General features: G+C 74.2%; 55 protein-coding genes and 1 pseudogene (1 of these 56 only partly in view). 30 read left to right on the forward strand and 26 right to left on the reverse strand.

Annotated features, from left to right (window positions below):
* On the reverse strand, nucleotides 1-563 hold a 563-nt coding region (locus ACFVTF_RS08235), incomplete at its 3' end, for an acyl-CoA dehydrogenase family protein (RefSeq protein ID WP_387810794.1).
* A gap of 162 nt (nucleotides 564-725) precedes the next feature.
* Between ACFVTF_RS08235 and ACFVTF_RS08240 the strand changes: the two genes are divergently transcribed.
* Complete coding sequence (locus tag ACFVTF_RS08240; protein ID WP_387810797.1) at nucleotides 726-1157, forward strand: hypothetical protein; 432 nt, start codon at nucleotides 726-728, stop codon at nucleotides 1155-1157.
* A gap of 74 nt (nucleotides 1158-1231) precedes the next feature.
* Here ACFVTF_RS08240 and ACFVTF_RS08245 read toward each other — a convergent pair whose 3' ends face one another.
* The 6 genes from ACFVTF_RS08245 to ACFVTF_RS08270 form a co-directional block, all read right to left on the reverse strand.
* Nucleotides 1232-2194: an electron transfer flavoprotein subunit alpha/FixB family protein gene (locus ACFVTF_RS08245; RefSeq protein WP_387810799.1), complete on the reverse strand. Its 963-nt coding sequence runs from the start codon at nucleotides 2192-2194 to the stop codon at nucleotides 1232-1234.
* A gap of 57 nt (nucleotides 2195-2251) precedes the next feature.
* Entirely contained in the window at nucleotides 2252-3037 is a 786-nt protein-coding gene (locus ACFVTF_RS08250; RefSeq protein ID WP_387810802.1) for an electron transfer flavoprotein subunit beta/FixA family protein, read from the reverse strand.
* Between the two features lie 235 nt (nucleotides 3038-3272).
* Nucleotides 3273-4070: a family 1 encapsulin nanocompartment shell protein gene (locus tag ACFVTF_RS08255; protein ID WP_387810804.1), complete on the reverse strand. Its 798-nt coding sequence runs from the start codon at nucleotides 4068-4070 to the stop codon at nucleotides 3273-3275.
* A gap of 28 nt (nucleotides 4071-4098) precedes the next feature.
* Nucleotides 4099-5142 carry a Dyp-type peroxidase gene (locus ACFVTF_RS08260; RefSeq protein ID WP_387810807.1) on the reverse strand — a complete coding sequence of 348 codons (1044 nt, stop codon included), beginning with the start codon at nucleotides 5140-5142 and terminating at the stop codon, nucleotides 4099-4101.
* Nucleotides 5143-5463: 321 nt separating this feature from the next.
* Nucleotides 5464-6087: an FMN reductase gene (locus ACFVTF_RS08265; protein ID WP_387810810.1), complete on the reverse strand. Its 624-nt coding sequence runs from the start codon at nucleotides 6085-6087 to the stop codon at nucleotides 5464-5466.
* A complete protein-coding gene (locus ACFVTF_RS08270; protein ID WP_387810813.1) occupies nucleotides 6084-7211 on the reverse strand; it encodes an LLM class flavin-dependent oxidoreductase in 1128 nt (375 codons plus the stop codon). The genes ACFVTF_RS08265 and ACFVTF_RS08270 overlap by 4 nt, the downstream gene beginning before the upstream one ends.
* A 157-nt stretch (nucleotides 7212-7368) precedes the next feature.
* Here ACFVTF_RS08270 and ACFVTF_RS08275 point away from each other — a divergent pair, with 157 nt between their 5' ends.
* A complete protein-coding gene (locus ACFVTF_RS08275) occupies nucleotides 7369-8130 on the forward strand; it encodes a PP2C family protein-serine/threonine phosphatase (RefSeq protein WP_387810815.1) in 762 nt (253 codons plus the stop codon).
* A 109-nt stretch (nucleotides 8131-8239) separates the two neighbouring features.
* Here ACFVTF_RS08275 and ACFVTF_RS08280 read toward each other — a convergent pair whose 3' ends face one another.
* Complete coding sequence (locus ACFVTF_RS08280) at nucleotides 8240-10468, reverse strand: M9 family metallopeptidase (RefSeq protein ID WP_387810818.1); 2229 nt, start codon at nucleotides 10466-10468, stop codon at nucleotides 8240-8242.
* A gap of 315 nt (nucleotides 10469-10783) precedes the next feature.
* Nucleotides 10784-11353, reverse strand: coding sequence for a DoxX family protein (locus ACFVTF_RS08285; RefSeq protein ID WP_063346958.1), 570 nt, complete (start codon nucleotides 11351-11353; stop codon nucleotides 10784-10786).
* Nucleotides 11354-11536: 183 nt separating this feature from the next.
* Here ACFVTF_RS08285 and ACFVTF_RS08290 point away from each other — a divergent pair, with 183 nt between their 5' ends.
* Together ACFVTF_RS08290 and ACFVTF_RS08295 are read left to right on the forward strand one after the other, a co-directional pair.
* Complete coding sequence (locus ACFVTF_RS08290; protein ID WP_387810820.1) at nucleotides 11537-12133, forward strand: TIGR03086 family metal-binding protein; 597 nt, start codon at nucleotides 11537-11539, stop codon at nucleotides 12131-12133.
* A gap of 81 nt (nucleotides 12134-12214) precedes the next feature.
* On the forward strand, nucleotides 12215-12721 hold the full coding sequence (locus ACFVTF_RS08295) for a hemerythrin domain-containing protein (protein ID WP_387810823.1): 507 nt from the start codon (nucleotides 12215-12217) through the stop codon (nucleotides 12719-12721).
* Nucleotides 12722-12724: 3 nt separating this feature from the next.
* Here the strand turns inward: ACFVTF_RS08295 and ACFVTF_RS08300 are convergent, their stop codons facing one another.
* Together ACFVTF_RS08300 and ACFVTF_RS08305 are read right to left on the reverse strand one after the other, a co-directional pair.
* The gene (locus tag ACFVTF_RS08300) at nucleotides 12725-13513 is read right to left on the reverse strand and encodes a VOC family protein (RefSeq protein ID WP_387810826.1); all 789 of its coding nucleotides are present in this window, start codon (nucleotides 13511-13513) and stop codon (nucleotides 12725-12727) included.
* Nucleotides 13514-13633: 120 nt separating this feature from the next.
* Nucleotides 13634-14215, reverse strand: coding sequence for a Uma2 family endonuclease (locus tag ACFVTF_RS08305; RefSeq protein ID WP_387810829.1), 582 nt, complete (start codon nucleotides 14213-14215; stop codon nucleotides 13634-13636).
* Between the two features lie 236 nt (nucleotides 14216-14451).
* On the opposite strand from ACFVTF_RS08305, the gene ACFVTF_RS08310 reads away from it, so the two are divergent.
* From ACFVTF_RS08310 to ACFVTF_RS08325, 4 genes are all read left to right on the forward strand, one after another.
* The gene (locus ACFVTF_RS08310; protein WP_387810832.1) at nucleotides 14452-15129 is read left to right on the forward strand and encodes a TetR/AcrR family transcriptional regulator; all 678 of its coding nucleotides are present in this window, start codon (nucleotides 14452-14454) and stop codon (nucleotides 15127-15129) included.
* A 186-nt stretch (nucleotides 15130-15315) separates the two neighbouring features.
* A complete protein-coding gene (locus ACFVTF_RS08315; protein ID WP_371516354.1) occupies nucleotides 15316-16839 on the forward strand; it encodes an MFS transporter in 1524 nt (507 codons plus the stop codon).
* 254 nt (nucleotides 16840-17093) lie between these two features.
* Nucleotides 17094-18704: a cytochrome bc complex cytochrome b subunit gene (locus tag ACFVTF_RS08320; RefSeq protein ID WP_387810835.1), complete on the forward strand. Its 1611-nt coding sequence runs from the start codon at nucleotides 17094-17096 to the stop codon at nucleotides 18702-18704.
* A gap of 50 nt (nucleotides 18705-18754) precedes the next feature.
* On the forward strand, nucleotides 18755-19195 hold the full coding sequence (locus ACFVTF_RS08325) for a PPOX class F420-dependent oxidoreductase (RefSeq protein ID WP_371516356.1): 441 nt from the start codon (nucleotides 18755-18757) through the stop codon (nucleotides 19193-19195).
* 102 nt (nucleotides 19196-19297) lie between these two features.
* Here the strand turns inward: ACFVTF_RS08325 and ACFVTF_RS08330 are convergent, their stop codons facing one another.
* Both ACFVTF_RS08330 and ACFVTF_RS08335 read right to left on the reverse strand, forming a co-directional pair.
* A complete protein-coding gene (locus tag ACFVTF_RS08330; protein WP_371516357.1) occupies nucleotides 19298-19501 on the reverse strand; it encodes a hypothetical protein in 204 nt (67 codons plus the stop codon).
* A complete protein-coding gene (locus ACFVTF_RS08335) occupies nucleotides 19498-19767 on the reverse strand; it encodes a DUF1876 domain-containing protein (RefSeq protein WP_063346968.1) in 270 nt (89 codons plus the stop codon). The genes ACFVTF_RS08330 and ACFVTF_RS08335 overlap by 4 nt, the downstream gene beginning before the upstream one ends.
* A 155-nt stretch (nucleotides 19768-19922) precedes the next feature.
* On the opposite strand from ACFVTF_RS08335, the gene ACFVTF_RS08340 reads away from it, so the two are divergent.
* From ACFVTF_RS08340 to ACFVTF_RS08380, 9 genes and pseudogenes are all read left to right on the forward strand, one after another.
* Nucleotides 19923-20765, forward strand: coding sequence for a YndJ family protein (locus ACFVTF_RS08340; protein ID WP_387810838.1), 843 nt, complete (start codon nucleotides 19923-19925; stop codon nucleotides 20763-20765).
* The gene (locus tag ACFVTF_RS08345; RefSeq protein WP_387810841.1) at nucleotides 20762-21274 is read left to right on the forward strand and encodes a DUF1990 family protein; all 513 of its coding nucleotides are present in this window, start codon (nucleotides 20762-20764) and stop codon (nucleotides 21272-21274) included. The genes ACFVTF_RS08340 and ACFVTF_RS08345 overlap by 4 nt, the downstream gene beginning before the upstream one ends.
* 85 nt (nucleotides 21275-21359) lie before the next feature.
* Nucleotides 21360-22061, forward strand: a complete 702-nt coding sequence (locus ACFVTF_RS08350; protein WP_387810844.1) for a hypothetical protein — start codon at nucleotides 21360-21362, stop codon at nucleotides 22059-22061.
* Nucleotides 22062-22205: 144 nt separating this feature from the next.
* A pseudogene (locus tag ACFVTF_RS08355) lies at nucleotides 22206-22607 on the forward strand (thioredoxin family protein); the annotation flags it as partial.
* A 154-nt stretch (nucleotides 22608-22761) separates the two neighbouring features.
* Nucleotides 22762-23496, forward strand: a complete 735-nt coding sequence (locus ACFVTF_RS08360) for an alpha/beta fold hydrolase (RefSeq protein WP_387810847.1) — start codon at nucleotides 22762-22764, stop codon at nucleotides 23494-23496.
* 140 nt (nucleotides 23497-23636) lie between these two features.
* Entirely contained in the window at nucleotides 23637-23855 is a 219-nt protein-coding gene (locus ACFVTF_RS08365) for a hypothetical protein (RefSeq protein WP_387810850.1), read from the forward strand.
* A complete protein-coding gene (locus ACFVTF_RS08370; protein ID WP_387810853.1) occupies nucleotides 23852-25294 on the forward strand; it encodes a dihydrolipoyl dehydrogenase family protein in 1443 nt (480 codons plus the stop codon). The genes ACFVTF_RS08365 and ACFVTF_RS08370 overlap by 4 nt, the downstream gene beginning before the upstream one ends.
* A gap of 182 nt (nucleotides 25295-25476) precedes the next feature.
* The gene (locus ACFVTF_RS08375) at nucleotides 25477-26571 is read left to right on the forward strand and encodes a WD40/YVTN/BNR-like repeat-containing protein (protein WP_387810856.1); all 1095 of its coding nucleotides are present in this window, start codon (nucleotides 25477-25479) and stop codon (nucleotides 26569-26571) included.
* A 73-nt stretch (nucleotides 26572-26644) separates the two neighbouring features.
* A complete protein-coding gene (locus ACFVTF_RS08380) occupies nucleotides 26645-27406 on the forward strand; it encodes a GNAT family N-acetyltransferase (RefSeq protein ID WP_371516366.1) in 762 nt (253 codons plus the stop codon).
* 82 nt (nucleotides 27407-27488) lie between these two features.
* Here the strand turns inward: ACFVTF_RS08380 and ACFVTF_RS08385 are convergent, their stop codons facing one another.
* Nucleotides 27489-28346, reverse strand: a complete 858-nt coding sequence (locus tag ACFVTF_RS08385) for an EamA family transporter (RefSeq protein WP_387810859.1) — start codon at nucleotides 28344-28346, stop codon at nucleotides 27489-27491.
* Between the two features lie 74 nt (nucleotides 28347-28420).
* On the opposite strand from ACFVTF_RS08385, the gene ACFVTF_RS08390 reads away from it, so the two are divergent.
* Nucleotides 28421-29287 (forward strand): MurR/RpiR family transcriptional regulator, encoded by an 867-nt coding sequence (locus tag ACFVTF_RS08390; RefSeq protein WP_387810862.1) that lies wholly within the window; start codon nucleotides 28421-28423, stop codon nucleotides 29285-29287.
* Between the two features lie 66 nt (nucleotides 29288-29353).
* Nucleotides 29354-30400 (forward strand): LacI family DNA-binding transcriptional regulator, encoded by a 1047-nt coding sequence (locus tag ACFVTF_RS08395; RefSeq protein ID WP_371516369.1) that lies wholly within the window; start codon nucleotides 29354-29356, stop codon nucleotides 30398-30400.
* A gap of 70 nt (nucleotides 30401-30470) precedes the next feature.
* Here the strand turns inward: ACFVTF_RS08395 and ACFVTF_RS08400 are convergent, their stop codons facing one another.
* Nucleotides 30471-30983: a GNAT family N-acetyltransferase gene (locus tag ACFVTF_RS08400; protein ID WP_371516370.1), complete on the reverse strand. Its 513-nt coding sequence runs from the start codon at nucleotides 30981-30983 to the stop codon at nucleotides 30471-30473.
* 158 nt (nucleotides 30984-31141) lie between these two features.
* Nucleotides 31142-31594: a molybdopterin-dependent oxidoreductase gene (locus ACFVTF_RS08405; protein ID WP_387810867.1), complete on the reverse strand. Its 453-nt coding sequence runs from the start codon at nucleotides 31592-31594 to the stop codon at nucleotides 31142-31144.
* Between the two features lie 431 nt (nucleotides 31595-32025).
* Here ACFVTF_RS08405 and ACFVTF_RS08410 point away from each other — a divergent pair, with 431 nt between their 5' ends.
* Complete coding sequence (locus ACFVTF_RS08410; protein WP_387810870.1) at nucleotides 32026-33621, forward strand: PucR family transcriptional regulator; 1596 nt, start codon at nucleotides 32026-32028, stop codon at nucleotides 33619-33621.
* 79 nt (nucleotides 33622-33700) lie between these two features.
* Here the strand turns inward: ACFVTF_RS08410 and ACFVTF_RS08415 are convergent, their stop codons facing one another.
* Nucleotides 33701-34168: a MarR family winged helix-turn-helix transcriptional regulator gene (locus ACFVTF_RS08415; protein WP_387811666.1), complete on the reverse strand. Its 468-nt coding sequence runs from the start codon at nucleotides 34166-34168 to the stop codon at nucleotides 33701-33703.
* A 128-nt stretch (nucleotides 34169-34296) separates the two neighbouring features.
* Here ACFVTF_RS08415 and ACFVTF_RS08420 point away from each other — a divergent pair, with 128 nt between their 5' ends.
* On the forward strand, nucleotides 34297-35079 hold the full coding sequence (locus ACFVTF_RS08420) for a dioxygenase (protein ID WP_387810873.1): 783 nt from the start codon (nucleotides 34297-34299) through the stop codon (nucleotides 35077-35079).
* A 23-nt stretch (nucleotides 35080-35102) separates the two neighbouring features.
* On the opposite strand, the gene ACFVTF_RS08425 is transcribed toward ACFVTF_RS08420, so the two are convergent.
* The 3 genes from ACFVTF_RS08425 to ACFVTF_RS08435 form a co-directional block, all read right to left on the reverse strand.
* Nucleotides 35103-35750: an NAD(P)-dependent oxidoreductase gene (locus ACFVTF_RS08425; protein ID WP_387810876.1), complete on the reverse strand. Its 648-nt coding sequence runs from the start codon at nucleotides 35748-35750 to the stop codon at nucleotides 35103-35105.
* A gap of 281 nt (nucleotides 35751-36031) precedes the next feature.
* A complete protein-coding gene (locus ACFVTF_RS08430) occupies nucleotides 36032-36418 on the reverse strand; it encodes a VOC family protein (RefSeq protein WP_387810879.1) in 387 nt (128 codons plus the stop codon).
* 4 nt (nucleotides 36419-36422) lie between these two features.
* Nucleotides 36423-37049, reverse strand: coding sequence for a GNAT family N-acetyltransferase (locus ACFVTF_RS08435; protein ID WP_387810882.1), 627 nt, complete (start codon nucleotides 37047-37049; stop codon nucleotides 36423-36425).
* A gap of 166 nt (nucleotides 37050-37215) precedes the next feature.
* On the opposite strand from ACFVTF_RS08435, the gene ACFVTF_RS08440 reads away from it, so the two are divergent.
* Complete coding sequence (locus ACFVTF_RS08440; protein WP_387810884.1) at nucleotides 37216-38754, forward strand: AMP-binding protein; 1539 nt, start codon at nucleotides 37216-37218, stop codon at nucleotides 38752-38754.
* Between the two features lie 49 nt (nucleotides 38755-38803).
* On the opposite strand, the gene ACFVTF_RS08445 is transcribed toward ACFVTF_RS08440, so the two are convergent.
* Nucleotides 38804-39586 carry a LuxR C-terminal-related transcriptional regulator gene (locus ACFVTF_RS08445; protein WP_371516377.1) on the reverse strand — a complete coding sequence of 261 codons (783 nt, stop codon included), beginning with the start codon at nucleotides 39584-39586 and terminating at the stop codon, nucleotides 38804-38806.
* A gap of 159 nt (nucleotides 39587-39745) precedes the next feature.
* On the opposite strand from ACFVTF_RS08445, the gene ACFVTF_RS08450 reads away from it, so the two are divergent.
* Nucleotides 39746-40573, forward strand: a complete 828-nt coding sequence (locus tag ACFVTF_RS08450; RefSeq protein ID WP_387810886.1) for a TIGR03084 family metal-binding protein — start codon at nucleotides 39746-39748, stop codon at nucleotides 40571-40573.
* A gap of 85 nt (nucleotides 40574-40658) precedes the next feature.
* On the opposite strand, the gene ACFVTF_RS08455 is transcribed toward ACFVTF_RS08450, so the two are convergent.
* The 3 genes from ACFVTF_RS08455 to ACFVTF_RS08465 form a co-directional block, all read right to left on the reverse strand.
* Nucleotides 40659-43892, reverse strand: a complete 3234-nt coding sequence (locus ACFVTF_RS08455) for an error-prone DNA polymerase (protein WP_387810888.1) — start codon at nucleotides 43890-43892, stop codon at nucleotides 40659-40661.
* Nucleotides 43893-43975: 83 nt separating this feature from the next.
* Entirely contained in the window at nucleotides 43976-45640 is a 1665-nt protein-coding gene (locus ACFVTF_RS08460) for a DNA polymerase Y family protein (RefSeq protein WP_387810891.1), read from the reverse strand.
* A gap of 3 nt (nucleotides 45641-45643) precedes the next feature.
* Nucleotides 45644-46363 carry a hypothetical protein gene (locus ACFVTF_RS08465; protein ID WP_387810893.1) on the reverse strand — a complete coding sequence of 240 codons (720 nt, stop codon included), beginning with the start codon at nucleotides 46361-46363 and terminating at the stop codon, nucleotides 45644-45646.
* Between the two features lie 261 nt (nucleotides 46364-46624).
* Between ACFVTF_RS08465 and ACFVTF_RS08470 the strand changes: the two genes are divergently transcribed.
* The 4 genes from ACFVTF_RS08470 to ACFVTF_RS08485 all read left to right on the forward strand — a co-directional run bounded on the left by ACFVTF_RS08470 (nucleotide 46625) and on the right by ACFVTF_RS08485 (nucleotide 49557).
* Nucleotides 46625-47110: a hypothetical protein gene (locus tag ACFVTF_RS08470; protein WP_387810896.1), complete on the forward strand. Its 486-nt coding sequence runs from the start codon at nucleotides 46625-46627 to the stop codon at nucleotides 47108-47110.
* A 93-nt stretch (nucleotides 47111-47203) separates the two neighbouring features.
* A complete protein-coding gene (locus ACFVTF_RS08475; protein WP_387810899.1) occupies nucleotides 47204-47794 on the forward strand; it encodes a DinB family protein in 591 nt (196 codons plus the stop codon).
* Between the two features lie 208 nt (nucleotides 47795-48002).
* Entirely contained in the window at nucleotides 48003-49142 is a 1140-nt protein-coding gene (locus tag ACFVTF_RS08480; protein WP_387810902.1) for an SUKH-4 family immunity protein, read from the forward strand.
* Between the two features lie 40 nt (nucleotides 49143-49182).
* Nucleotides 49183-49557, forward strand: a complete 375-nt coding sequence (locus tag ACFVTF_RS08485; protein ID WP_371516385.1) for a hypothetical protein — start codon at nucleotides 49183-49185, stop codon at nucleotides 49555-49557.
* 3 nt (nucleotides 49558-49560) lie between these two features.
* Here the strand turns inward: ACFVTF_RS08485 and ACFVTF_RS08490 are convergent, their stop codons facing one another.
* Nucleotides 49561-50937 carry an MFS transporter gene (locus tag ACFVTF_RS08490; RefSeq protein ID WP_387810905.1) on the reverse strand — a complete coding sequence of 459 codons (1377 nt, stop codon included), beginning with the start codon at nucleotides 50935-50937 and terminating at the stop codon, nucleotides 49561-49563.
* A gap of 335 nt (nucleotides 50938-51272) precedes the next feature.
* Between ACFVTF_RS08490 and ACFVTF_RS08495 the strand changes: the two genes are divergently transcribed.
* From ACFVTF_RS08495 to ACFVTF_RS08505, 3 genes are all read left to right on the forward strand, one after another.
* Nucleotides 51273-52040 (forward strand): MerR family transcriptional regulator, encoded by a 768-nt coding sequence (locus ACFVTF_RS08495; protein ID WP_387810908.1) that lies wholly within the window; start codon nucleotides 51273-51275, stop codon nucleotides 52038-52040.
* A gap of 370 nt (nucleotides 52041-52410) precedes the next feature.
* On the forward strand, nucleotides 52411-53442 hold the full coding sequence (locus ACFVTF_RS08500; RefSeq protein WP_371516389.1) for an isopenicillin N synthase family dioxygenase: 1032 nt from the start codon (nucleotides 52411-52413) through the stop codon (nucleotides 53440-53442).
* A 294-nt stretch (nucleotides 53443-53736) separates the two neighbouring features.
* On the forward strand, nucleotides 53737-54570 hold the full coding sequence (locus ACFVTF_RS08505; protein WP_387810912.1) for a MerR family transcriptional regulator: 834 nt from the start codon (nucleotides 53737-53739) through the stop codon (nucleotides 54568-54570).
* Nucleotides 54571-54573: 3 nt separating this feature from the next.
* On the opposite strand, the gene ACFVTF_RS08510 is transcribed toward ACFVTF_RS08505, so the two are convergent.
* Nucleotides 54574-54852 carry the 3' end of a 3-hydroxyacyl-CoA dehydrogenase NAD-binding domain-containing protein gene (locus tag ACFVTF_RS08510; protein WP_387810915.1) on the reverse strand. 1914 nt of this gene lie beyond the right edge of the window, so only the last 279 of its 2193 coding nucleotides appear in the window; its start codon lies beyond the right edge, outside the window; it ends in the stop codon at nucleotides 54574-54576.

A 54852-nucleotide genomic window follows, 5' to 3' on the forward strand; every position in this document is an offset into this window, starting at 1 on the left:
AACGCCGAGATCCCCCTCGACCGCAGCTCCGGATCCGTCACCGCCATCACCGTGTAGAACTCGGAGACACCCGCGTTCGTGATCCAGCGCTTCACACCGTTCAGCACCCAGAAGTCCCCGTCCCGCACCGCCCGGGTCCGCATCCCCGCCGCGTCCGAACCCGCCTCCGGCTCCGACAGGCAGTACGAGAACATCCCCTCACCCCGCGCCAGCGCCCCCAGGTACCTCGCCTTCAACTCCGGCGAACCCGACAACTGCACCGGCAACGACCCCAGCTTGTTCACCGCCGGAATCAACGAGGACGACGCACACACCCGTGCCACCTCCTCGATCACGATCACCGTCGCCAGCGCGTCCGCCCCCGCACCACCGAACTCCTCCGGCACGTGCACCGCATGCAGCTCACTCCCCTGCAACGCGTCCAACGCCTCCTGCGGGAACCGCCCCTGCTCGTCCACCTCCGCCGCGAACGGAGCGATCTTCGCCTCGGCCAGCGAACGCACCGCCTCACGGAGCATCTCGTGCTCCTCGGAGATACGGAAGAGATCGAACTCCTGGCTCATGATCGCCACTCCTGTTTCACGACGGTACTCAGTACCCTTCATTATGCACCCACGCGGCAAAAAGGGAACTCAGTGCCTTCACATGGCGGCACTGAGTTCCCTATCCTTTTTTCTGCCGAACTTCTGCCGAACAAGCCGGTCCGAGCGCAGGGAGATGACAGCGTGGTCCACTCAGCCATCGATGCCGACACCCGGAGCACCACGCTGTACTTCCAGCGCTGCTCGTGGTGCTGCAACCCGACCTTCCAGCGGCTGCTCTGCCCCACCTGCGGCTCCACCGAGCTGCGGCTGGAGCCCAGCGAGGGCACCGGCGTGGTCCGGCGCTGCGAGGTCGAGCAGGCCCGGACGCCACTGGTCCGTCAGAAGTCCCTGATCCGGATGGCCGAGGGCTTCGACGTCTGGTGCATCGTCGACGGGCTGCGCAGCACCGTCCCGGTCGGGACGCGGGTGCGGCTGCTGTCCGCCCCCGGCTCCGAGCAGCCCGAGCTGCGGCTGCTACCGATGGAGGGGCCGCAGCCGCCGGCGGACGTCGAGCCGCGCCCGCTGCCGCCCGTCCAGGGCGGGTTCACCCAGCACCTCGCGGCCTTCGCCTAGTAGCGTCCACCACACGGCGGAGGGCGTGGCACCGGGTACCCGGTGCCACGCCCTCCCACTGTCGTGTGCGGGGATCAGCCCTTGCGGGCCTTCACCTCGGCGGTCAGCTGCGGCAGCACGGCGAACAGGTCGCCGACCACGCCGTAGTCCGCCAGCTCGAAGATCGGGGCCTCCGGGTCCTTGTTGACCGCGACGATGGTCTTCGAGGTCTGCATGCCCGCCCGGTGCTGGATGGCGCCGGAGATGCCGTTGGCCACGTACAGCTGCGGCGAGACCTGCTTGCCGGTCTGGCCGACCTGGTTGCTGTGCGGGTACCAGCCCGCGTCGACGGCGGCACGCGAGGCACCGACGGCCGCGCCCAGCACGTCCGCGAGCTCCTCGACGACGCCGAAGCCGGCCGCCTCGCCGACGCCACGGCCGCCCGAGACCACGATCGCGGCCTCGGTCAGCTCCGGACGGCCGGTCGAGACCCGCGGGGTGCGCGAGGTGACCTTGGCCGCGTTCCCGGTGAACTCCACCGCCACGTTCTCCACCGAGCCCGCGCCCGCCACGGCCTCGGGGGCCACCGCGTTCGGCTTGACGGTGATGACCGGCACGCCGTTGCTGACGCGCGAGTCGACGGTGTACGAGGCGGCGAACACCGACTGGGTGGCGACCGGGCCGCTGTCGCCCGCGCGCAGGTCGATGGCGTCGGTGATGATGCCGGAGCCCAGCCGCAGTGCGACGCGGGCGGCGACCTCCTTGCCCTCGCCGGAGGAGGTGACCAGGACGGCCGCGGCGTCGTTGGCCTTGGCGATCTGGGTGAGGGCGTCCACCTTCGGGACGACCAGCTGGTCGGTGAACTCGGCGCCCTCGGCGACGTACACCTTGGCCGCGCCGTACTCGGCGGCCTTGGCCGCGAGGTCGGCGGCGGCGGCACCGGCGCCCAGCACGACCGCGGACGGCTCGCCGATCCGGCGGGCCAGGGTCAGCAGTTCGAGGGCCGGCTTGCGGACCACACCGTCGGCGTGGTCCACCAGGACGAGAATCTCAGCCATTGCTCAATGTCTCCGTGTTTCGCTGTGGCAGGGGGTGGGTGGCTCGGCCGGGCCGGCTCAGATGAACTTCTGGTCGGCGAGGAAGCCGGCGAGCTGCTTCCCGCCCTCGCCCTCGTCCTTGACGACCGTGCCCGCGGTCCGCACCGGACGCGCCGCCACCGACTCCACCGCCGTCCACGCACCCGCCAGACCGACCTCGTCGGCCTCGATGCCCAGATCGTCCAGGTCCAACGACTGGACCGGCTTCTTCTTCGCCGCCATGATCCCCTTGAACGACGGGTACCGGGCCTCACCCGACTGGTCCGTCACCGACACCACCGCCGGCAGCGCCGCCTCCACCAGCTCGGTCGCCGCGTCACCGTCACGACGGCCCCGCACCACACCGCCCTCGACCGACACCTCGGACAGCAGCGTCACCTGCGCCACGCCCAGGCGCTCCGCCAGCAGCGCCGGCAGCACGCCCATCGAACCGTCCGTCGACGCCATCCCACCGATCACCAGGTCGAACCCGGTCTTCTCCAGCGCCTTCGCCAGCACCGCCGACGTCCCGATCACATCCGAACCGTGGATGTCCTCGTCGTTCACGTGCACGGCCTTGTCCGCACCCATCGACAGCGCCTTGCGCAGCGCGTCCTTCGCGTCGTCCGGCCCGACCGTCAGCACCGTCACCTCGGCGCCCTCGTTCGCCGCCGCGATCCGCAGCGCCTGCTCCACGCCGTACTCGTCGAGCTCCGACAGGAGGCCGTCCACACCCTCCCGGTCGGTGGTGTGGTCGTCCGCGAACCGACGGTCACCCGTCGCGTCCGGCACGTACTTCACACAGACGACGATCCTCAAGCTCATGAGTGGTTCTCCTGTCACGGTCGCGCTGGTCGATGGCCTCACGTCATGCCGAGGGTACTGAGTGCCAATCCCGGCCCGGCCGCGCCCTGCGCGCCGTGAGCGCCACCTGGACCGGCATACCGTGTCGGCGCTCTTCGACTGGTGTCGGAGGCTCCACGAAGAGGATACGGCACTCAGTACCCCTGGTAAAGGAACTCAGTACCCTTCCCGGTGTGCGCTGGGCCTCAGGGCGCCCTCAGGCGGCCAGCACCACGGCGGCCTCCCCCGTGTAGACGCGGAAGGTCAGGGACTCCTGGAGGTAGAGCCGCACGGTGTCGGCGTCGTGGGAGAGGTAGCCGACGGAGACGTCCTGGCCGAGGAAGAGCTCGAAGTCGCCGCCCCGGGTGGAGAGGAGGAGGGCGCCCTCGATGGCGGGGGCCCAGATGATGTCCCCGTCGAGGAGGCGGGCGAGGTGGTTGTGGACGGGGTAGCCGTGGTCGCTGGTCTCGTTGACGGCGGTGAAGGTGTCCGCGCCGAGCAGGAGCGAGTAGGGGCCGCCGACGCCGGCCAGGCGCAGCGCGGTGAGGGCGCGGCTGACGGCCTCGGGGTACTCGCGGACGTCCTCGGGGAGTTGGACCGGCGGGTTGGTGGAGCCGGCCCGGATGCCCTCGATGGCGGCGGCGCGGTAGCCCTCGAAGACGGCGCGGTCCTCGGCGAGGGCGATGGTGCGGGCGGCGTCCTTCACCGGCTGCCAGTCGGAGTCGCGGGAGCCGCGCTCGACGTCGTCGACGGCCTCGCGGCGGACGGTGAAGGGGACGCGCAGCTCGACCACCGGCTGGGCGGCGCGGGCGTGGGCCTGGACGCCTTCGGCGGGCGGTTCGATGCCGGTCAGGTGGCCGGTGCCGACGGCGGCGAGGGTGGAGCCGTCGGGGCCGTTCAGGTCGACCACGCGGCGGCCGGCGATGTGGAGCTTGAAGGTCTGGCGGGCCTCCTCCTCGATCTCCGCCCAGGCTGCGGCGGAGACGGGGGCGAGGTCGCGGTGCAGGTTGTTCATGGTGCGGGTCCTTGTCGGGAGGTCCGGTTCAGGGCGTGCCGCGCAGGCTGCCGATGCCGAGCGAGCCGGTCCCGGGGGGAGCGCCCGGCTCGGGCGGCACGGGCGGCTCGGGCGGCGCCGACCGCACCGGGGGCGCCGATGGCGCGGGCGGCGGGGCGTCGAGGAAGTCGGCGGTCGGGACGAAGAACAGCGAGCCGGTGGCGGCGGTGGAGAAGTCGAGCAGCCGGTCGGTGGTGCCGGGCGGGCGGCCCACGAACATGTTGCGCAGCATCTCCTCGGTCACCTCGGGATCGCGCGCGTAGCCGATGAAGTAGGTGCCGAACTCGCCGCCGCGGTCGAACGAGCCGAAGGCCATGTTGTAGCGGACGATCTGCCGTTCCTCGCCGTCCGGCCCGGTCACGGTGCTGAGCGCGACGTGCGAGTCGGCCGGTTTGACGGCGTCGTCGAGCTCGATGTCGGTGAGCTTGGTGCGGCCGACCGCCCGCTCCTGGTCCTCGACGCTCAGCGCGTTCCACGCGTCCAGGTCGTGCAGGTACTTCTGAACGATGACGTAGCTGCCGCCGGTGAAGTCCGGGTCCTCGGCGCCGACCACGGCGGCGGTCTCGGCGGCCCGGCCCTCGGGGTTCTCGGTGCCGTCGACGAAGCCGAGCAGGTCCCGGTCGTCGAAGTACTTGAAGCCCTGGACGGAGTCCACCACGGTGGCCGCCCCGGCCAGCCGGCCGGTGAGCTGGCCGGCCAGCTCGAAGCACAGGTCCATCCGGGCGGCCCGCAGGTGCAGCAGCAGGTCACCGGGGGTGGCCGGGGCCCGGTGGCGGGTGCCGGCCACCTCCCGGAAGGGGTGCAGGCCGGCCGGCCTGGGGCCGTCGAAGAGCCGGTCCCAGGCGTCCGAGCCGATGCCGGTGACGCAGGTGAGGCCCCCCTCGGGGGCCCGGAAGCCGACCGCGCGGCGCAGCCCGGCGAGGTCGGGCAGCAGGTCGCGGACGGCGTCCTCGCCGCCGGGCTCGACGGTGAGGACCAGGAAGACCGCCGCGCTGGTCAGCGGGGAGAGCACGGCTTGCGGTTCGGCCTGCATGGCGAGGGTTCCTCCACGGTGGTCCACACGGTGGTGCAGGAGGCCGGGGGGCGTCCCGCTCGTGGCCGGTGGTCAGCGTGCCGCGGCTGCCGCCGGCCGGGCGGGCCGACGGTGTGACGGACCAGCGGCGTGACGGACCGGCGAACATCTGATCATGCGTACGATTACACCCCATAGCGGGCCATTCGGCGCGGGCGGCACTCCCCCGAACGGCCCTCCCGGACGCGCCGTCCGATGAGGCCGTCCGGGGGCGCCCGCCGCCGGTGGGCACGCGGAAGGGGCGGACGCGCCGTCACGCGCCCGCCCCTTCCACCCCGGCTGTCAGACCCGCAGGGCCGCCAGCTGCTCGGCGAACGGCACCACCTGTTCGGGCAGCGCCGGCGCCGCCGGGCCGCGGCCGGCCAGCAGCGCCGCCAGTTCGCCCGCCGCGCGGTCGATCCGGCCCGGGAGGCCGTCGGTGAGCCCGTCCCCCGCCGTGCCCCAGTCGTCGGTGGCCGCGTAGACGGCGGTCGGCACCACCACCGCGCGCAGGTAGCTGAACAGCGGCCGGACGGCGTGCTCCAGGGCGAGCGAGTGCCGGGGCGTGCCGCCGGTGGCGGCGATCAGCACCGGCTTGCCGGTGAGCGCGTCGTGGTCGACCAGGTCGAAGAAGGACTTGAACAGGCCGCTGTAGGAGGCGGTGAAGATCGGCGTCACCGCGATCACCGCGTCCGCCCCGGTCACCGCGTCGATCGCCCCGCGCAGCGCCGCGCCGGGGAAGCCGGTGACGAAGTGGTGGGCCATCTCCGTGGCCAGGTCGCGCAGTTCGACCACCGTGACGTCCACCTGCCGCCCGGTGTCGGACAGTTGGCGGATCGTCGATTCGGAGAGGCGGTCGGCCAGCAGCCGGGTCGAGGACGGCTTGCTCAGCCCGGCGCTCACCACCACCAGCCGGTACGCGGTCACTTGGCCACCTCCATGGTCTCCCCGTCGACGGACTTCCCGTCGGCGGACTCCTCGTCGCGGGCCGCGACCCGCGCGGCGTGCGTCGGCCCGTCCGGCACCGCGGCCGGGCGGTTCCTGGCGAACTCCTCGCGCAGCACCGGCACGACCTCCTCGCCGAGCAGGTCCAGCTGCTCCAGCACGGTCTTCAGCGGCAGGCCGGCGTGGTCCATCAGGAACAGCTGGCGCTGGTAGTCGCCGAAGGACTCGCGGAAGGCCAGCGTCTTCTCGATGACCTCCTGCGGGCTGCCCACGGTCAGCGGGGTCTGCTCGGTGAACTCCTCCAGCGAGGGCCCGTGCCCGTACACCGGCGCGTTGTCGAAGTACGGGCGGAACTCCCGCACCGCGTCCTGCGAGTTGCGCCGTATGAACACCTGCCCGCCGAGGCCGACGTACGCCTGCTCGGGCGTGCCGTGGCCGTAGTGGGCGTAGCGCTCGCGGTAGAGGGCGACCAGCTTCTGGAAGTGCTCCTTGGGCCAGAAGATGTTGTTCGCGAAGAAGCCGTCCCCGTAGTAGGCGGCCTGCTCGGCGATCTCCGGGCTGCGGATCGAGCCGTGCCAGACGAACGGCGCGACGCCGTCCAGCGGGCGCGGGGTGGAGGTGAAGGACTGCAGCGGGGTGCGGAAGCGGCCCTGCCAGTCCACCACCTCCTCGCGCCACAGCTGGTGCAGCAGCGCGTAGTTCTCGACCGCGAGCGGGATGCCCTGGCGGATGTCCTTGCCGAACCACGGGTAGACCGGGCCGGTGTTGCCGCGGCCCATCATGAGGTCCACCCGGCCGTCGGCGAGGTGCTGGAGCATCGCGAAGTCCTCGGCGATCTTCACCGGGTCGTTGGTGGTGATCAGCGTGGTCGAGGTGGAGAGGATGATGCGGTCGGTCTGCGCGGCGACGTAGCCGAGCATGGTCGTCGGCGAGGACGGGACGAACGGCGGGTTGTGGTGCTCGCCGGTCGCGAAGACGTCGAGGCCGACCTCCTCCGCCTTGCGCGCGATGGCCACCATGGCCTTGATCCGCTCGTGCTCGCTCGGGGTGCGGCCGGTGGTCGGGTCGGGGGTGACGTCGCCGACGGTGAAGATTCCGAACTGCATGCTGCTCACCACACTCCAGGTCGGCCCCTCGCCCGGGCGCTCGGGCGCACGGGGTTCTCGGGGCGGATCGTTAAACTTTCAACCACCTTAGCACCCGGGTGCGGATCGTTATTCCCGCCCACAATTGAGGGGGGAGCTCCGGAAGGGCGGCGAGCCGATGACGGCGTACATCGCGGTGAGCGCGCTGAGCCACGAGGGCCTGGTGCGGCAGCACAACGAGGACAGCCTCACGGCCGGGCCCTGGACACTCTGCGCCACCGTGACGGGCAACCCGCAGACCCTGCTGTTCCCGCTCGGCCCGCCCTGCGTGGTCGCCGTGGCGGACGGCCTGGGCGGCCACCCCGGCGGCGAGGTCGCCAGCGCCCTGGTGGCCCGCCGACTGGCCGCCCACGGCGCCGCACTGGACGGCGAGGAGGCCGTCCGGGAGGAACTCCAGGAGTGCAACCGGGCGGTGTACGCGGCCGCCGCCGGCGAACCCGAGCTGGCCGCGATGGGCACCACGGTGGCCGGCCTGGTCCTGCTGCCCGGCCGGGCGGTGGCCTTCAACGTGGGCGACAGCCGGGTCTACCAGGTCACCCCGGACGGGCTGCGCCGGGTGAGCGTGGACGACAGCCCGCCGCTGCCGCCCGGCCGGCGCACCACCTCGGTGGTCACCCAGACCCTGGGCGGCTCGCTCGGACTGACCTTCGTCGAGCCGCACGTGCGCGCCGCACCGCTGGCCGCCGGCGACCGCTACCTGGTGTGCAGCGACGGCCTGACCGACCCGGTGCCGGAGGAGGAGCTGGCCGCACTGCTCGCCCGGCCGGACGACGGATCCGACCGCGCCGACGGGAGGGCCGCGTTCGAGCTCTGGAAGGCGGCGATCGCGGCCGGCGGTCCGGACAACATCACCCTGGCGCTGGTCCGGATCGGCGAATAGGCCCTGTCCGGCCCGGCCGCCGGCGGGAACGGACCCGCCCCGGCGGGGCGCCGAAGCGCTCCGCCGGGGCGGTCACCTGTCCGTATTCGGTCGCTCGACGAGCGTCCGGTCAGAGTTCGCTCGTGACGCTCACCCCGCTGAAGCCCTGCTGGGCGTAGAGGCTGAAGTAGACGTAGCCGGCCGGCGGGTTGGTGATCGTCAGGGTCTCGGAGTTGTCCGGACCCGCCGAGTGCGCCGTGCTGGAGTCGGTGTACGCCCAGCCGGCCGGGTTGTAGTAGAGGTCGCCGTTGCCGGTGCCGCCACTGGTGGTGACCTTCACCTGCTTGGTGCCCGCCGGCACCAGGAGGTAGAAGTGCGCGTAGTTGCCGGTGGTCGCCGCGATGTTGCTGCGGGCGCAGTTGGCGTCCAGCTTGCGGATGTCGGTGCCGGCGCACTCCGGCAGCTGCGGCTGGGTGGGCGTGCCACCGCCGGAGGCGCAGGCGCCGTTGGCGCACGCCGTCAGCCAACTGTCGAAGCCGGCGTCGTAGCGGGTGCCGATGGTGGTCTTGAGCAGGGTGCGGGCGCCGGCCCAGTCGCCGACGCGGTACTTGGCGAGGACGGAGTCCAGGTCGCCGCGGTGCTGCTCCAGCATGTAGCGGACGGCGAGGTAGCCCCAGCGGTAGACCCGGTCCTGGTCACCGTAGGCGGTGTCGAAGAGGTCGCTCAGCTTGTAGGTGTGCCGGGCGGCCGCCGCGATGGCGGCGTCGTTGGTCACCTTGCGGTACGAGTACGAGATGTACTCGGCGAAGCCCTCGACCCACCAGACGGTCGGGGTGGTCATGCCGGCGTTGAAGTCGCCGTACATGTCGAACCGGCCGTCGAGGTAGTGGGTGTACTCGTGGTTGAGGTTCCAGATCTCGAACGACGGGCGGGCCCACTCGGCCTCGTAGCAGAGGAAGCGCGGCTGGTTGCCGGCCTTGGCCGGGTCGCCCTCCAGGTACATGCCGCCGTTGTTGGTGTCGATGCCGTAGATGGCCGCGGCCAGCACCTGGTAGTCCAAGGAGGAGTGGAAGACCACGACCTCGATCGTGGTGTTGCCGTCGTCCTTGACCGGGCCGTTGTCGCGCACCACCGAGTGGAAGTACGCGTCCTGGCCGGTGAGGCTGGTGCAGGCGGTGCCCAGCTGGGTGTTGTCCAGCGCCTGGGCGATCAGCTTGATGCTCGGGCTGCAGGTGTAGTTGACCGTCAGCACGCCCGCCTTGAGCTGGTCGGAGGCGTTGCAGGTGCCGTAGTAGGCGCAGTTGGCGGCGTCGTAGTAGCCGACCCCGTCCGCGACCGCGGCCCACTGGTAGACGGTGCGGCCGTTCGGCGCGGACTGCGCGACCAGCGACTTGGCGAGCGGGCGGACCTTGGGCTGGAGCGCCGTGTCCTTCAGGAAGCGGGTCAGCTCCTTGGCCGCGTTGTAGACCAGCACGCCGAAGTCGCCGCCGAGCTGGTCGTTGTTGCGGGTCGCGAAGCCGGACAGCGCGTCCAGCACGCTCGGGTCGGCCTCGACCGCCGCGTCGAAGCCGGTCACCTGGTGGCCGCGGAACAGCACCGTGAAGACCGGGTTGACCGCCCAGGCCATGCCGGCCGGGTTCCAGGTGGCGCTGCTGTAGTCGTTCAGCAGCTGCTTGACCACCGGGAGGTAGCGGATGTTCTCCTGCGCGCTGTCGATCAGGGTGACGGCCTCGCCCAGGATGGGCGCGTTGCCCGCGGCGACGTCCCGCACGTGCGCGCCGCCGAAGAAGGCGTCCAGCCCGGAGCGGATCGCCGTCTGGAGGGCGGTGCCGTAGGTGCCGACGTCGTCCTTGTGGTACCACTGCGCGAAGTACCCGGCGCGCAGGTACAGCACCAGCTGCTCGACGGAGGTCGAGTTGTCACCCGGGTAGCTGCCGGACGCGTCGCGCAGCGCGTACGCCACGGTGGTCATCTGCTCCTCGCGGAACGCGCCCCTCGCGTCCGCGCCGGTGAGCTGGAAGAGCCCGTTGATGCACTGGATGTCGGCGGCCTTGATGTGCTGGACCAGGTCGCCGCCCGTCCGGCCGGTGAAGTCACCGACGTTGCAGGGCTGTGCGGCCGCGCCGAGGGCGAAGGCCTTGGCGGTCGGCCGGGCCTCGGCCGGCCGGGTGTCGAGCGGGAGCGGGGCCCGCTGGTCGGCAGAGGCGAACTGCCGGTCGGCGTGGCCGCGCTCGGGGGCGCCGACGGCGGGCTGCGGCGCCGGTCCGGCGGGGGTGGTGGGGGCGGACGCGCCGCCGCCGGGGGCGGTGGCGGGGGCGGCCTTGCTCTGTGGGGCGAACAGGCCGATCGTCAGGAACATGGTCAGGGCTAGTACTAACAGCCTTGCCAGCTGCGGGAGTCGCAGCAGACGCGCGGAACTCACGTGGGGGCCTCCGGGCCGTCGTCGGCCGCATTGGGGGTGCGGCCGGTGGGGTGGTGAGGACCGTTGGCGACGGCGCCTCGTGGGCGGCTCCGTCGTGCACACGGTGGGGAGTGTGACATGTACCATGGCACACATCACATGACGTTGGATAGACCCGCTCATGTGAGCGATTGGCGGGGGAATGACGCAGGGGCCGTGCCGGCGATTCGCCGGCACGGCCCCTGCGCTCGGGGGTTGACGCCCCGCGCTCGACTACTTCCGCAGCAGCAGGATCACGCCGGCCGTCACCAGGCCGACCAGGACCGCCGCCGCGCCGTACGCCAGTCGGTGGGCGCGCAGCACCGGCAGGAAGCGGTCCACGGCGTAGCGGCCCGGGCCGGTCAGGGCGAGCGCGGCGGCACCCGCCGTGAGCAGCAGCTCGTACTCGCTGCCCTTCGGGGCGAAGAATCCGCCGCCCCAGGTGACGGCGATCGCGTTGACCATCGTGCCGACGATCGCGGCACCCGCCAGCGGGGTCAGCAGGCCGACGGCGAGGGCCAGCCCGCCGAGCGTCTCGGTGAGGCCCGCGACCACGGCCATGGCGTTGCCCGCCGGGTAGCCGCTCATGGTGAAGAACTGACCGGTGCCGTCGATCCCGCCGCCGCCGAACCAGCCGAACAGCTTCTGGCTGCCGTGCGCGGCCATGGTCAGGCCGAGGGCCAGGCGCAGGAGCAGGAGTCCGGCGTCGTAGGCGTGCGGGGAGGTCGTCGCGGAGTCGGGGGTCGCCCGGCCCGGGAGGACGGTGGTGGTGGGGGCGGTCGTGCTCGGGCTGCTGCTCGGCATGCGCGTCTCCATCGATCGGGATCGGTCGTAGGGGTGTGGTGGCGCGGCCGGGCGGGTCGTCCCGCGACTGTTGTTCAAATTTGAACCGGCCACTCCTCGACCGTACCTTGGAGTTCGAATTTGAACAACTGACGGATCGTGGACAACTCGCGGGCCGGACCCCGCCCGGGGCAGGGTGGAGACATGGCTCAACGCAGGCAGCACCGGCCGGCCGCGAAACCCGGCACGCCCTACCCCGAAGCCCTCGCCGCCTTCGGCGAACGCGTCCGGCTGATCACCCCCCGCCAGTGGGACGCCCCCACCCCGTGCGCCGACTGGTCCGTCCGCGAACTCGTCAACCACCTCACCAGCGAACAGCTGTGGATCCCCGAACTGCTGATGGGCGCCACCATCTCCGAGGTCGGCGGCCGCTTCGACGGCGACGTCCTCGGCGACGACCCGGTCACCACCTGGACGGAAGCCGCCGACGCCGCCCGGGACGCCTTCGCCGTCCCCGGCGCCACCGAGCTCACCGTCCACCTCTCCTTCGGGGACGTCTCCGGGCAGTACTACCTGGACCAGCTCACCACCGACCTCGTCATCCACAGCTGGGACCTCGCCGAAGCCGTCGGACGGCACACCCGGCTCCCGGCGGAACTCGTCGACTTCGCCCTCGGCGAGTTCGCCGGCTACGGGAACCTCTCCGGGAGCGGCCTGTTCGACCCGCCCCTGCCCGTCCCCGACGACGCCGGCCCGCAGACCCGCCTGCTCGCCCTCACCGGGCGGCGCGACCGGCCCTGACCTGCGGCGACCGCTCCAGGAGTCCGACGCCGGATACTGGAAGGAGCGGGGGCCGCGATCCGTGCGAGAGGCGGGCACGCCATGAGCCGCAGGCCGGACATCCTCGGCGAGTTCACCGCCGACCACCGGGCGGTCACCGAGCTGCTCGACCGGATCGAGCAGACACCCGCCGGCGCCGCCGAGCGCGCCGACCTGCTGGCCCGACTGACCGACCTGCTGTTCACCCACTGCGCGGCCGAGGAGGAACACCTCTTCCCGCTCGTGCAGCACGACGTGCCGGACGGCGGGGCGCTGGTGTTCGGCAGCATCCACGAGCACCTGGCGATCGGGCAGTACCTCTCCGACCTCCAGGGGCTCGGCCCGGCCGACCCGGCCTTCGACACCCTGCTGCGCGGCCTCACCGACACCCTGCGGCGCCACCTCGCCGTCGAGGAGAAGCAGCTCTTCCCGGCCGCACGCAAGGCCCTGCCCGCCACCACCCGAGCCGCGCTCGGCGACCGGCTGCGGACCGAGCGCGCGGAAACCGCCGCGGACGCCGAGGGCCTTGAGGGGGCGGGGCCCGCCGAGGCGGGCAGCGCCGAGCCGTGACCGTCAGTTCTTCGGGCTGATCACCGCGAAGCGGCCGCCCTCCCGGTCCTGCAGCCGGGCCACCCGCCCGTACGGGGAGTCGAAGGCGGCTCCCACCACCGAACCGCCCAGCTCCACGGCCCGGGCCAGCGCCCGGTCCGCGTCCGGGACGGCGAAGGACACCTCCCAGTGCGGCGGCAGCCCCGCCGCACCGCCCGCCTGCTCCCTCGCCAGCGCGGCGACGCTGTGGCCCTCCGCCCGCAGCACCACCCGGTCGTGCTCCCAGCGGACGTCGAACCGCTCCGGGTCACGGCCGTCCCAGCGGAACACCTGCCCGTAGAACAGGGCCGCCGCGAACGGGTCCGGCGTGCGCAGCTCGATCCAGACCGGTGCGCCCGGCAGGTCCAGCCGCCGGGCCCGGCCCAGCGGGCCCTCCCAGATGCCGAACACCGCCCCGGCCGGGTCCGCCGCGAAGGCCACCCGCCCGGCGTCGAAGGCCAGCGGGCCCACCGCCAGGGTCGCGCCGCGCTCGCGCACCGCGTCGGCGGCCTCGTCCGCGCTCTCCGTACCGAAGTAGCTGGTCCACGCCACCGGCATCGCCCAGTCGCTGCCCGCGACCCCCAGCCCGGCCACCGCCTCCCCGCCGGTCACCGCGTGCACGTACGGGCCGAAGCGGTCCGGCCCGGGCTCGAACTCCCAGCCGAGCAGCGGCCCGTAGAACGCCTTCGCCCCCTCCAGGTCCCGGGCCGTCAGGCTCACCCAGCACGGAACGGCCGCCACGCAGCGCACCTCGGCGGTCTCACCGCTGCCCATCGCGGACCTCCTCGCCACCCGGCCGCCGGGCCCCTCCCGACTCCCACGGCCCACCGGCCGCCCGGGACGCCCACAGCCTAGGCCGATGGGCGTAGCGCCCCCGGGGAGGCATGGCCGGGATCAGCGCACCCAGTTCTTGAGCGGCTCGGTGTCCAGCGAGATCCCCACCGGCTCGGGGAGGTGGACGGTCTTGCCGAACGGGAGGATCTGCGCGGTCTCGTAACGGACACCGTCGGGCTGGCTGTAGACGGTGACCTCGGCGGAGTCGCGGTCGATCAACAGGTAGACGGGGATGCCGGCCTCTGCATAGGCGCGCGGCTTCTCGACACGGTCCCGCCGGTTGGTATCGGAGTCGTAGGAAGTGACCTCGGCGACCATCAGCACGTCGCTGGTCTCGGCCCACTCCCCCGTGCCGACGAAGGCGTCTGCATGCGCCAACGTGCCGTCCGGGCGGGCAAAACTGCCACGGTAGCCCTGGATCTTCAGCCCCTGATCGTGCAGATAGAGCTCAGGCCGGGCCTGGATGCAGATCCGCAGCAGCCACTGGATCATGCGGCCGTGGTCGCCGTCTGGCACGGGCTTGACCCCCAGCTTCCCGTTGATGAGCTCCGGCCGGATGCGTTCGGCAGTTCGAGCCAGAAGACGAGCGAACTCCTCGAACTCCTCGGGCAGCATCTGCGGGCGGTCGGAGATCGCGGTCACGGCTTTCCTCCTTCGCCTGGGCACCCTGTGGTGCAACGAACACACCGGCAAGTGGTCACGGGCCATCTGGATTCCGACGATAGCGCCCACCGCCCGGCCCTCCCAGTCACATCGGAGCGGGGAAATGTGACCCAGGTCACAGCGAAAGGCGAAATTTCCGGGGAGGGAATCCCCGTTTGGTCTTTCGTAGGCAGAAGCGGGGAGAACTTCCCCGGTATCCTGAAGGAGCAGTCGCCGTGACCACCGCCGCCACCGAGCCGGTCCGACCCGTGGAGACCGCCCGTGCGCCCAAGCTGCGCGCTGACGCGACCCGCAACCGGGAGCGGATCGTCCTGGCGGCTCGCGACGCTTTCGTCGAGCACGGCGCGGACGTGCCGCTGGACGAGATCGCGAAGCGGGCCGGGGTCGGCAACGCCACGCTGTACCGGAACTTCCCGGACCGCTCGGCGCTGGTCCGCGAGGTGGCGCTGCTCGTCAAGAGCCGTATCCTGGCCCTCGCCGAGACGGCGACGGCCGAGGCGGACGCCCCTGACGGCGTCCCGTTCGACGCCCTGCAGCGGTTCGCGCACGCGACCGTCGCGGAGAAGCTCGGCGCGCTCTGCCCGATGTTCAGCAGCCACGTCGACCCGTTCGACCCGGACCTCACCGAGGCCCGCGTGCGCCTGACGGCCGCCGTGAGCGGTCTGATGGAGCGCGCCCGGGCGGCGGGTGAACTGCGGGCGGACGTCGACCACGGTGACCTGTTCATCGCGATCAGCCAGCTGACCCGGCCGCTGCCGGGGACGTCCTGCCAGCTGCTCGACGACTTCGTCCACCGGCACCTGCAGCTGTTCCTGGACGGGCTGCGCGCGCCGGCCCGTTCGGTGCTGCCCGGCCGGGCCGCGACCTTCGAGGACTTCCAACCCCACCACTGACCCACCAGCGGCACCCCGACCGACCGACCCGCCCTCCGGACCGCGCCGACCACCGGCCCGCCAGGAGCTGATCCCCGCACGCCCCGCACCACACACCCCGCACCGACGCCCCGTACGGCGACCAGCCGTTCCCCGTACGGCGGTCGACCCTTGTCGCACGCCACGCACCGTGAAGTGAGTACCCCCATGCCTGAAACCGACGCCCGACCGGCGACGCTGCCCGATCCCCGGCGCTGGAAGGCGCTGATATTCATCGGCCTCGCCCAGCTGATGGTCGTCCTGGACGCCACCATCGTGAACATCGCCCTTCCGTCCGCCCAGCGGGACCTGGGCATCTCCGACGGCAACCGCCAGTGGGTGATCACCGCCTACGCGCTGGCCTTCGGTGGTCTGCTGCTGTTCGGCGGCCGGATCGCGGACCTCTGGGGCCGCAAGCGGACCTTCGTGGTCGGCCTGGCCGGCTTCGCCCTCGCCTCCGCGCTCGGCGGCGCCGCGGCCAACACCGCGATGCTGCTCGGCGCCCGCGCCCTCCAGGGCGTGTTCGGCGCACTGCTCGCCCCGGCCGCGCTCTCGCTGCTGGCGGTGACCTTCACCGAGGCCAAGGAGCGCGCCAAGGCCTTCGGCATCTACGGCGCGATCGCCGGTGGCGGTGGCGCGATCGGCCTGATCCTCGGCGGCCTGCTGACCGAGTACATGAACTGGCGCTGGACCTTCTTCGTCAACGTCCCGTTCGCCATCGTCGCCGCCGTGGGCGCCGTCCTGGTGATCCGCGAGCCCGCCGAGGGCCGCAACCGCAACCGGCTGGACGTCCCCGGCGTGCTGCTGGTGACCACCGGCCTGGTCTCGCTGGTGTACGGCTTCACCCGCGCCGAGTCCAGCGGCTGGACGGCCGCCAGCACGCTGGGGCTGTTCGTCGCGGCCGCCGTGCTGCTGACCGCGTTCGTCCTGGTGGAGCGCCGGGTCAAGGCCCCGCTGCTGCCGCTGCGCGTGGTGCTGGACCGCAACCGCGGCGGGGTGTACCTGTCGCTCGGCCTGGCCGTGATCGGCATGTTCGGCCTGTTCCTGTTCCTGACCTACTACCTGCAGCTCGTGCGCGGCTACAGCCCGGTGCTGACCGGCGTCGCGTTCCTGCCGATGGTGGCGGGCATGATCACCGGCTCGACCCAGATCGGCGCCCGGCTGATGACCCGCGTCCCGGCGCGGTTCCTGATGGCCCCCGGCTTCCTGGTCGCCTCGATCGGCATGCTGCTGCTGAGCAACATCGGTCTGGACACCTCCTACCCGATGCTGATCCTGCCCGGCCTGGTCCTGATGGGTCTCGGCATGGGCACCGCGTTCATGCCGGCGATGAGCCTGGCCACGCACGGCGTCCAGCCGCGCGACGCCGGCGTCGCCTCGGCGATGGTCAACACCTCGCAGCAGGTCGGCGGCGCCATCGGCACCGCGCTGCTGAACACCATCGCGGCCAGCGCCACCACCAGTTGGCTGGCCTCGCACGCGACCGCCGCGGCCGCCTCGTCGCCGGCGGCGGCCCAGGCCCTGCAGTTCCAGGGCATGGTGCACGGCTTCACGACCGCGATCTGGGTGTCCTTCGGGATCCTGGTGGCGGCCTCCGCGATCGCCTTCACCCTCGTGAACGCCGGTCGCCCGGACGCGGCGTCGGCGTCGGGTGCGGCGAAGAACGACGAGGTGCCGGTGCTGGTGCACTGACGCCTGCGGGTTGCTCGGGTGCGTACGCGGCCCGTCCGGTGTCCCCTTCCTGGGGCACCGGGCGGGCCGCTCGCCGTTTCCGGGGGCGGCGGTTCCGGGGTCGGCGGTTCCGGGGGCGGCGGTTCCGAGGGCGGCGGTTCCAGGGTCCGGATCACAGCCGCCCCGGGTAGAAGTGGGGATCACTCCCCGATTATGGTGACCTCAGCGAGAAGCGGGGAATGATCCCCACTTCCTTCCGACTGAGGTGCGTGCACATGACCCGGAATCAGAACCCAGGACGGGGGCGGCGGGCCGTCGACTGGGCGGACGGCCGGCTGGGGATCCACACCCTGGCCAGGGCCAACCTGCGCAAGATCTTCCCAGACCACTGGTCCTTCATGCTGGGCGAGATCTGCCTGTACACCTTCCTGATCATCATCCTGACCGGCGTCTGGCTGACCCTGTTCTTCAAGCCCTCCATGGGCGAGGTGATCTACGACGGCTCGTACGTGCCGCTCAAGGGCGTGCCCATGTCGCAGGCCTACGCCTCGACGGTGGACATCAGCTTCGAGGTCCGCGGCGGTCTGCTGATCCGGCAGATCCACCACTGGGCCGCCCTGGTCTTCGTCGCGGCCATGTTCGTGCACATGATGCGGGTCTTCTTCACCGGCGCGTTCCGCAAGCCGCGCGAGATCAACTGGGTCTTCGGCTTCCTGCTGCTCTTCCTCGGCATGCTGGACGGCTTCTTCGGCTACTCGCTCCCGGACGACCTGCTCTCCGGCACCGGCATCCGGTTCATCGAGGGCGTGCTGCTGGCCGTCCCGCTGGTCGGCACCTACGTCCAGATGTTCCTGTTCGGCGGCGAGTTCCCCGGGCACGACATCATCCCGCGGTTCTTCACCGTCCACGTGCTGCTGATCCCGGGCATCATGCTCGGCCTGCTGGTGGCGCACCTGATCCTGGTCTTCTACCACAAGCACACCCAGTGGGCGGGCCCGGGCAGGACCGAGAAGAACGTCGTCGGCATGCCGCTGATGCCGGTCTACCTGGCCAAGGCCGGCGGGTTCTTCTTCCTGGTCTTCGGCATCGTCGCGCTGATGTCCGCCGTCGCCACCATCAACCCCATCTGGGCGTACGGCCCGTACCGGCCCGACCAGGTCTCCACCGACGCCCAGCCCGACTGGTACATGGGGTTCGCCGAGGGCCTGATCCGGGTGATGCCCGGCTGGGAGGTCGGGCTCTGGGGGCACACCCTCAACCTCGGCGTGCTGATCCCGTTCACGCTGTTCCCGGTGATCCTCGGCGCGATCGCGGTCCACCCGTTCGTCGAGAGCTGGGTGACCGACGACAAGCGCGAACACCACCTGCTGGACCGGCCGCGCGACGCGCCCGTCCGCACCGCGCTCGGCGCCGCCTGGATCAGCCTGTACCTGGTGATGCTGGCCGGCGGCGGCAACGACCTCATCGCCACCCATCTGCACCTGTCGCTCAACGCCATCACCTACGCCGTGCGGATCGGCTTCTTCGCCGTCCCGGTGGCCGTCTTCGTCATCACCAAACGCTGGTGTCTCGGCCTCCAGCGCCGCGACCGCGACAAGGTGCTGCACGGACGCGAGACCGGCGTCGTCAAGCGCCTGCCGCACGGCGAGTTCACCGAGGTGCACGCCGGGCTCGCGCCCGCCGAACTGCACCGGCTCACCGCACACGAGCAGCCCCGCCCCCTCGAACTGCCGGCCCCCGTCGACGAGAATGGAACCGCCCGGAGCGCGGGCGTGCTCACCCGCACCCGCGCCCGGCTGTCCCGCGGATTCCACGGCGAGCACGCCCGGATCGCCAAGCCCACCGCCGAGGAGTACCGCGAGATCACCGAGGGCCACGGGCACTGACCCATGGGCACCGACCCACGGCCCCGGCCCCCACGCCAGAGGGAGGACAGATGCACGACCGATCCGACCAGCTCGCCGACAGCAGATACCTCCTGCTCACCACCTTCGGCGAGGACGGCACCCGCCAGGACTCGCAGATCTGGGTGGTGCCGGACGGCACCGCACTCGGCGTCTGGACACCGGCCCACTCCGGCGAGGCCGAACGGATCCGGCGCCACCCCCGGGTGCTGGTCGGCCCGTGCGACGCCCACGGGCGCCCGACCGGGCGGCCGGTGCCGGCCCGCGCACGGCTCTGCGACCCGGACGACACCGCCCGCTACCGCACCTCGCTGATCAACAAGTACGGCCTGACGGCGCTGATCGCGCTGGCCCGCAGCCGGTTCCGGGTCGGGCTGGCCGGGACGGTCGGCATCCGGATCACGCTCAACGAGCTGGAGCAGCGGCTGGTCGGGCCCGAGTGGCAGCTGCCGACGACGTACTGCGTCAACTGACCCCGCCGGGCGGCCTGGTGGCGCTGGGGGCCGGGCACGTGCGTGCCCGGCCCCCGGCGCCGTTCGCGGGGTGAAGCGCTCGCACGCTGCCGGGGAGCGCTGTCAGGACCCGTCGTCCGGCGCCTTCGCCAGGTCCCCGGGTTCGCACGCCTCCCGGCCCGTCGCCAGGTGCACGACCCTGACCGCCCGGTCGGGGCCGCCGGGCACGACCCGCTGTTCGTGCCCGCAGCGCGGGCAGATCAGCGGGATGCGCGGCCGGTGCTCCCGGCCGCCGGCGTGGCCGCCGTCCGGGTGCGGGGCGCTCACGTCAACGGGTGGGTCGGGACCGGGCTGACCTCCTGGATCTCGCCGTGGGCCTTGGTGAGCAACTGCGAGGCCAGGTCGTTGAGGGCCCTGGCCCCCGCGATCTCCTCGCCGACCCGCAGCTGTTCCGGGTCCGACGGGTGGCGGCTGCTGTAGCCGTGGGCCCGTAGTTCCCTGCCGTCGCGCAGCCGCAGCATGGCCGCGGCGGTCGTGCGCGGGCCGTCCTCGCGAAACTCCATCTCGATGTGCCAACCGACCAGAGTCTGCATGGCGGATCACCTCCATCGGTTACTCCTCCAGAGTGCGCCGCACCCACCGTGAACACCAGGGCAGGCGGACCGGGGTCAAGTTGAACGCGTTCAACTCTGCGGCGTAGAGTCGCCGACGACAGAGATTTGAACGCGTTCAAGGAGGTGTTTCCGGCATGGGGAAAGGCACGACGGAGCTGGTGAACCTGCTGGTCCTGCTCGGTATGGGCGCCGTCGTCCCGCTCGGCCTCGCCCTGATCGGCGAACCCGGGCTCGCCCGCGTCCGCCGGCTCTGGCCGCTCGCCGCCGTCCCCGGCGCGCTCTCGCTGTGGCTCCCGCGCGGCGACCTCGCCACCGGCAGCGCCGCCCTCTACGCGCTCGGCACCCTGGCCGTCGCCCTCCACGCGCCGCTGCGGCTGCGCCGGACCCGCTCGCTCGCGCCCGCCGAACTCGCCGTCCTCACCGCGCTCGCCGCCCCGGCCGTGGCCGGCACCGCCCTGGTCGCCGAGCGCTCCGGCTACCCGCTGTTCGGCTTCGAACCGCACGTCCTGGCGCTGACCGTCCCGCACTTCCACTACGCCGGCTTCACCGCCGCCCTCGTCGCCGGGCTGGTCTGCCGCAGCACCCGGGCGGGTTCCGGCGCCGCCCGCTGCGCCGCGCTCAGCGTGCCGGCCGGGACGCTGCTGGTGCTCGCCGGGTACTTCCTCGGCACCTGGGTCCAGTTCGCCGGGGCCTGCGTGCTCACCACCGGGATGTGGCTGGTCGGCCTGGTCACCTGGCGCGACCTGCGGCCGCGCGCCGCCGACCCGGTCACCGCCCGGCTGCTCACCGCCTCCTCGGCCGTCCTCGCCCTCACCATGCTGCTCGCCCTGTGGTGGGCCCTCGGCCAGGCGTCCGGACTCCCCCACCCCACCCTGGCCTGGATGGCCGCCACCCACGGCGTCGGCAACGCGCTCGGCTTCGCGCTCTGCTCGCTGCTCGCCTGGCGCCGGATCACCACCACGGAGGACCCCCGATGAGCGACCTCAGCTACCCCGAGCAGGGCGCCAGCACCACCGGCCACCTGCCCGACGGGTACCACCACCTGCGCCACCGGGCGCTCATCGGCCGGGGCCGGCCCGCCCTGGAGGTGGCCGGGGCCGCCCTGCTCGGCTGGCGGATGCACCGGCTGGCCGGCGTGCGGATCGACGCCGACGCGGACCGGGCCGCCCCCGGCGTCGCCGTGCACTGCGCGATCGGCGTCGGCCCGCTCCGGGCCGGCGCCCCCAACCGGGTGCTGGCCACCGTCGACGGCCCGGACCGGTACGGCTTCACCTACGGCACCCGGGCCGGCCATCTGGCCCGCGGCGAGGAGACGTTCCTGGTCGAACTGGAGGCGGACGGGGCGGTCCGGTTCAGCGTGACCGCCTTCAGCCGCCCGGTCGCCTGGTACGCCCGGCTGGCGGGGCCGCTGCTGCCGCTCGCGCAGCGGGCCTTCGCCCGGCGCTGCGGCCGGGTCCTGGCCCGGATCGCGGCGGACGCGGGGTAATGCCTTGGCCCGCCGGGCGGGCCGTCCGGCATGATCACCCGGTGATACGCACGCAGCCGGCCCCCGACGTCACCGCGGGGCAGCCGTGACCAGCTTCCTGACCCACCGGGCCCGGGTGCGCGACGAGCGGCTGCCGGCGCGCCGGCGGTTCAGCGCCCTGCGGACCTGCCTGATCTGCTTCGCGCCGTACGGCTTCCGGGCCACCTACCACCACCTCACGCTCAGCGCCCGGATGCCCCGGCTGCTGGAGGCCGACCCGGACGCGCTGGTGCGGGCCGTGGAGGAACTGCACGAGGCACGGCTCCTGTGGCTGGCCGGGGCCCAGGAGTACGAGGCGCGGCGCCGGGCGGAGAAGCGCGCCGGGCGGCGGCGACCGCCCGCGCCGGTGTGGTGGAACCGCCCCTGGTGGGGCGCACCGGACGCGGCCTGGCGGGCGGACCCCTTCCTCCACCCGCCGCTGCGGCTGCCCGACTACGTCCGGCGGCAGAACGCGCTGCTGGACGGCGCCGAACTGCCCGGCTGCCCGGCCTGCGGGGACGAGGAGCCGGTGCTGTCGCGCTCGACCGGCCACGGCCTGGCCGAACTCTGCCGGACCTGCGCCTGGGTGCGACAGCCGTGCCCGTGCGGGCGGTGGCACGGCTTCCAGCCCACCCGGCAGGTCGGCTGGAACGGCATCTGGCGACGGGAGCACCTGATCGGCGACGGCACGCCGAACCCGCGCTGGCCCGGCGTGCAGGGGCCGGCCCGGATCGAGCGGCTGGTGCCGTACGAGGCCTCCCACCCGTGAGGTTTCCGCTCCGCGCGCCGGTCCGGCGCCCGGGCGTCGGACCGGCGCGGGCAGCGGCGGCCACCGGCGCGCGGCTGCGGAATACCCCGTCGGGGCGCACGGTTGTCGCGAGCACGTGATCGGTAGCGCCGCCTCCGGAAGGGAAGGAATCGCGAGATGAGCAACACGGTCGAGCTGACCAAGGAGAACTTCGACGACATCGTCCCGGGTCCGGAGGGGCAGGACTTCGTCTTCATCGACTTCTGGGCCGGGTGGTGCGGGCCGTGCCGCCAGTTCGCCCCGGTGTACGAGAAGGCGGCCGAGCGCCACGCGGACCTCGTCTTCGCCAAGGTGGACACCGAGGCGCAGGTGGAGCTGGCCGCCGCGTTCGGGATCCAGTCGATCCCCACGCTGGCGATCATCCGTGAGGGCGTGCTCGTCTTCTCGCAGGCCGGTGCGCTGCCGGAGTCGGTGTTCGAGGACCTGATCGGCCAGGCCAGGAACCTGGACATGGCCGAGGTGAAGCGCAAGGTGGCGCAGGAGCAGGCGGCCGGGGGCCAGGCCTGACGCGTCCGGGCGTCCGGACGTCCGCTTGTCCGAGGGCCCGGGGAGTCGCGCTCCCCGGGCCCGGGCGCTCGAAAATCCGGGCGAAGTCCGACGGGGGTCGGTCCTAGAGTCGTCGGCGACGGAGATCCCGCCCGACCGCGAGGAGCGACCCACCATGAGCACGTTCGTACTGGTCCCCGGATTCTGGCTCGGTGCCTGGGCCTGGGACGAGGTCGCCGCGCCGCTGCGCGCCGCCGGGCACACCGTGCACCCCGTGACCCTGCCCGGGCTGGCGGAGCGCGCGGGCGAGGCCGAGCCGATCGGGCTGGCGGAGCACATCGCCGCGCTGGCCGACCTGCTGGTCCGCGAGGACCTGTGGGAGGTGGTGCTGGTCGCGCACAGCGGCGCCTGCGTCCCGGTCGGCGGCATCGCGGACCGGATGCCGGAGCGGATCCGCCGGGTGGTCTACCTGGACAGCGGCCCGATGACCGACGGCGGTTCGGTGTACGACCTCTGGGAGCCCGACCGCCGTGCGGCGGCCGACGCCTCGGTGGTCGACGGCCGCCTCCCGATGCCCTCCTGGGCCGACCTCGCCGCCGACGGCGCCGACGTGGCGGGCCTGGACGAGGCCGCGCTCGCCCGGATCCGCGAGCGGGCCACCCCGCACCCGGCCGGGGCGTACCGGGACCGGCTGCGGCTGACCGGCGCCTCGGCCGCGCTGCCGCAGGCGCTGGTGACCTGTTCCTTCCCGCTCGCCCAGGTGCAGGCGATGATCACGGCCGGGCACCCGTGGTTCGCCGGGCTCGACGGGCCGAACTGGGAGCTGCGCGAACTGCCCACCGGGCACTGGCCGATGTTCTCCCGCCCGGCCGACACGGCGGCGGTGCTGGCCGAGCTCGCGGCGCTCTGACCCGCCCTCGGCTCGGACCCGTCGGCGGGTTCGTCTGCGCGAAGCCCCGCCTGCGTCGCAGGATGGGCACGGCGCCGGGCACACGGCCCGGCGCCCGTCCGGCCGGGGGCCGGATCCCATGGGAAGGCGAGCCCCTGCGGATGTACGCGGAGCGCGAGAAGTGGCCGCCGGAGGCCGTTCGGGTCAGGCTCGGGTACGAGACGAACGGCAGCCGCGGGCCGACCTCCCGGGAGGCCGCCCTCACCGGTGCGCCGGCCGACGCCCGGCGCGCCCGGCTGCTCGACGTCCGCGACCACATTCCCGTCGCCCCGGCCCCGTGGGCCGGGGCGGCCATCGACACCACGGAGGACCGGGTATGACCAGCAGTGCCGAGGAGTACGACGTCATCGTCCTGGGGGGCGGCCCGACCGGCGAGAACGTCGCCGACCGGACGGCCTCCGCCGGGCTGCGCACGGTCCTCGTGGAGGCCGAACTGGTCGGCGGCGAGTGCTCGTACTGGGCCTGCATGCCGAGCAAGGCGCTGCTGCGCCCGGTGGCCGCGCTGGCCGAAGCCCGCGCGGTGGCCGGCTCCCGGGAGGCGGTCGGCGGCCGGCGGCTGGACCCGGCCGCGGTGCTGGCCCGGCGGGACTCCTTCACCTCGCACTGGAACGACGACGGCCAGGTGCAGTGGCTGCGGGACAACGGCATCGAGCTGGTGCGCGGCCACGGCCGGCTGGCGGGCGTACGGACCGTCACCGTGGAGGCCGAGGACGGCACCGAGCGGGTGCTCACCGCCCGGCACGCCGTCGCCGTGTGCACCGGCAGCCGTCCGGTGCTGCCCACGGGCGTTCCGGGGCTGGCGGAGGCCCACCCGTGGACCAACCGGGAGGCGACCGCCGCTCCGGCCGTGCCCGGGCGGCTGGCGGTGGTCGGCGGCGGCGTGGTCGGGGTGGAGCTCGCGACCGCCTGGCGGGCGCTCGGCTCCGAGGTGATGCTGCTGGTGCGCGGCGACCACCTGCTGCCGCGGATGGAGCCGTTCGCGGGCGAGCTGGTCGCGGAGGGCCTGCGCGAGGCCGGGGTGGACCTCCGGTTCGGGACGGAGGCCACCGCGCTGGAGCGGGCGGACGGCGCCGGGCCGGTGGTCCTGACGCTCGGTGACGGCGAACGGCTGACCGTGGACGAGGTGCTGTACGCGACCGGACGGGCCCCGCGCACCGCCGACGTCGGGCTGGAGCAGGTCGGGCTGAAGCCGGGCGGCTGGCTGGAGGTGGACGACAGCTGCACCGTGCTCGGCGTCGACGGCGAGTGGCTGTACGCCGCCGGGGACGTCAACCACCGGGCGCTGCTCACCCATCAGGGCAAGTACCAGGCCCGGATCACGGGCGCGGCGATCGTGGCCCGCGCCCAGGGGCGTGCGCTGGACACCTCCCGCTGGGGCGCGCACGCCGCGTCGGCCGACAGCGCGGGTGCGCCGCAGGTCGTGTTCACCCATCCGGAGGTCGCCGCCGTCGGGCTGACCCTGGCGGCGGCCGAAGCGGCCGGGCTGCGGGTCAAGGCCGTCGACCACGACTTCGGCGCCGTCGCCGGGGCCTCGCTGTACGGCGACCACTACCGCGGCCGGGCCCGGGTGGTCTTCGACCTGGACCGCGAGGTGCTGGTCGGCGCCTGCCTGGTCGGCCCCGGGGTCGCCGAACTGCTGCACTCGGCGACCGTCGCCGTGGTCGGCGAGGTGCCGATCGACCGGCTCTGGCACGCCGTGCCCTCCTACCCGACGATCAGCGAGGTGTGGCTGCGGCTGCTGGAGGGCTGCCGGGGGTGAACCGGGCGGGTGAACCGGGCGGGTGAGCCGGACGGGCGGGCCTTCCTGTTGAGCGGGCCTTCCTGATGAGTGGGCCTTCCGGGTGATCGGGCGTGGCGAGATGTGGCCGCCGGTGGACGGCGGGACACTGGGCGTCGGGGGCCGTCCCGGGGGGCCGTACTCGTCACCAGGTGGTGTGGGGCATGACCGAAGTGCTGTTGGCCGTCGGAACCGAGAAGGGCCTCTTTCTCGGCCGCAGCCGCGACCGGCTGGACTGGGAGTTCAGCGGGCCGCACTTCCGGATGAACGCGATCTACTCCGTCTCCATCGACCGCCGCGACGGCCGCACCCGGCTGCTGGTCGGCGCCGACAGCAGCCACTGGGGCCCGTCCGTCTGGCGCTCCGACGACCTCGGCGCCACCTGGTACGAGCCGCCGCAGCCGGCGATCCGCTTCCCCGAAGGCACCGGCGCCTCGCTCACCCGGGTCTGGCAGCTCCAGCCGGCCGGCCCGGAGGCCCCCGGCGTCGTCTACGCCGGCACCGAACCCGCCGCGCTGTTCCGCTCCGAGGACGGCGGCGAGACCTTCCGCCTGGTCGAATCGCTCTGGAACCACCCGCACCGGACCGACTGGGGCGCCGGCTACGGCGGCCAGGGCCTGCACACCGTCGTCACCGACCCGCACGACCCGCAGCGGCTGCTGGTCGCCGTCTCCACCGGCGGCGTCTACCGCAGCAAGGACGGCGGCGACAGCTGGGAGCCCGCCAACACCGGCCTGCGCGCCGAGTTCCTGCCGGAGGAGGGCCAGTACCCCGAGTTCGGCCAGTGCGTGCACAAGGTCGCCCCCGACCCCGTCGACCCCGACCGGCTGTACCTGCAGAACCACGGCGGCGTCTACCGCAGCGACGACTGGGGCGCGAGCTGGCGCTCCGTCGCCGACGGGCTGCCCGCCGCGTTCGGCTTCGCCGTCGCCGCCCACCCGCGCCGGGGCGACACCGCCTACCTGTTCCCGCTCGGCGGCGGGGACGACCGCATCCCGCCCGGCCGCCGGTGCCGGGTCTTCCGCACCACCGACGGCGGCACCAGCTGGCAGCCGCTCGCCGACGGCCTGCCCGACGAGGACCACTACGGCATCGTGCTGCGCGACGCGCTGCGCACCGACGACGCCGAACCGGCCGGGATCTACTTCGGCAACCGGACCGGCGACGTCTACGGCAGCCACGACGAGGGCGAGAGCTGGTCGTTGCTGACCTCCCACCTGCCGGACGTGCTCTGCATCCGCGCCGCGGTGGTGGCCTGACAATTCGGTTGCCCCCGGGCGCGCTCTGGTCGACCATGACGGCGGACGAACGACCGTACGAATGGGGCTGGGTGTGACCGAGACGGACTTGGTGGTCAGGTCGAACGGAGAGGGCGTACCGGTGGTGCGCTACCTCCTCGGCGAGCGGGAGGGGCGGCCCTGGGCCGACCTGTTGGAGGTGGTGGAAGGAAGCGGCGGCACCGACCCGGTGGAGTTCGTCCGCACCGAGCTGGCCGGGTGGGTGGTCTCCGGGACGCCCGAGTTCGGCCTCGCCCTGCTGGAGCACGGCGCCACCGTGCTCCGGCACGCCCACGCCATGCGGCGCGACCTGGTCGCCGACCCGCCGCCCGCCGACTGGGCCGGGGCCCCGCTGCGCGACGGCCTGCGGGCCGTGCCCTGCGACCGCGCGCCCGAGGACCTGTTCGAGGCCTGGCGGGCCGCGTTCGCCCCGGGGCACCCGGACCACTTCGCGGGCGACGACCAGCAGGCGCTGGCGGAGCGGATCGCCCCGCTGCTCGCCGGCAAGGTCATCGGGCCGGTGCTGCCGTCCAGCCTGCTCGCCGTGGACGCGCAGGACCGGGTGGTGGCCGGGATCGTCCTCACCGACCGCGACGGCATCCCGTGGATCGCCGACGTCTTCCGGCACCCGGAGCTCGGCTACCGGGGCCTCGGCGCGGACCTGCTGCGCCGCGCCGTCGCCGACGCCGCCGAACGCGGGCTCGTCGAGGTGCAGTTGGCCGTCACCGACGGCAATCCGGCCCGCCGGCTCTACGAGTCCCTGGGCTTCGAGCTGCTGAGCACCTCGCTGACCGTGATCGTGCCGGAGAAGGGCTGACGGCCACCGGATCCCGTCCGGCCGGTCTCGGTGGATCAGCCCGAGACCGGCCGGTCCGGCCGGACACGCCCACGGACACGCCCTATGACCGGGCCAGTTCCAGGACGGCTATCCCGGCCAGCACGATGAGGCTGGCGGTCAGCCGCAGGCGGCCCAGCCGCTCCCGGAACACCACGGTGGCGATCAGGGCGGCAATCACGATGCTCGTCTCGCGCAGCGCCGCGATCGTCGCCAAGTCCCCCCGGGACTGCGCCCACACCACCAGGCCGTAGGCCGTCAGCGAGAGCACGCCCCCCGCGATCCCCACCGGCACCACCGTGCCGACCCCGGTCAGCAGCGAACGGCCGCGCCGGGCCCAGGCGATCAGCGCGAGCGTCGGCCCCTGCAACAGGAACAGCCAGGCCACGTAGCCGCCGACCGTCCCGGCGTGCCGGACGCCGCTGCCGTCCAGCACCGTGTAGACGGCGATCATCACGCCCGTCCCGGCGGCGGCCCCGAGCGCGGGCAGTTGCGCCCGCCCCGGGACGCCCTTGGCGAAGGCCAGCCCGATCAGGCCGCAGGAGATCACCACCACGCCCAGCAGCTCGCCCGCGCCCGGGTGCTGCCCGAGCACGGTGGCCGACAGCAGGGCCACCAGCAGCGGCGCCGAGCCGCGCGCGATCGGGTACATCTGCCCGAAGTCGCCCAGCTGGTAGGCGCGTAGCAGCAGGACCGTCGACGTCGTCTGGACGGCGACCGAGGCCAGCAGGTACGGCCAGGACGAGGCCGCCGGCAGCGGGTTGAGCAGCACCAGGACGAGCGCGCACGCGGTGTAGGTCAGGTTGATCAGCGCGAAGCCGACCAGCTTGTCCGCGATCCGGTGGGCCAGGCCGTTCCAGACGGCGTGCAGCACGGCCGCGGCGAGCACGGCCACCGGCACGGCCGGCACGATCTCGGGCATGGCGAAGCTCCCCTCCGACGGCCTTCCGGCGACCCGGTACGGCCTGGAACCGAATTCCACGCTACCCTAGCGCCATGGAAGGACATTCCGACATGACGCCCCTGGAGTCCCAGCTCGCCGCGCGGATCCGGGCCCGGCTCGGCGACCTGCGCGGCGCCGAGGCGCGGGTCGCCGAGGTGGTGCTCGACCGGGGCGCCGGCCTGGTGCACCTGAGCGTCAGCGACGTCGCCGCGCTGGCCGGCACCGCCCCCTCCTCCGTGGTCCGGGCCTGCCAGCGGCTCGGCTTCCGCGGCTACCAGGAGCTGAAGATCGCCGCCGCCCGGCACTCCCCCGCCGCGGCCCCGGCCCCCGCCGACGACACCCGCGACCCGGCCGCCCGGGCCCTCGCCGACACCCTGCGGGCCGCCCGGGCGGCCCTGGACGGGATCACCGCCACGCTCACCGCCGACGACCTGCGGGCGGCCGCCGAGGTACTGGCCGGCGCCGGCCAGGTGGTCCTGGTCGGCTCCGGGCTGTCCGGCGCGGTGGTGCTCGACCTCGCCTACCGGCTGCGCGCGCTCGGCCTGCGCGTCGACGCCCCCGCCGACCCGCTCACCGCCCAGCTGGCCGCCGCCCAGCTCCCGCCCGACGGCGTCTGCTTCGCGGTCAGCCACGGCGGCGCCACCCCGCTGGTGATCGACGCCGCGCGCCGGGCCCGGGCGGCCGGGGCGGCCGTGGTCGCGCTCACCAGCTACGCCCGCTCACCGCTCACCGAGACGGCCACCCACACCCTGGTCGCGGGCGGGCAGGACCTGGTCTTCGGCCTGGAGACCACGGCCAGCCGGCTCGCCCACCTGGCCGCCGTCGACGCGCTCGCCCAGACCCTGCTGGCGCTGCGCGGGCGACCGGCCGAACAGGCCCTCGGCCTCTCGGCGGACATCACCGCGGACCACACGTACTGACCGCGGCGGGCGCCCGGCGGCGACGGCGGCCCGGAGCCGTCGGAGGCGCTGTGTAGGCTCGCGGGCATGGCGAGGGTGACACGGGACGATGTGGCGCGGGTGGCGGGGACGTCCACGGCGGTCGTGAGTTATGTGATCAACGACGGGCCGCGGCCGGTGGCGCCCGCGACCCGGGCGCGGGTGCTCGCGGCGGTCGAGGAGCTCGGCTACCGCCCCAACCGGGTCGCCCAGGCGATGGCACGGCGGCGGACCAACCTGCTCGGCATGGTCGTGCCGGACGCCCGCCAGCCGTTCTTCGCCGGGCTCGCGCACGCCGTCGAGCAGGCCGCCGCCGACCACGGCCGGCTCCTGCTGATCGGCAACTCCGACTACGTGGACGAGCGCGAGGCGCACTACATCCGCGCGTTCCTCGGCATGCAGGTCGACGGGCTGATCCTGGTCACCCAGGACCCGGCCACCCCCGGGCTCACCGGCTTCGACGTGGGCGACGGCACCTCGGTCGTGCTGCTGCACCACCGGGCGGAGACCGCCGACGGCGTCGCGGTGGTGGCGGACGACCAGGGCGGCGCCCGCGAGGTCGTCCGGCACCTGCTCGGGCACGGCCACGCCGAGGTGCACTGCTTCGGCGGCACCCTCGCGCTCAGCCCGCACGACCCGGTCACCGGGCGGACGGCCGGCTGGGCCGCCGCGCTGGCCGAGGCCGGGCTGGCGACCGAGGGGCGGCTGGTGCCGGCGCCGTTCGACCGCGTCCGGGCACACGCCGAGGCGCTCGCCCTGCTGGCCCGGCCCGACCGGCCGTCCGCCGTGTTCTGCACGACCGACGACCAGGCGATCGGCCTGCTGCGGGCCGCCGACGACCTGGGCATCCGGGTGCCGGAGCAGCTCGCGGTGGCCGGATTCGACGACATCGCCGAGGCGGTGATCGCCGGCCCGGCGCTGACCACCGTGGCGACCGCTCAGGACGAGATGGCCCGCGCCGCCGTCGACCTGGTCCTCGGCGGGGCCGAGCGGCGCTCCACCGGCGCGCGGACCTTCCCGGCCCGGCTGGTGCTGCGACGCACCTGCGGCTGCCCGGCGCCGGAGCGGGCGACCGCGGGCGCAGCCGCGATCTGACTCCGCGTCACGCGCGCTCCGGTTCGGTCGGGCCGCTGCCGGGCCGCCCGCCGCCGCGCGGGCGCGCCGGTCAGCGGAGTTCGTCCGCGAGGAGGTCCATCAGCAGGTTGTCGTGCCAGGTGCCGTCCGGGCCGCGCTCGTACTGGCGCATGGTGCCGACCGAGCGGAAGCCGACCTTCGCGTAGCAGCGGATCGCGGCCGTGTTGTCGGCCGCCGGGTCGATGATCAGCCGGTGGTAGTGGTGGTGGTCGACGAGGTGGCGGGCCAGCGTGCGGACGGCGTCCGTGCCGAGGCCGACGCCGTGGACCTCCGGGTCGAGGTAGATGTCGATGCCGGCGTGCCGGTACTCGTCGTCGTTGTTGGCGTACCACTGGATGGCGCCGACGATCTTCCCGCCCACCTCGACGACGAGGGTCTCCGTGTCCGGCTCCTCCAGGTCGCTGGCGACGGCGTCGGCGAGGTCGTCACCGCCCCGCCAGCGGGCGAACACCTCGGGCGTGCCGCGGATGGCCGCGAGCTCCGGGATGTCGTCGGTGTCGGCGGTGCGGAGGGTCACCAGGGTGCCGTGCAGAATCGTCCCCATATGGGGCATGTTGGCACGGAAACAGGCATCCGGCGAGCTGTTTTTCGGTATTCCCCACGATCGCCCGCACCCCCTCCGAGCAGCGACGATGCTCCACCGCGAAGCACTCGGCGAGAGCGGGCCCCGGGGCGGGGTCAAGGCCCGCCCGCGGCCGGGGCTCAGGCCGCCGGTTCACCCAGCGGGCCGAGCCACACGGCCGTGACCCCGCTGACGTAGCGGGCGCCGCAGTGGTCGTCGGGGACGACGAGCTGCGGGCCGGCGGCGTCCAGCGGGGCGCCGTCCATGCTGGTGGCCAGCAGGATCCGCTGGCCGCCGAAGTCGGGGTCGATCTCGGCCCAGGAGACGACGGCCCGGTGGCCGTCCGCACCGCTGACCGACAGCAGGAAGCGCAGCCGCTGCTTGCGGCCGGAGAAGTCGATCCGGGGCCGGGCCGCGCACAGCACGTCCCAGAGCGCGGGCCCCTCGTAGTCGTGCCGCTGCTCGCCCTTGGCCAGGCAGTCGAAGCTGACCTCGACGCGGTGCGCGGGGAGAGCACGCAGCTGGTCGACCGACAGCTCGGTGGGCCGGTCGAAGTGGCCGTGCAGCCGGACGGTGGGGCTCGACGGGGTCATGGTGCTCCCTCCTCCCGGGCCGCGCCGCCGCGACCCGGGAGGGGGTTACCCGAGGGAGGGCCCGGGCATTCGCAGCTGCGGCGCCGAAAGGATGATTTCAGCGGCATCTGCGATGTGGCGAAGCGCTTCCGGCTGGCAGCTGCGGGGGAAGGGGCGGGCGTGTCCGAGGAGGCGGATCGACGCGCCCCGCGCCGGCGGAAGCAGGTGGAAGCCGGTGGAAGCCGGTGGAAAGCGACGGAAGCGGCACCGCAATCGGGCGGACGACCGGTTCCGCACACCCGCCGAGGGGGCCCGCACTGGATGATCCGACAAGAAGAATCACTGCCGCATGACTTGCATTTACGATGCCCATGAGCACCTGAACCTTGCACTTGCGAGGCACGGCCGGGCGCGGCGCACAAGGGCGAGAGCGAGAGCGAGATGAGCGAGAGATGATCGTCGGTGACCTGCTGCACCTCGACGACCTGGACATCCGCCTGGCCTGGGGCACCCCGGACCTGCTCGACCGCCCGGTCACCGGGCTCAGCTCCACCGACCTCCAGGACCCGGCCCGCTACCTCCAGCCCGGCGAACTCGTCCTCACCGGCCTGGTCTGGTGGCAGCCCGCCGACGCCTCCGGCGCGCTGCGCTTCGCCACCGCCCTGCGCAGCGCGGGCGTGGCGGCGCTGCTGGCCGGCGAGGGCACCCACGGCAGCGTCCCGGACAGCCTCGCCGACGCCTGCCGCACCCACGGCATCCCGCTGCTGACGGTGCCCGCCGGAGTCAGCTTCCGCGCCGTCACCGACCGCGTCTACCTGCGGCTCTGGGGGGACCTGCGGGCCGGCGCCCAGGACATCGCGGCGATCCCGGAGACCGTCCGGCACGAACTGCTCGACCTGCTGCACGCGGACGCCGGGGCCGGCGAGGTACTGGCGCACGCGGTCGGCCGGCTCGGGGTCCCGGACTGCTCGATCACCACCGCCGGCGGGCGGGCCGTCGCCACCACCGCCGCACCCGCCAATGCCGCATCCGCCACCGCCGCACCTGCCACCGCCGTATCCGTCCCGCCCGCCGGGCGCGGCGACACCGGGCTGCCCGTCGGACCCCAGGACGGCTCGCCGTTCGACGGCTGGCGGCTGCGCCCGCACCTGCGCTCGGCGGCGGCCGAACCGGTGCTCCAAGCCCTGGCCGAACTGCTCGCCCCGCTCGCCGCCCGCGCCCACGCCGACGCGGGCGCGCGGCGCCGGGCCGCCGGGCGGCTACTGGACGCGCTCGCCGGGGAGGCCGGGCTCGCCGAACCGCTCGCCGCCTGCGGGCTGGGCGGGGCCGAGTCGCTGGTGGCGGTCACCGCGCGGATCGACGGCGGCCGGGCGGGCCAGGCGGGTGCCGCGCCGGGCGACGGCCCGCCCGCCGCCTGGGCGGCACACGCACTGGCCGAGGCGCTGCACCCGCTCGGCGCGCCGTACGCCGCCGGGACCGACCGCGACGGGCGGTCCGCCGCACTGGTCGCCGCGCCGGTCGAGCAGGTCGCCGAACGGCTGCGCCGGGCCCGGCCCGCGCTGCAGGGCCGGCTGACCGGTCGGCGCACCCTGCGGGTCGGCGTCGGCCCGGCCGCCCCGCCCGCCCCCGCCGCGCTGCGGGCGGCGCTGGTGCAGGCCCGCTACGTACTGGAGGGCTCGGCCGGCCCGGTCGGCAGCGCGGCCGAACTGGACTCGCTGGACGGACTGCTGCGCGGCATCCCGCCGGAGGTGACGGCCGCCTTCCACACCCGGCTGCTGGCCCCGCTGGCCGCCCACGACCGGGAGAACAGCGTCTCGCTGCTGGGCACCCTGGCCGTCTTCCTCGACCACGACGGCTCGTGGGCGCGGACGGCCGAGGCGCTCTGCATCCACGTCAACACCGTGCACTACCGGATCCGCCGGATCGAGGAGCTGACCGGCCGCAGCCTGGCCCGGCTGCGGGACCGGCTCGATCTGCGGACCGCCCTGCTCTGCGCCCCGCAGCCGGCCCGGGCTCAGGCTGCTCAGGCTCAGGCTCCGGCCCGGTAGACCGCCGGACGGGCGCGGCAGCGGCCGAGGGCTCGGGGGCTCGGGGCCGGGACTTCAGGGCGTCAGGGGCTTCAGGGCTTCAGGGGGTGTCGTCGAGGCGCAGCCGGGCGCTGACCTCGCCGAGGCTTTCGGCGAGCACGGCCAGCTGCTCGCGGGTGAGCACGTCGATCAGCAGCTCGCGGACCAGGGCGACGTGTCCGGGTGCGGCCTGCCGCAGCGACTCCCGCCCCTGGTCGGTGAGTTCGGCGATGACGCCGCGCACGTCGCTGGGGCAGGAGCGGCGGGCGACCAGGCCCATCCGCTCCAGCTGGGTGACCTGGTAGGTGAGGCCGCTCTTGGAGGTGACCAGCTTGTCGGCGAGTTCGGTCATCCGCAGCGCGTCGGCCGGGGCGGCGGACAGGTGCACCAGGATCTCGTACTGCTGGTGCGAGAGGCCGGAGTCCTCCTTGAGCTGGCGCTCCAGTCGGCGGTTGAGCAGGTTGCTCGCGACGACGAAGCCCCGCCAGGCAGCCATCTCGTCCTGGTCCAGCCAGCGGGGTTCGTTCAGTGTGGACATGTGGTGAAGCCTACTCCTGTTGTTCAAATTCGAACGAAGGTGTACGGTCAGCGAGTAGAGGTTCAAATTTGAACTATTCTTCCGATCCACCCTTCCGTTCGACCCAGGAGGAGGACGCCATGAGCACCGCGGCCCCCGAGCGTATGCCCGCCCTGTACCTCTCGCACGGCGCGCCGCCGCTCGCCGACGACCCGGTCTGGCCCGGTGAACTGGCCGCCTGGTCCGCCGACCTGCCCCGGCCCAAGGCCGTCCTGATGGTCTCCGCCCACTGGGAGGAGGCCCCGCTCGCCCTCGGCGCCGTCACCACCGTGCCGCTGGTGTACGACTTCTGGGGCTTCCCCGAGCACTACTACCAGGTCCAGTACGCCGCCCCCGGCGCACCGGCGCTCGCCGACCGCGTCCGCAAGCTGCTGCGCGCCCCCGGCACGCCCGTCCAGGACATCCCCGACCGCGGCCTCGACCACGGCGCGTACGTCCCGCTGGTGGAGATGTTCCCGGAGGCCGACATCCCCGTCCTCCAGATCTCCATGCCCACGCTCGACCCGCAGCGGCTGATGGAGATCGGCCGCCGGCTCGCCCCGCTGCGCGACGAGGGCGTGCTGATCGTCGGCAGCGGCTTCTTCACCCACAACCTGCGGGCGCTCAGCAACGACGGCCGGATCAGCTCGGTGATGGCCGAGTTCGACGACTGGGGCCGGCGCGCCCTGGACGCCCACGACCTGGACGCGCTGCTCGACTTCGAGCGCAAGGCCCCCGCCGGACGGCTCGCCCACCCGCGCACCGAGCACTTCGCCCCGCTGTTCGTCACCCTCGGCGCCGGCGAGGCCGACCTCGGCAGCCAGCGCAGCGTCATCGACGGGTTCTGGATGGGGCTCGCCAAGCGGTCGATCCAGCTGGGCTGACCGGGAACGCCCGTGACTGAGGGTTACAGCGCGCAGCAGGTGAAGCGCTCGCCGATGTGCTCGGGCTGCTCGACCTCGTCGACCAGGACGACCGCGTAGTCCGGCACCGAGATCCGGCTGCGCCCGGCGGCATCCGTGAGCAACTGCTCCAGGCCCGTCCGGTAGCGGCCGGTCCGCTCCCCCGGGCCGATCTCGGCGGCCGGGCTGAGCACCGTCCAGCGGACGTCGGAGACCGCCCGGTAGAAGTCCAGCGCCGCGCCGTGCGCGTGCATGATCTCCAGCACCGGCTCCGGCAGCCCCGGCGTGTCCCAGACCAGCACCCCCGGCGCGGTCTCCAGGCTGCCCGCGCCGCCGACCGCGATCAGCCGGGGTGCGGCGTCGCCGAGCGAGCGCAGGCCCTCCACCAGCGAACGGGCGGCCGGGCCGATCAGCGCCAGGTGGCCCGGGCCGTCGCCACCGCCGACCGCGCTCACCAGGACGTCCTGGCCGGCCGCCACCCGGGCCACCTGGGCCGGGTCCAGGACGTCCGCGCGTTCGACGAAGGCCGCCTCACCCCGGTAGTGGTCCGGGTCGCGGACCACCGCGGTGACTTCGTGCCCGCGCGCGGCCGCCTCCGCGACGATGGCACTGCCGATGGTGCCGTTGGCGCCGATCACGGCGATCCTGGCCATGGGGTACCTGCCTGTCTCTCGGGTGGTGGGGGTCGGGGAAGGTCGCCGCGACGTGGCATCAGCCAGGTTCGATTATCGGACGGTTCCCCTGCGACGGCCCGAGACGTCGGCCTGTCGTGTGACGGGTGCACCCGGCGGGGCGAAACGAACGGCCGCCAGGTCCTCGTGGACCCGGCGGCCGGTCGTTCAGGCGGTGGCCCAGGCGGTGGCCCAAACGTTGGGCCAGACGGTGGCCCGGGCAGTGCTCAGGCGGTGGCTCAGGCGGTGGCTCAGGCGACGACTCAGGCGTTGCCGGTGGCGATGCGCTCGGCCTGGCTGCGCTCGACGCACAGCTCGTTGCCCTCGGGGTCGCCCAAGGTGACCCAGCCCTTGCCGTCCGGGGTGCGGTGGTCGCCGAGCACCGTCGCGCCCAGTGCGACCAGGCGCTCCACCTCCTCGTCCCGGCTGCGGTCCTGCGGCTGGAGGTCGAGGTGGACCCGGTTCTTCACCGACTTGCCCTCGGGCACCCGGATGAACAGCAGCGAGGCGCCCGCGGACTCCACCACCGCCTCCTCGTCACCCGGGTTGTCGTCCTCGCCCAGGGTGCCGTCCAGCGCCTGGGCCCAGAACTGCGCGAGGCCGTACGGGTCGGCGCAGTCGATCGTCACGTGTCGTACCAGAGATCCCATCCGGCTACTCTGACCTGCCGTGTTCGGTTCCGTCCAGCCTTTTCCTGGAGTGCCGGTGGCCGTCCAGCGGGAACTCCGGCGGCAGGGCCGTCAGCACCTCCTGGAAGGCGTAGCCGCTCTTCTCCGCGACCCGGCAGGAGGCCGGGTTGTCCACCTGGTGCAGCAGGTCGATCCGGACCAGGCCGTCGTCGGCGAGCACCTCGAAGGCCCAGGCGGTGAGCGCCACCACCGCGCGCGGGGCCACCCCCCGGCCGCGGGCCGCGGCCGCCGTCCAGTAGCCCACCTCGGCCGCCTCCCCGCCCGGGGTGCCACGCTTGAGCGCGACGTTGCCGAGCAGTTCGCCCGTACCCGGCTCCAGCACCGCGAAGCTGTACCGGCGGCCCTCCGCCCGGCCCCGGTACTGCAGCCCGAGCCAGTGCGCGGCCTCCTCGGCGTTCCCCACCGGGGTGCGGGTGAAGCGGCGCAGCGTCTCGTCCCGGTAGGCCTCGATCAGGGCCGGTGCGTCCGCGTCCTCGAAGGGGCGCAGCAGCAGGCCCTCGGCCCTCGGGTGCGCGGCGACGGGGGCGGTCACCGCAGCCCCCCGGCGCGGTCCCCCGGCCCCGTGGACGGTGCCCGGTCGTTCGTCGTTCATGGTGCTTCTCCCCGTGGGTGCATGGCCGTTCGCTGCGATCTTCCTAGCAGGCTGCCGACCGACCGGGTGGCTCGGGTCGGGTCGACTCAGGTCGGGGATTCCCTCCCGCAGGCGACACCCCCGATCGGGGGTGTCCGGCGGGCGGGTGGGAGAGGACAGTGGGCGCATGCAGATTCCACTCTCCGTGATGGACTTCCTCGACCGGGCCGAGCTGGTCTACGGCGACCGGGTCGGCATCGTCGACGAGCCGGTGCAGCCGGCCGAATCCTGGGGCGAGCTGAGCTACCGCCGGGTCGCCGAACTGGCCCGGGCGCAGGCGGCCGGGCTGGACCGGCTGGGCGTCGGGCCGGGCGAGCGGGTCGCCGTCGTGTCGCACAACTCGGCCCGGCTGCTGACCTCCCTGTTCGGGGTGAGCGGGTACGGGCGGGTGCTCGTCCCGGTGAACTTCCGGCTGAAGGCCGAGGAGGTGGCGTACATCGTCGAGCAGAGCGGCGCGTCCGTGCTGCTGGTCGACCCCGAACTCGCCGACGCGCTGGGCGGGGTGGCGGCCAAGCACAAGTTCGTGCTCGGCACGGACAGCGACGCGCTGCTGTACGACTTCGACCACTCCCCCCGGCGGTACGAGATCACCGAGAACGACACCGCCACGATCAACTACACCAGCGGAACCACCGCCCGCCCCAAGGGCGTTCAGCTCACCCACCGCAACATCTGGCTGAACGCGGTACTGATGGGCCTGCACTACGGCGCCGGCGACCGGGACGTCTACCTGCACACCCTGCCGATGTTCCACGCCAACGGCTGGGGCCTGCCGTTCGCCCTCACCGGGCTCGGCGCCCGGCACATCGTGCTGCGCAAGGTGGACGGCGCGGAGATCCTGCGCCGGGTCGAGCGGCACGGGGTGACCTTCCTCAGCGGCGCGCCCGCCGTGGTCCAGATGGTGCTGGACGCGGCCGCCGAGTGGGACGGCCCGGTGCCGGGCCGGGACCGGGTGCGGATCGTGGTGGCCGGCGCGCCGCCGCCGACCTCGGTGGTGCAGCAGGTCGAGTCCGCGCTGGGCTGGGAGTTCATGCAGCTCTACGGCCTGACCGAGACCTCCCCGGTGGTCACGGTCAACCGCTCGCGCGCCGAGTGGGACGCCCTGCCCGCCGCCGAACGGGCCGAGAAGCTGGTGCAGGCGGGCGCCCCGGCGCTCGGCACCCGGCTGCGGGTCGACGCCTCCGGCGAGGTCCTGGTGCGCTCCAACACCGTGCTGGACGGCTACTGGCAGCAGCCCGCGGCCACCGCCGACGCCCTGCGGGACGGCTGGTTCCACACCGGCGACGGCGGCGTCCTCGGCGAGGACGGCCAACTGACCATCTCGGACCGGAAGAAGGACGTCATCATCAGCGGCGGGGAGAACGTCTCCTCGATCGAGGTGGAGGACTGCCTGTACGGCCACCCGGCGGTCGCCGAGGCCGCGGTGATCGGAGTGCCGCACGAGAAGTGGGGCGAGACCGTCAAGGCGCTGGTGGTCCTCCGGGAGGGCCAGGGGCCCGTCACCGAGGCCGAGTTGATCGCGCACTGCAAGCAGCGGCTGGCCGGCTACAAGTCGCCCACCTCGGTGGAGTTCCGGGCGGCCCTGCCGCGGACCGCCACCGGGAAGCTGCAGAAGTTCCGGCTGCGCGAGCCGTACTGGACGGGGCGGGAGCGGCAGGTCGGCTGAGGCGCGCCTGGTCGGCCGGTCGGGCGCGTCCGCCGGCCGACCAGGCGCCTCACCGGTCGACCAGGCCGGACTCGCGTGCCGCCAGGGCGAGTTCGGTGCGGTTGCGGACACCGAGCTTGTGCATCGCGGACTTCAGGTAGCCCGTCACGGTGTTGCAGGTGAGGCCCAGCCGGGCGGCGATCTCCGGGTTGGTCCGGCCGGTCGCCGCCCAGCGCAGCACCTCGTGCTCGCGCGGGGTCAACGGCCTGACGGGGGCGGCCCGTCGGGGCGGCGCGGACTGCCAGGCGGCCGCCCCGGCCAGGGCCCGGGTCGCCGTCGCGGCCAGTTCGCCGACGGCGGCGATCCGCACGTCCCCGAACGGGACGACGGCGCGCAGCGACGCGTACACCACGCCGTACACGGTGTCGCCGTGCAGCAGCGGCACGGTGAGCATCGCGTACAGGTCCTCGGCGCTGACGGCGGCGTCGTGGTCGTGCGAGATCGTGGTGGCGGCACGGTAGTCGGGCACCCAGCTGGGCGCCCGCTCGGCCAGTGCCCGCCCGCCCAGGCCGGTGCCGGTCGGGACGGCCCGGTCGTGCAGCAGGTCGGCCCGGGTGCCGGCCCAGTGGCGCAGCACCATGCCCGCGTCGCTCCCCCGGGGCCCGGACGGCGGCTGCGGCACGCCGACCAGTCCGACGTCGGCCCCGCACTCGGCCACCACCCGCCGGGCGAGGTCGCCGAGCACGGCGTCCCGCACCAACTCGGCGGCGCGGGCGGCGAGCCCGGGATCGTCCGAGTGTGCCGGAGTGGTGAGGGTGTCCGCGGCCCCGGGGCCCGTCTTCGCCCTTGTCATCGCGAGATTGTCACACGCGGCACGGCCGCTGGCGAGAGTGCTGACGTGGGTGTTCCCCGCGTCTTCGACGGAGTGGCGGGCGCGGCGGCCGGGCCGGGCGTAGGGTGCGGCCGTGGCTTACCGGCGGGTAACGCGCCGGACCCGTAAGGAGGGAAGGCGATGACGGACCCGAACACCCCGACGACGCCCGCGGCGAGCGTCCTGACCGCGCTGCTGGACGACCTGCGGGCCGAGAGCGCGGCGCTGGACGCCCTGGTGGCCGGGCTGGACCCGGCCGGCTGGGCGCGCCCGACGCCCGCCGAGGGCTGGACGATCGCGCACCAGATCGCCCACCTGGCCTGGACCGACGACTGGACGGCGCTGGCCGCGCGCGACGCGGACGGCTTCGCCGCCACGGTCGACGAGCGCTTCGGCACGCTGCTGGCCGCCGGCGTCGACCCGGTGGACGAGGGCGCGGCCGGCGGCGCGGCCGCCGCACCCGCGGACCTGCTCGCCCGCTGGCGCGCCGGCCGGGAGGAGGTGTCGGCCGCGCTGGCCGCCACCCCGGCCGGCACCCGGCTGCCGTGGTTCGGCCCGCCGATGAAGCCCGCCTCGATGGCGACCGCCCGGCTGATGGAGACCTGGGCGCACGGCCAGGACGTCGCCGACGCGCTCGGCGCCGCCCGCGAGCCCACCGCCCGGCTGCGGCACATCGCCCACCTGGGGCTGCGCACCCTCGGCTTCGCGTTCACCCTGCACGGGCTGCCCGCCCCCGAGTCGCCCGTCCGCCTCGAACTGACCGCGCCCGACGGCGGCCTGTGGGTCTTCGGACCGGACGACGCCACCGACCGGGTGACCGGCCCGGCCCTGGACTTCTGCCTCCTGGTGACCCAGCGCCGCCACCGCGACGACCTCGCCCTCACCGCCACCGGCCCCACCGCGACCGCCTGGCTCCCCATCGCCCAGGTCTTCGCCGGCGCCCCGGGCAAGGGGCGGCCGCCCGCCTGAGCCGACCGGGTCGCCGTATGCGGCGGTGCGGACGGCAGGCCCGGAGGCCACCGCCTCGCCCCGCTCGGAGTCCGATCCGCGACTCTCAGAGCCCGATCCGCAGCGGGGTGAGCCGGGTGGCGATCAGGTTGGTGGCGCCGCGGTCGCGCTCGATGCGGCCGTGGACCAGCAGGCCGGCCCGGTCCAGGGCCGTGCGGCGCTGGGACTCCCAGACCGGGCGGTTGCAGACCACGTTGATCAGGCCGGTCTCGTCCTCCAGGCTGAGGAAGAGCACCCCGCCGGCCGTCGGCGGCCGCTGCCGGTGGGTGACCAGGCCGCCGACCACCACCTCCGATCCCGGTGCCGCGTCAGGGAGTTCGGCGGCGGACAGGGCGCCGCCGCGCTCCAGCCGGGCGCGCAGGTGCTGGAGCGGGTGGCTGGTGGCGGAGGTTCCGGTCGCCCACAGGTCGGCGATGGTCTCCTCGACCGGGCTCATGCCGGGCAGCGGCGGCGCCTCCGTCCCGGGCGTGGTCCCCGGGATCAGTGCGGCCGAGATCCCGGCGAACGCCCCTGCCGTCCACAGTGCCTGACGTCGCGTCAGGCCGAAGCGGTCGAAGGCGCCCGCCGTCGCCAGCGCCTCCAGCGCCGGCGCGGGCAGACCGGTGCGGCGCGCGAAGTCCTCCAGGTCGGCGTACGGCTGACCGGCCGCGATCGCCGCGGCCTGCGGGGCGCCGATGCCGCGCACCGTCTCCAGGCCCAGCCGGATCGCCGGCTGCGGGCGGCCCGCGGTCAGCGGCGGCTCCGGCGTCGGCCCCCGGTACGGCTCCAGGGTGGGGCGCGGCGCGCTGGCGTTGACGTCCACCCCGCGCACCCGCACGCCGTGCCGCCGGGCGTCCGCGACCAGGCTCAGCGGCGAGTAGAAGCCCATCGGCTGGTTGGCCAGCAGGGCGCAGGTGAAGGCCGCCGGGAAGTGGTACTTGAGCCAGGCGCTGGCGTACACCAGGTAGGCGAAGCTGATCGCGTGGCTCTCCGGGAAGCCGTAGTTGGAGAACGCCTCGATCTTGCCGTAGACGTCCTCGGCGACCTCCTCGGGGATGCCGCGCTCGGCCATCCCGCCGAGCAGCCGCTCGCGCAGCCGGGCGACCCGCTCGTGCGAGCGCTTGGCGCCCATCGCCTGCCGCAGCCGGTCCGCCTCGGCGGGCGTGAACCCGGCGCAGTCGATGGCGAGTTGCATCATCTGCTCCTGGAACAGCGGCACCCCGAGGGTCTTGCCGAGCGCGTTCTCCATCAGCGGGTGCGGGCAGCCGGCCGGTTCGGCGCCCGCCCGGCGGCGCAGGTACGGGTGGACGGAGCCGCCCTGGATCGGGCCCGGCCGGATCAGCGCGACCTCGACCACCAGGTCGTAGAAGTGGTCCGGCTTGAGCCGGGGCAGCGTCGCCATCTGGGCCCGCGACTCGACCTGGAACACGCCGACGGTGTCCGCCCGGCGCAGCATCGCGTACACGCCCGCGTCGCCGTCCGGGATGGTGGCCAGGTCGTAGCGCAGGCCGTGGTGCTCGGCGACCAGGTCGCAGGCGTCGTGCAGCGCGGCGAGCATGCCGAGGCCGAGCAGGTCGATCTTCACCAGCCCGGCGCCGGCCGTGGACTCCTTGTCCCACTGCAGCACCGAGCGCCCGGGCATCCGGGCCCACTCGGTCGGGCAGATCTCGCCGATCGGCTCCCTGGTGAGCACCATGCCGCCCGAGTGGATGCCCAGGTGGCGCGGCAGGCCGTGGAGTTGGCCGGCGAGCGAGAGCACGTCGGCGGGGATCACGGCGTCCGCGCCGGGCGCGGAGCGGAAGTCGGTCTGCCGGCTGAACGCGTCCACCTGGCCCTGCGGGTAGCCGAGCACCCTGGCCGCGTCGCGGATCGCCAGCCGGGGCCGGTAGGTGATCACGTTGGCGACCTGCGCGGCGTGCTCGCGGCCGTAGCGGCGGTAGACGTACTGGATGACCTCCTCGCGGCGGCGGTTCTCGATGTCCAGGTCGATGTCGGGCGGACCGTCCCGGGCGGTGGACAGAAAGCGTTCGAACAGCAGCTTGTAGTGGACCGGGTCGACGGCGGTGATCCCCAGGGCGTAGCAGACCGCCGAGTTGGCGGCCGAGCCGCGGCCCTGGCACCAGATGTCCTGGCTCCGGCAGAAGTCGACGATGTCGTGCACGATCAGGAAGTAGCCGGCCAGGTCGAGGTCCTCGATGACGTCCAGCTCCAGGGCGAGCTGGCGTCGGGCGGCCGCGTTGCCGGGCCCGAAGCGGGCCGGGCCGTCGGCGGCGACCAGGGCGCGCAGGTGGCTGATCTCGCTCTCGCCCTCCGGGACGGGGAAACCCGGGAGCTCCGGGTCCAGCCTGGTGAAGTCGAAGGCGCAGGAACGGCCGAGTTCGGCGGTGGCCCGCCGCACCCCCGGGAAGCGGGCCAGCCGGGCGGCCATCTCCCGGCCGGAGCGCAGGTGCGCGGTGCCCGCGGCCCGCGTCCAGCCGACCGCGTCCTGGAGGGTGCGGCGCCCGTGCAGCGCGGCCAGGCTCTGCGCCAGCCGGCCCTGGGCCGGTCCGGCGTGGTGGGCGTTGGTGGAGGCGACCACCGGGAGGCCCTGCTCGGCGGCGAGCGCGGCGAGGGCGTCATTGCGCCGGTCGTCACCGGGAAGCCACTGGTCGATCAGCTCCACGTGGACGTTGTCGCGGCCGAACGCCTCGGTCAGGGTGCGGAGTTGGTGCCCGGCCGTGCCGTCGTCGAGCTTTGCCGGGACGCGGCCGAGGCGGCAGCCGGTGAGCACCGCCCAGTGCCCGCCGTGCGCCCCGGCCAGTGCCGCGAGGTCGTACGCCGGGCGGCCCTTCGCGCCGCCGGCCAGTTGGGCGGCGGCGATCGCGGCGGACAGGCGGCGGTAGCCGGCCGGGTCGCGGGCCAGGACCAGCAAGTGTTCCACCTCCGTGCTGTCGTGACGGATCGTCAGTTCAGCGCCGAACGCGGTGGCCACGCCCGTCCCCCGGGCCGCCTCGGCCAGCCGGACCGCGGCGTACAGGCCGTCGTGGTCGGTGATCGCCAGCGTCTCCACGCCCAGCCGGGCCGCCTCGGCGACCAGGTCCTCCGGGTCGCTGGCGCCGTCCAGGAAGCTGAAGGCGGAGTGGACGTGCAGTTCGGCCCAGGGCTCGCCGGCGTCGACGGGGGCTCCAGAAGCTGGGACTTCGGGGGCGGGCTCCTTCTGGGCGGGGCGGCGCAGGGGGACGACCGTACGGTCCGGCGCGGCGCCGGTCAGGCGGCGGTGCAGCTCGCTCCAGGGGAGGGTGGGGTGGCTGGTGAAGCCCATCGGGGGTCGCCTTCGTTCTCGCGGTTCGTCACCTCTCCCCCCTCGGATCCCCCCCCACGGATCCCCCCACGGGTCGGCGGCCGTCAGTCGTAGCCGGCCTCCAGGTACCACGCGCCCCCCTCCACCGTGAGCAGCAGCGCCCGGCCACCGCCCAGCACGACCTGGAACCGGGCCCGGCGGCGGGCGAGCGACTGGTCCCACCAGTACTCGACCGCCGGCCAGGGGCCGGTCCAGCCGTCCACCCGTTCCTGCCGCCCCTGCCGCCCCTGCTGCCCCTGTTCCTCCCGGCCCGACGGGCCCTCGTGGAACACCACCAGGGCCGGCCGGGCCGACACCCCCGCCCGGCCGTCCACCGTGACCGGCAGCCCGGCCTCGTCCAGCACCCGCACCGGCACCGGCTCCCGCAGCACCACCGCCGGCCACACGTCCGGCAGCCGCCCGGGCCAGGGCGCGCCGGCCGGCCCCGCCGCCTCGTACGGCTCGCCCCACGGCACCTTGACCGCCTGCTCGCCCGGACCGCGCCCGCCGGCCGGCTCGATCCGGCGCAGCCCGGCGTGCCCGAGCACCGCCTGCACCCGGGCCACCGCGCGCTCCACCCGGTCGTCCGCGACCGCCTGGCCCCACAGCGCCAACTGGCGGCCCTGGTCCGGGGAGAGGCCGTCGGGGGCCAGCCGGAGCAGGGCGAACCCGGCGTCGGGCGCCTCCCCGGACGCGGCGAACGTGCCCGCGCCCTGCCAGGCCTGGAGCTGCCAGCGGACCCGCTCGGCCAGTGCCGTCGCCGACAGCCCGCCCTCGTGCCGCCACAGCCGCGAGGCCGTCCGCCCGTCCGCGCAGGCCACCTCGACGGCCACCCGGCGGCAGGTCAGCCCGGCCCCGGCCAGCCGCTGGTGCAGCTGCTCGGCCAGCGTGCGGGCGACGAACACCAACGGCTCCGCCAGCGGCTCGGGCGGGTCGAAGCGCTGCTCGACGGCGAGGTCCGGCTCCTGGTCGCGCGGCACCAGCGGGCGCGGCTGCAAGCCCCGGGCCAGCCGGTGCGCCACCGCCCCGGCCGGGCCGAAGCGGTCCGCGACCGCCTCGGGCGGCAGCGCGGCGAACGCCCCGACGGTCGGCAGGCCGAGCCGCCCCAGCACCTCCGCCAGCGCCTCGTCGCCGAGCACGCCCACCGGGTACGGCGCGAGGAACTCCGCCGTCCGCCCGGCCGGCACCAGCACTCCGGCGCGGGCGGCGAGCACGGCGGCGAACAGTCCGTCGGCGACCCCGACCTGGGCGGGCGGGGGCAGCGCGTGCCCCGTCGCAGGGGTGGCGTCCGTACCGGGCACGGCGACCACGCCGGGGGCGGCGTCCGGTACCGGCTCCCGCGCCAGCGCGTCCGCCACCGCCGTCCGGACCTTGGCCGCCAACGCCTCCTCGCCGCCGAAGTAGCGGCCCGGCCCCTTCACCGGGATCGCGCACAGGCCCGGGCGGACCACCTCCACCCGGGGCGTGAACGCCTCCACCGCCGCGACCACCGGCTCGAAGCGGCCGGTCTCCGCCTCCGGATCGCGGTCGCGCAGCTCCAGCGCCGGGCAGAGCCGCTGGGCCAGCTTGAGCCGCTGCCCCTGCCGCACCCCGGCCGCCCGGGCACCCGCCGAGCAGGCGAGGATCCGCCCGCCCTCGGTCACCGCCACCGGGTCGTCGCCGGTGACGGCCGCCACCGGCCAGTCCGGGCACCAGACCACCAGCACCCGCGGTGTCCTGTCGTCCGCCATCGCTCACACCACCGCTACCCGTTCGAGCGGCTGCTCGACGGCCCCGGGCCGCCCCGGAACGGGGCGCTCCAGGACGGGACGCTCCAGGGTCGGCCGGTCCAGGACCGGTCTGTCCAGGACCGGCCGTACCGCGCCGTGCTCGTCCGGCAGCCAGAGCCGGGCGGTCCGCCCGCGCACCGCCGAACCGCGCCCCTCGGCCACCACCTCCACCTGCCGCCCGGCGAGCTGCCCGTAACCGTCCCCCAGCCCGAACCAGCGCCCGGACCGGACCCCGAGCCGCAGAGCCGCCCCCGGCCACAGCCCGGCCACCAGCAGCACGCAGCCGCTGCGCCGCAGCACCGCCGCCAGCCTGGTGGCCAGCTTCGGCGGCACCGGGCCGTCCGGGCGCAGCATGACCAGTTCGACCGCGCCGGCCAGCACCGACACCACCTCGGCCCAGTGCGGCCCCGGGTCGTCCGCGACCAGCAGCCGCCGCAGGTCCAGCCCGTACCCCTCGGCCGCGGCCAGCCCCAGGTCCGGCAGCCCGACGGCCGCCGCCCAACCGCCCTCGGTCTCCTTCACCCCGGCCGCCAGCGCCAGCAGCAGCCCGGTGTCCCCGCCCGCCACCGACACCGCCGTCCCCCGCCGCAGCCCGCCGTCCGGCAGCACCTCCCGCAGCGCCGGCACCACCGGCACCACGCCCCGCCCGACCCGCCCTTCCACCGGCACGGCGGCCGACGCCACCGGCCGGAGCGTCGGTCGCTCGGCGATGGAATCGAAAGCAGGTTCGAAAACGGGCACAACCCCAGGATCGAACATTCGTTCGTAAAGATTCAAGTCCACACCCTCCCCGCCCCACCCGTCACACTCCGTAGTTCCCCCTTGCCGGCCCCTGGGCGCCCCCGCCGCCGGGCACCGCCCGGTCCCGGCGAAGATTGACCGGCGCCCGTGGTGCCGCGACCGCCACGTGATCCGCCACGACAACGACCGAGAGAAGTGGTGACCTTGGGTGAGCAGGTGCCGGCCGACGACCCCGGCGGCGATCCGGACGAGCACGTACGGTTCGCGCGCTACCGCCAGGCCTTCGCCGAAGTCGCCCCGGAGGACGCAGCTGCTCTCGTCACCCGCGTACTCACCGACCCCGACCCGGGGATGGCGAACGGCGCGGTAGGCGAGTACCTCGACCGCAGGGCCGCCGAACTGCTCACGGGCCCCGGCTACCCCGCCTGGTGCCAGCGGATGACCGGGCCCGTCGCGGTGGACGACTTCGCCGCCCAGCGCCTGCGCGAGTGGACGCTGCTGCGGGCGATGGCCCTGGACGAACCGTGGGACACCGGGCAACTGCTCGCCGCGTCCAACTGGCTGCAGCTCCGCACCGCCGAGGAGTCCTCGGCCGGAACCGCCCTGTCCGCGCTGGCCGAGGACGGCCGCACCCGACGCATCCGCAACATTGCCAAGTCCCGGCTGTCGCGATTCCGATCGACGGGTTGATCGACGAGGTTGATCGACGAGGTTGATCGACGAGGTTGATCGGCGGGGCCGGAAATCGGTGGACAGGTCCGACGCGATCAACAGACTGATGCCATGACGGCAACCGACCCCAAGACCGACCTCCGGATCTATCTCCAGGACGCCCGCGACGTCCTGCTGTGGAAGCTCGACGGCCTCTCCGAGTACGACCTCCGGCGCCCGCTGACCCCGACCGGGACCAACCTGCTGGGGCTGGTCAAACACGTCACCGGGGCCGAGGCGATGTACTTCGGCGACACCTTCGGGCGGCCGTTCCCCGAGCCGACGCCGCTGTGGTTCACCGGCGACGCCGAACCGAACGCCGACCTGTGGGCGCGGGCGGACGAGACCACCGAGGAGATCACCGGGCGCTACCGCCGGGTCTGGGCGCACACCGACGCCACCATCGAGGCGCTGCCGCTGGACGCGATCGGCCGGATACCGTTCGGCCGGCGGGCCGAGCAGACCCTGCACCGGGTCCTCGTCCACATGATCTCCGAGACCCACCGCCACGCCGGCCACGCCGACCTCCTCCGCGAACTCGTCGACGGCGCCACCGGCCAGCGCCCGGACGGGATCAACACCGCCCCCGGCGACGCGGCCTGGTGGCAGGCCCACCACGCCCGCGTGGAGCGGGCCGCCCGGGAGGCCGGCGGGCTCGGCTGACCCCGCCCGGTACGACTGGAGCCCTGCGGTGGCGCCTGCGGTGGCTTGCCGGCGCTGGTGTCGGACGGGGCGGCTAGGGTCTGGGGGTCAGGGGTCGGGGCGGTGGAGGGCGGGGGACGTGGGGGGCACGGGGGACGTGGGGGGCACGGGGGACGTGAGGGACGTGGGGTGTGCGCGGGTGGCGGCGGACGGGTTGCCGAGTGGGGTGGTGCACCCGGGGAGCCGGGAGTTCCTGATCCGGGAGGGGCTGCCGCTCTCGGGGGCGTTCCTGGACTTCGGGGTGCTCGGCGACGGGGCGTTGGCGGCGCTGCCGGAGGCGGAGCGGCTGTTCGTCCTGGGCGAGACGGAGTACTGCGCGCCCTTCGCCGCGGCCGGCGGCCTGGTGCTGCTCGACGGAACGACCGGCGAGGTGTTCCTCGGCGGACCGGGCCCGCGGCGGGACCTGCTGGCCTCCGGTCTGCCCGCGCTGGCCGGGCTGGTGCGGGAGGTGGAGGCGGTCGCCGAGTCGGCCCGGCGGGCGGACGCGCTGGACGGGCGGCGCGGCCCCGCGGTCGTCGCCGAGGTGACGGCCGGGGCCGAACGGCGGATGCGGGAGATCGACCCCGGGCTGTTCGGGCGGTCCGCGACGCCGCCCGAACAGACGCCGCCCGCGCAGACGCCGCCCGCGCACTGGGGCACGGCGCTGCTCGTGCGAGCACTGGGCTGGGGCGCGCTGCCGGGCGGTCCGGGCGGTCCGGCGTACGAGGTCGGCCCGGAGCTGGTGGCGGAGCTCGCCGCGCTGACGGGCGAGGAGGGCGGCGCGGGCCTGGTGCACCGCTACCGGGCGCAGGAGCTGCCCGCCGGGCTGGTGCACGAGCCGACCCGGCGGCTGCTGACCGAGATCGGACTGCCGCTGGGCGGGGCGATGTTCGGGGTCTGCGAGGAGCCGCTGGTCACGATGGCGGAGGCGTACCCGGAGTACTTCGACGGCGAGGAGGAGCGCCCGTACCAGCGGGAGTTCCTGGCGCTCGGGGACTGGCCGACGGATCTGACGATCGCCCTGGACGGTGTCACCGGCCGCCTGGAGCTGCCGGACTGGTACGACGACGGCCAACCGGAGGCCTACCTCAACCGCGACCTGTCCGCCCTGCTGTACGCGCTGTGGACGTACGAGCGGCTGCGCGCCGAGTGGGAGCGCTGGGACTGCAGGCGCGGCCGGGACACCTGGGCGGTGTTCGACCCGCAGCCACTGCTGAGCACCGTGGTGGACCGGCTCGTCGAGGCCGTCGACCCGGAGGCGTTCGCCTCGCCCGGGTGCTCGTGGCGGCTGCTCGCCGAGGACGCGCACATGGGCGGCCTGCTCGGGTGATCACCGGGCGCCCCGGACGGTGCGCCGGTACGCTGCCCCGGTGACGAACATCCGTACGGCGACCGGGCGACGGCGGGCGGTGCTGCTCACCTTCAGCGCCGTCCTGTCCCTCGCGGCGGCGGGCTCGCTGTACGGGCTGCTGTACGTGCGGTCGCTGGACTTCGGCGAGCGCTGCGAACAGGGCCTGGTCCCCGGCGGCGGACGGCTGCTGGAGACGGGCGCGTCCTGGCTGCCGCCGGACGCCTGGTGCCGGTTCGAGGACGGGAGCATGTCCACCACGCCGTTCTGGGCGCTGCTGCTGTTCTACGCCCTGCTGACCCTGGTCGTCTGGTCGGTGACCGCGCTGCTGCGGATCTACCGCCCGCGCCCGCACCTGGGGCTGGACTGGCAGCCGGGGCACGGGCCGGGCTGGTAGGCCTCAGGCCTGTCGGGGCTGCGCGGGGAGCCGGGTGGGGGTCTGCGCGGGGGCGGGGACTTCGGAGGCTTCGGTTTCGGCTTCGATTTCGGCGTCGGCTTCGGCTTCGGCTTCGGGGAGCCGGCGGCGGGTGCGGATCGGGGAGAGGAAGACCGGCAGGAAGGCCACCGCGAGGACGGCTCCGCCGCACCAGAGGGTGGCCCGCAGGCCGACGAGTTCGCCGAGCAGCCCGGACAGCGCGGAGCCGATCGCGAGCGCGCCGGTGAGCAGGAAGCGGAAGGTGGCGTTCATCCGGCCGAGGAGCGCGTCCGGGGTCATCCGCTGGCGCAGGCTCACCCCGAGGACGTTGTCCATCCCGGTCTTGAGCGAGACCAGCAGCCAGCCCGCCCCCGCCGCGAACAGCCAGGGGCCGTGCCCGATCAGCGGCACCAGCAGCCCGGCGGGCGCCACGCAGGCGCCGGCCAGGCCGAGCGTGCGTCCGTAGCCGAGCCGGGCGGCGATCGGGCGGGCGCAGCGCGAGCCGAGCAGAATGCCGACCCCGCCGACCGCCCAGAACAGGCCCAACACCCCGGCGGAAAGGCCCAGTTCCCGCACGAACAGCACCGGGAGCAGGGTGTTGACGAGTTGGAAACCCAGGTTGGTGAGGGCCGCGGTGAGGGCGAGCGCGCGCAGTTCCCGGTTGCCGAGGACGTGCCGCAGCCCTTCGGCGATCTGCGCTCCGAGCCCGCCGCCCCTGCCCCTGCCGCTGCCCCTGTCGGCGTCCCCGCCGCCGCTCCTGTCGGCGGTCGGCTCGGGGGCGGGGGTGCGACGCAGCCCGATCAGGCGAAGCGCCGAGCCGAGGTGGCTGAGCGCGGTCGCGACGATCGCGAACGGCGCGGTGAGCAGTTGGACCAGCAGGCCGCCCGCGCCGCGCCCGGCGACGTTGCCGACCGCCATCAGACCGACGACGGCGGCGTTCGCCTGCACCAGGTGCCCGCGGCCGACCAACCGGGGCAGCACGCTCTGCGAGCCGACGTCGAAGAAGACCGTCGCGCAGCCGGCGAGCAGCGCGACCGCGTACAGCTGCCAGAGGGTGAGCCCGCCCAGCCACCAGGCGAGCGGGATGGAGGCGTACAGCGCGGCCTTCACCAGGTCGGCGACGATCAGCACGCGGCGGTGGCGCATCCGGTCCACCCAGGCGCCGGCGGGCAGGCCGATGAGCAGGAAGGCGAGGGTGCTCAGGGTGGCGAGGGCGCCGACCTGCCCCGGGCTCGCGTCGAGCGCCTCGACGGCGATCAGCGGGACGGCGACGTAGCCGACGTTGGTGCCGAGTTGGGCGAGGGCGGTCGCGGTGAAGAGGGTGCGGAAGTCGGCGGTTCGCCAGAGGGAGTGGGGGTGCATGGTCCGTTCAGTCGCGTGCAGCGGTGGGGTTCGGCATGGGGGCTGGGGCCTGGGTCCGGTGACGTTTCGTCAGGGCAACACCGGCGAGTACGACGATCATTCCGGCAACGGTCCGGATCGTCAGTTTCACCGTGAGCCGGTTCCGCGGCCCGGAGCCGGTCCGCGCACTGCATGCCGCAGGGCGCGAGGGAGCCTGGGGACAGCCTGCGCTCGGGTGTCGGCGCACTGGGACGGTGTCGGGGCTTGAAGCTGCCGCAGCGGCAGCTTCTACCGTCGTGACCAGGGCCGGAGGAACCGGCCCCGGTCCAAGCGAACGTGAACGAGGGAGACGGCGCATGGCAGCGGCCTGGTCGATCGCGGAAGTCGTCCGGATGTCGGGCGTGACCGCCCGGACCCTGCGGCACTACGACGAGATCGGGCTGCTGCCTCCGGCCTGGATCGGCTCCAACGGCCACCGCTACTACCAGGAACGGCAGTTGCTCCAGCTGCAACAGATCCTCGTACTGCGGGCGCTGGGGGTCGGGCTGACCGAGATCGCCCGGATCCTGGGCGACCAGGTGGACGAGCTGGAGGCCCTGCGGGACCACCGGCACCGGCTGCTCGCCGAGCGCGACCGGCTGGACACCCTGGCCGCCACCGTCTCCCGCACGATCGCCGACCTGGAACGTTCCCGAGAGGACGGCACACCCATGACCAGCATCAACCGACCGGAGAACCTGTTCGAGGGCATCCAGCCCGGCGACGTCGAGGAGAGCCTGCGGGACTTCCCCGAGCACGCCGAGGCGGCGCGACGCGCCACCGCCGCGATGAGCCAGGCCGACGTCGAGGCCGGACAGCGCGAGCGGACGGCGCGGATGATCCGCCTGGCGGAGCTGCTGGCGGCCGGCCACCCGGCCGACGCCGAGCCCGTGCAGACCCACATCGACGCCGAGTACCAGGCGCTCACCGCGCTCCGGACGGTCTCCGTCGAGGAGTTCCGCGCGATCGCGCGCTCCTGCACGGAGAACGCCCAGTGGAGCGCCGCGTACGAGGCCATCACCCCGGGCCTGGCCGCGTACCAGCGGGCCGCCATGGAGGCGTACGCGGAGGCGCGGCTGGCCTGATTCACCGGCGGGGCGGGGCGGGCCTTCCCCACCACCCCACCCCGCCGTCACCCCTTTCCAGCCCTTGAACGGCCACCGCCAAGTGAGAGGCCGCCCTCCGCCGCAGGGGGCTCGCCCGCTCCGGTCAAGGTCATCTACGCTGGTGACGTGCTCATCCTTGTTCGCCGTCGCCACGTGGACCTGCTCCGCGTGACAAGCATGTCCTGTCGACGCTCCAGCTGAACCTCGCGCCACCCACCCTCAAGGGCAGCCTCCACCCGGCCGCCTCCACCTCCCGGCTTCCGGAGCACCCGCCGCACCAGGCGGTCACTCCGGCCATCCCCCGGTCGATCACCGGGACCGGCCGGGACGAGACCAGCGGATGTCACACATGTCGCAGCAGTACACCCCCATATCCGACTCCCTCCCGGTGATCGACCTCTCGCTCGCCGACGGCGGCCCGGACGACCGCCGCCGGCTGCACGACGAACTCCGTGCCGCGGCCACCGACGTCGGGTTCTTCCAGCTCGTCGGCCACGGCATCACCCCGCAGGAGACGGCCGCGCTCACCGACGCGATGCGCGCCTTCTTCGCCCTCCCCGAGGCCGACCGGCTCTCCGTGAGCAACCTCAACTCCCCCCACTACCGCGGCTACACCCGCACCGGCGACGAGCGCACCGGCGGCAGCCAGGACTGGCGCGACCAGCTGGACATCGGCGCCGAGCTGCCCCCGCACGTCCCCGGCACCGGCGAGCCCCCGTACTGGTGGCTGGAGGGCCCCAACCAGTGGCCCGCGGCGCTCCCCGAGCTGCGCACCGCCGCGCTCGGCTGGATCGACCACCTCAGCGGCACCGCCCGCCGACTGCTGCACGAGCTCCTCACCGCGATCGGCGCCCGCCCCGACTTCTACGACGAGGCCTTCGCCGGCCACCCCCACCTGCGGCTCAAGCTGGTCCGCTACCCCGGCACCGCTCCGGACGGCGCCGGCCAGGGCGTCGGCGCCCACAAGGACTACGGCTTCATCACGCTGCTGCTCCAGGACACCGTCGGCGGCCTCCAGGTCGAGCGCCCGGACGGCACCTTCCTGGAGGTCCCGCCGATGCCGGGCGCCTTCGTCGTCAACCTCGGCGAGCTGCTGGAGGTGGCCACCGACGGCTACCTCAAGGCCACCAACCACCGCGTGGTCAGCCCGGTCGGCGCCCGCGAGCGCTTCTCCGTCCCGTTCTTCTACAACCCCCGCCTCGACGCCCACATCGAGCCGCTGGACTTCCCGTTCGCCCGGCACGCCCCCGGCGCCACCGAGGATCCGGACAACCCGCTGTTCGCCGAGTTCGGCCTCAACGAGTGGAAGGGCTACACCCGGGCCCACCCCGAGGTCACCCGCCGCCACCACGCCGACCTGGCCGACGCCGGCGCCCGGTAGCCCCACGCCGCGGAGGCCGGGACCAGCCGCGCCGCAGCGCAGAAGCAGCGCCGGTCGGAGCAGGCTCCGGCCAGAACAGGTTCCGGCCGGAAGCAGCGCCGCCAGAGGCACCAGCACCCCGAGTCCGCCCCCGCCGCTCCCCAGCGGCGGGGGCGGACTCACGTGCGCGGCGGGCCGCCGTCGCCGGTGGAACAGCCGGTGGACCAGCCCGTGGAACGGCCGGTGGACCAGGGGGACGGGCACTGTCACACTGCTGCTGTCACAGTGGAAGTGTGCCAGTGCAGGAGGCGGCAGATGGGGGAGCTCGGGGCCGTGGGAGACGGGAGCGGGGTGCGGCTGACGGTCGACGAACTGGCGGCGCGGGCCGGGGTGACGGTCCGGACGGTGCGGTTCTACGGGACGAAGGGCCTGCTGCCGCCGCCGGAGCTGGGGCCGCGCCGGGTCGGGCTGTACGGGGCGGCGCACCTGGACCGGCTGGAGCTGATCGAGGAGTTGCAGCGCCAGGGGCTGACGCTGGCCGCGATCGAGCGGTACCTGTCCCGGCTGCCGGAGGACAGCACGCCGCTGGACCTGGCGATCCACCGGGCGCTGGTGGCGTCCTGGACGCCCGAGGCGGCGGAGGAACTGGGCCGGGCCCAGTTGGAGCGGCGGGCCGGGCGGGGGCTGTCGGAGGAACAGGTGGAACGCCTGGTCGCGATGGGGGCGTTGGAGCGGACGGCCGATCCGGAGCTGTTCCGGGTGGATCCGGGCCTGCTGCCGCTGGGGGTGCGGATCCTGGACGTGCCGATCCCGCTGGAGACGCTGCTGGCCGCGCGGGCGGTGGTGCTGGAGCACAGCCGGGCGACGGCCCGGGAGTTGCAGCGGCTGTTCCGGGAGACGGTGTGGCGGCCCTACCGGGAGAGCGAGCCGGCGCCGGACGAGCTGGCCCGGATGAGGGCGCTGACGGACCACATCCAGCCGATGGCGGCGCAGGCACTGGTCACGGCGTTCCAGCGCTCGCTGCGGGAGGAACTCGGCGGGGAGCTGAGCGGGGAGCCGGGCAAGGACCCGGGCGGGGAACCGCAGGAGGAACCGCAGGAGGAACCGGGTGGGGCCGTCCGGCACCCGGCCCCACCCGCCCAGGCCTGACGGTCAGTCGGTGAAGGTGCGCCCCTCCGCCGCGATCCGCTCCAGCAGCGCCGGCGGCGCGAACCGTTCGCCGTAGGCGGCGGCGAGTTCGCGGGCGCGGGCCGCGAAGCCGGCCGGGCCGCCCTCGTACCCGTTGATGTACTGGAACACGCCGCCCGTCCAGGCCGGGAAGCCGATGCCCAGGATGGAGCCCACGTTGGCGTCGGCGACCGAGGTCAGCACGCCCTCCTCCAGGCAGCGCACCGAGTCCAGCGCCTCGCTGAACAGCATCCGCTCCTTGAG

It is taken from the genome of Kitasatospora sp. NPDC057940 (assembly GCF_042887425.1).
Lineage (GTDB): Bacteria > Actinomycetota > Actinomycetes > Streptomycetales > Streptomycetaceae > Kitasatospora.

Bases quoted from the DNA above. Each gene is read 5' to 3' on its own strand.
- ACFVTF_RS08345 (WP_387810841.1), top strand. From the start codon at position 20,762: ATGAGCGACCTCAGCTACCCCGAGCAGGGCGCCAGCACCACCGGCCAC.
- ACFVTF_RS08405 (WP_387810867.1), bottom strand. From the start codon at position 31,594: ATGACCCCGTCGAGCCCCACCGTCCGGCTGCACGGCCACTTCGACCGG.
- ACFVTF_RS08395 (WP_371516369.1), top strand. From the start codon at position 29,354: ATGGCGAGGGTGACACGGGACGATGTGGCGCGGGTGGCGGGGACGTCC.
- ACFVTF_RS08250 (WP_387810802.1), bottom strand. From the start codon at position 3,037: ATGAGCTTGAGGATCGTCGTCTGTGTGAAGTACGTGCCGGACGCGACG.
- ACFVTF_RS08285 (WP_063346958.1), bottom strand. From the start codon at position 11,353: ATGCCGAGCAGCAGCCCGAGCACGACCGCCCCCACCACCACCGTCCTC.
- ACFVTF_RS08495 (WP_387810908.1), top strand. From the start codon at position 51,273: ATGGCAGCGGCCTGGTCGATCGCGGAAGTCGTCCGGATGTCGGGCGTG.
- ACFVTF_RS08245 (WP_387810799.1), bottom strand. From the start codon at position 2,194: ATGGCTGAGATTCTCGTCCTGGTGGACCACGCCGACGGTGTGGTCCGC.
- ACFVTF_RS08260 (WP_387810807.1), bottom strand. From the start codon at position 5,142: ATGCAGGCCGAACCGCAAGCCGTGCTCTCCCCGCTGACCAGCGCGGCG.
- ACFVTF_RS08455 (WP_387810888.1), bottom strand. From the start codon at position 43,892: ATGGGCTTCACCAGCCACCCCACCCTCCCCTGGAGCGAGCTGCACCGC.
- ACFVTF_RS08400 (WP_371516370.1), bottom strand. From the start codon at position 30,983: ATGGGGACGATTCTGCACGGCACCCTGGTGACCCTCCGCACCGCCGAC.
- ACFVTF_RS08335 (WP_063346968.1), bottom strand. From the start codon at position 19,767: ATGCAGACTCTGGTCGGTTGGCACATCGAGATGGAGTTTCGCGAGGAC.
- ACFVTF_RS08325 (WP_371516356.1), top strand. From the start codon at position 18,755: ATGCACGACCGATCCGACCAGCTCGCCGACAGCAGATACCTCCTGCTC.
- ACFVTF_RS08340 (WP_387810838.1), top strand. From the start codon at position 19,923: ATGGGGAAAGGCACGACGGAGCTGGTGAACCTGCTGGTCCTGCTCGGT.
- ACFVTF_RS08290 (WP_387810820.1), top strand. From the start codon at position 11,537: ATGGCTCAACGCAGGCAGCACCGGCCGGCCGCGAAACCCGGCACGCCC.
- ACFVTF_RS08435 (WP_387810882.1), bottom strand. From the start codon at position 37,049: ATGAACGACGAACGACCGGGCACCGTCCACGGGGCCGGGGGACCGCGC.
- ACFVTF_RS08255 (WP_387810804.1), bottom strand. From the start codon at position 4,070: ATGAACAACCTGCACCGCGACCTCGCCCCCGTCTCCGCCGCAGCCTGG.
- ACFVTF_RS08505 (WP_387810912.1), top strand. From the start codon at position 53,737: ATGGGGGAGCTCGGGGCCGTGGGAGACGGGAGCGGGGTGCGGCTGACG.
- ACFVTF_RS08385 (WP_387810859.1), bottom strand. From the start codon at position 28,346: ATGCCCGAGATCGTGCCGGCCGTGCCGGTGGCCGTGCTCGCCGCGGCC.
- ACFVTF_RS08430 (WP_387810879.1), bottom strand. From the start codon at position 36,418: ATGGGATCTCTGGTACGACACGTGACGATCGACTGCGCCGACCCGTAC.
- ACFVTF_RS08270 (WP_387810813.1), bottom strand. From the start codon at position 7,211: ATGCAGTTCGGAATCTTCACCGTCGGCGACGTCACCCCCGACCCGACC.
- ACFVTF_RS08425 (WP_387810876.1), bottom strand. From the start codon at position 35,750: ATGGCCAGGATCGCCGTGATCGGCGCCAACGGCACCATCGGCAGTGCC.
- ACFVTF_RS08275 (WP_387810815.1), top strand. From the start codon at position 7,369: ATGACGGCGTACATCGCGGTGAGCGCGCTGAGCCACGAGGGCCTGGTG.
- ACFVTF_RS08445 (WP_371516377.1), bottom strand. From the start codon at position 39,586: ATGACAAGGGCGAAGACGGGCCCCGGGGCCGCGGACACCCTCACCACT.
- ACFVTF_RS08315 (WP_371516354.1), top strand. From the start codon at position 15,316: ATGCCTGAAACCGACGCCCGACCGGCGACGCTGCCCGATCCCCGGCGC.
- ACFVTF_RS08410 (WP_387810870.1), top strand. From the start codon at position 32,026: ATGATCGTCGGTGACCTGCTGCACCTCGACGACCTGGACATCCGCCTG.
- ACFVTF_RS08475 (WP_387810899.1), top strand. From the start codon at position 47,204: ATGACGGCAACCGACCCCAAGACCGACCTCCGGATCTATCTCCAGGAC.
- ACFVTF_RS08370 (WP_387810853.1), top strand. From the start codon at position 23,852: ATGACCAGCAGTGCCGAGGAGTACGACGTCATCGTCCTGGGGGGCGGC.
- ACFVTF_RS08440 (WP_387810884.1), top strand. From the start codon at position 37,216: ATGCAGATTCCACTCTCCGTGATGGACTTCCTCGACCGGGCCGAGCTG.
- ACFVTF_RS08320 (WP_387810835.1), top strand. From the start codon at position 17,094: ATGACCCGGAATCAGAACCCAGGACGGGGGCGGCGGGCCGTCGACTGG.
- ACFVTF_RS08280 (WP_387810818.1), bottom strand. From the start codon at position 10,468: ATGTTCCTGACGATCGGCCTGTTCGCCCCACAGAGCAAGGCCGCCCCC.
- ACFVTF_RS08360 (WP_387810847.1), top strand. From the start codon at position 22,762: ATGAGCACGTTCGTACTGGTCCCCGGATTCTGGCTCGGTGCCTGGGCC.
- ACFVTF_RS08390 (WP_387810862.1), top strand. From the start codon at position 28,421: ATGGAAGGACATTCCGACATGACGCCCCTGGAGTCCCAGCTCGCCGCG.
- ACFVTF_RS08375 (WP_387810856.1), top strand. From the start codon at position 25,477: ATGACCGAAGTGCTGTTGGCCGTCGGAACCGAGAAGGGCCTCTTTCTC.
- ACFVTF_RS08420 (WP_387810873.1), top strand. From the start codon at position 34,297: ATGAGCACCGCGGCCCCCGAGCGTATGCCCGCCCTGTACCTCTCGCAC.
- ACFVTF_RS08300 (WP_387810826.1), bottom strand. From the start codon at position 13,513: ATGGGCAGCGGTGAGACCGCCGAGGTGCGCTGCGTGGCGGCCGTTCCG.
- ACFVTF_RS08365 (WP_387810850.1), top strand. From the start codon at position 23,637: ATGTACGCGGAGCGCGAGAAGTGGCCGCCGGAGGCCGTTCGGGTCAGG.
- ACFVTF_RS08450 (WP_387810886.1), top strand. From the start codon at position 39,746: ATGACGGACCCGAACACCCCGACGACGCCCGCGGCGAGCGTCCTGACC.
- ACFVTF_RS08460 (WP_387810891.1), bottom strand. From the start codon at position 45,640: ATGGCGGACGACAGGACACCGCGGGTGCTGGTGGTCTGGTGCCCGGAC.
- ACFVTF_RS08500 (WP_371516389.1), top strand. From the start codon at position 52,411: ATGTCGCAGCAGTACACCCCCATATCCGACTCCCTCCCGGTGATCGAC.
- ACFVTF_RS08490 (WP_387810905.1), bottom strand. From the start codon at position 50,937: ATGCACCCCCACTCCCTCTGGCGAACCGCCGACTTCCGCACCCTCTTC.
- ACFVTF_RS08295 (WP_387810823.1), top strand. From the start codon at position 12,215: ATGAGCCGCAGGCCGGACATCCTCGGCGAGTTCACCGCCGACCACCGG.